Here is a 54,536-nt window from a genome sequence, read left to right as displayed (position 1 = left end):
GTGTCGGTGGCGCTGGCCAGGGAGCAGGGCTGGACCTGGGAGCAGATCGGCGACGCGCTCGGCATGTCACGGCAGTCGGTGCACGCCAAATACGGGAAGTGAGGTTCTCGCGATGTTCGGCTTCGAGAAGAGCAAGTTCGGGGTGATCATCAAAAGCGCGTTCGAGGAGGCCAGGCAGCGGGGCGACCGCCGCGTGGGCACCGAGCACCTGCTGCTCGGCGCCCTGCACGACGCTGACCTCGCCCGGGCGCTCGGCGCGGACGTGGCGGGCGCGCGGGCCGCGCTCGAGGAGCTCGACCGGGCGGCGCTGCGCATGCTCGGCCTGGAGGTCGGCGACATGCCACGGACGCAGCGCAAGCACCCGCCGGTGCCGAGCACCGGGCTCACATCGAGCGCCCGGGCGGTCATCAACCAGGCGATCAAGGGCACGACGATGAAGACCAGGGCGGCTGAGGGGCCGCGGCACCTCGTGCTGACCTTGCTCGCGCAGGGCCGGCCCGACCCGGTGGCGCACCTGATCGACCAACTCGGCATCGACCGCGCCACGGTGCGCAGCCGCGTGGCCTGACGCTCGCACCGGTCGGCCCAATGGGCCGCGCCGCGGTGCGCAGCCGCGTGGCCGGGGCGGGAAATTCGATTGAACGTCCGGCGGCCCCGCTGACAAGGTCGAAGGATGCGCCGCACGTATGACGACCTCGTCCAGGAGGCCGCCACGGTCTCCGTGGACGGCTGGGACTTCTCCTGGCTCGACGGCCGGGCCAGCGAGGAGCGGCCCTCCTGGGGCTACGCCCGCCTCCTGGGTGAGCGCATGGCCACGGTCGAGGCGGCGCTCGACATCCAGACCGGTGGGGGCGAGGTCCTCGCCGGTGTGCCGAAGCTGCCGCCGGTGGCCGTGGCCACCGAGTCCTGGCCGCCCAACCTCGCGCTCGCCGCGTCCCGGCTGCGACCACGGGGAGCTTGGGTCGTGGCCGACGACGGCGGGTCATGCCTGCCGTTCAGGAGCGGGACCTTCGACCTGGTGACCAGCCGCCACCCCGTGCGGACGTGGTGGGACGAGATCGCCCGCGTGCTGCGGTCCGGCGGGGCCTACCTCTCCCAGCAGATCGGTCCCAGGAGCGTCTTCGAGCTGGCCGAGTTCTTCCTGGGGCCGCTGGACGGCTCGGCCCGAGATCCCAGAGCTGCCAAGGAGGAGGCGGAGGCCTCCGGGCTGGAGGTCGTGGACCTGCGGTTCGAGCGGCTGCGGATGGAGTTTCACGACGTCGGGGCGGTGATCTACTTCCTGCGGAAGGTGATCTGGATCGTGCCGGGGTTCTCGGTGGAGCGCTATGCGGACAGGCTGCGTGAGCTGCACGATCAGATCGAGCAGGAAGGGCCGTTCGTGGCGCACTCCTCACGGGTCCTCATCGAGGCCAGGCGGCCCCTTCAGTAGATGAGCTCGTACGCCTCCGGCTTCACCCTCCTGGTACGCGCCCAGTACTCGAAGGTGAAGCCGGGCCAGATCGTCCGGTTGACTCCGTGCTCGTCCAGATACCAGGAGGTGCAGCCGCCGGCGTTCCAGACGAGAGGGTCGAGCCGTTCGCGCAGACGGCGGCCGAACGCCTGCTGCACCCCCGGCTTGACCTCGACGGCCCTGGCCTGGGTCCTGGAGAGCAGGCGCAGGCAGTCGATGACGTAGCGGACCTGCGACTCGATCATGAACACGACCGAGTTGTGCCCGAGGCCCGTGTTGGGGCCGAGCAGGAAGAACAGGTTGGGGAAGCCCGCCGTGGTGATGCCGTAGTAGGTCTCGATGCCGTCCTGCCAGGCGTCCTGCAGCTTCAGCCCGCCCCTGCCGACGATGTGCTGGTCCTGGATCGCGTCCACGACCTTGAATCCGGTGCCGTAGACGATCACGTCGACCTCGTGCTCGACGCCGGCGGCGTCCACGATCGAGTACGGCCTGATCTCGGCGATCTCATCCGTCACCAGCTCGACATTGTCCCTGTTCAAGGCCGGGTAGTAGTCGCTGGAGATGAGGATGCGCTTGCAGCCGATCAGGTAGTCGGGGGTGAGCCGGCGGCGCAGGGCGGGGTCGGGGACCTGGGCTTCGAGGTGCCTGCGGGCCAGTTTCTCGTGGACCTTCATGAGGCGCGGATCGACGGTGAAGCCGAGCGCCCTCGACTCCAGGGCCCAGTAGAGGGCGCCGCGCATGGTCCTGGCCAGGCCCGGCGCGCGCAGGATCCGGCGCGCGCCCCGCGAGAAGGCGAAGTCGGGCTTGGGGTGGATCCACGGGGGCGTGCGCTGGAAGACCGTCAGGCGGCCCGCGACCGGGGCGATCTGGGGGACGAACTGGATGGCCGAGGCGCCGGTGCCGATGACGGCCACGCGCTTGCCGGTCAGGTCGATCGAGTGGTCCCATTCGGCGGAGTGGAAGGCGGGTCCGGCAAAGGACTCGCGTCCCGAAATTTCGGGAAATTTCGGGATGTGTAGGGCGCCGATGGCAGAGACCACGGCGTTCGTGCGGAACGTCTCGCCGTCGTCCGTGGCGACCGACCAGTCCCGCCGGGCGTCGTCGTATTCGAGGGCGACGACGCGCTTGCCGTACCGGATGTGCTGGGTCACGCCGTACTTGTCCGCGCACGAGCGCATGTAGTCCCAGATCTCCTCCTGCGGGGAGAACATCCGCGACCAGTCGGGATTCAGCTCGTACGAGTAGGAGTACATGTGCGAGGGCACGTCGCACGCGCAGCCGGGATAGGTGTTGTCGCGCCAGGTGCCGCCCAGCTCGGCGGCCTTCTCGAGGATGACGAAGTCGTGGAAGCCCGCTTCCTTGAGCTTGATGGCCATGCCGATCCCCGCGAACCCGGACCCGATGATCGCCAACCCTGGCATTGGACCTCCCGGGGCGCACGCTTATTGGACGCTAAATCCAATGTAATGAGCGCTTCCCCATCAGGTCCATAGTGAGTCCCGTCACGGTGCCCGCCGTACTCCGGACGGAGGAACGGCAAGAACCCGCCACGGCCCCCGCGGCGGGTCGATCCCGTTGTTTGGGCTACTTCAGCAGGAGGAAGGCGGCGACGCCGAGGATCACGATCACGGCGACGACCGCGATGATGGGCACGAGGGGCGACTTCTTGGGCGGGACGGCGGCTTCCTGCTCGCGGCGCTGCGCGAAAGCCTTGAACTGCTGGGTGTTGCCCGCCGGGTCGATATGCTGGTCAGACATGGCCAGCAGCCTAGCGTGAGAGCCTGTTCCGTTTGCGCCGTTTGGCGGGATCAAATAGGGCGGGCTGATTAGGGGACCACCCCACCCGGCGGATAGCTTTGAAGCATGCTCAGGACCCTGCTCTCGCCCCGTGTCATGGTGTTGCACCTGCTCACGGCAGTGGTCCTGGTCGCGTTCATCCTGCTCGGGCGCTGGCAGCTCGGCGTCTTCCAGGACTCCGGCAAGCCGCACGCCTCCACGGACCCGGGCCCCGTCGCGGTCGGCACGCTCGCCCAGGTGGGCCCGCAGCTGAGCGGCGAGGTCGTGGGCCGCAAGGTCACGGCGGAGGGCGTCTACGAGCCGGACCGTCAGCTCCTGGTCGCCGACCGGCGGGCCGATGTCGACGCTCCGGGCGGCAACGTCTCGCGTGACCGCGGCTACTGGGTGCTCACGCCGCTCAGGCTCGACGACGGCACGCTCATGCCGGTCGTACGGGGCTGGACGGCCAAGGCCGACGACCCGGCGGTCGCCGCGGTGCCGCAGGGCCGGGTCACGGTGCCCGGACGGCTGCGGCCGCAGCAGGGCACCGACAGCGTGCAGCGGCGCGCGGAAGGGCTGCCTGCCGGCCAGGTGCAGACGGTGTCCACAGGTGAGCTGGTCAACTTGTGGAGCGGCCAGAGGGTACGCACCGGCTATGTCGTGGCGCAGCCGCCGTCGGGCTCGTTGGCACAGGTCAAGGTCCAGCCGCCGGTGGTGGGTGGCACGCTGACCTGGCGTAATCTGGCGTATGCGGCCAACTGGTGGATCTTCGCCGGGTTCGCCGTGTTCATGTGGTTCCACTTCGTACGCGACGCCGTACGAAACGATCGGGACCGTGCAAAGTCCCCTGAGATGGCTCTGGAAGGTTAATCGTGGAATCGGCTCTGAAGCCCTTCCGGGTGCTCGCGTACGTGGTGGGCGTCATGCTGCTCGTGCTCTGCGTGGCCATGGTGATCCGTTACGGCTTCGACAACCCGGCGATGTCGAAGGTCGTCGCCCCCATCCACGGCGGGCTCTACATGATCTATCTGGTCACGGTCATGAACCTGGGCATGAAGGCGCGCTGGACGTGGCCGTACATGCTCGGCGTCATGGTCGGGGGCACGGTGCCGTTCCTGTCGTTCTATGTCGAGCGCAAAGTGACCCAGCGCGTGCAGGGGGCCGAGGCGGCGGCGACCGCGGAGGCCTGAGCGCGGCGGGAGCCCGGCGAGGCCCCCGCCGCCAGGGCTCAGTGGCCGATGCCGCGCCTGCGGGCCCTCTTGAGCCGCTCGCGCTGCGACGGGTCGAGCATCAGGTAACCGACCACGGGGGCGGCGACCACGCCGAGGACGACCAGCAGGGTGACCCATCCGGGCAAGAAGATCAGCGAGAGCAGAACCGCAGCGCCTGCGCCAATGGCGTACTTCTGGACTGGCGACATACTCAACTTCCTCCGAACACGGAGCGCACGCCCCGCCTCTCCCACATTCTGCGTCGCCTGACCAACGACTGAACCCCTCGTCTTGGTTCCGCTCGCGATGTATCTCAATCTTTACCCGGCTGCCGTACCGACTCGAGGTCGTGGCGGAGCTCGTCCGGAGTGGGACGTTCCAACGGATCGCCGGACAGCAGGCGGAACAGGACGGGGGCGAGCGCACCGGCCCTGGCCAGTGGCGCGCCCGGCGCGGGCGGTACGCCCTCGACGGCGGTGAAGAGCGTGGCGCCCAGTGACCACAGGTCGGCGGCCATGGTGGGGGCGGCCTCCGGGGCCGTGTAGGCCGGCAGGGTTCCGGACCTCAGCAGCGGGATCAGCCGAGCCCGGCCCTGGGCGTCGATGAGGACGTTGCCCGGCTGCACCCCGCCGTGGAACGTGTCCGCCGCCTGGAGCTGGTCGATCAGGGAGAGCCCGATCGCGGCCACCTCGGGGACCGGCAGCGGGCCGGCCGTCGCGATCATCACGTCCAGCGGGCGGTCCACGGCCACGAGGTGCAGGGTCTCGCGTATCACGTCGAGCGGCGGCGGGCCCGATGGGTGGAGCATGGCTCTGACGAGCGATCTGAGCGGATCCGTGCCCTCCGCGGGCACCTGTCCCGGCGGGCGGCCCTCCACCGCGAAGTGCAGCGTGGCGGCCAGGGACCACAGGTCGGCGGAGGGCAGCATGCTGAGACTGGGGAAGCCGAAGCCGGTCAGCACCGCGCGACCGGTCGGGATGAGCAGGACGTTGCCCGGCTCGACGCGCCCGTGCACGATCCCGGCCTCGTGCGCGACCGTCAGGGCCGCGAGGAGGCAGACGCCCACCCGGGCCGCCTGCGCCACCGGCAGCGGGCGGCGCGAGCGTACGGTGTGCTCCAGCGACGCCCCTGACACGAACTCCATGACCAGCCACGGCGTGCGGTCCTCGATCACCACGTCCAGCACCCGCACGATCGAGGCGTGCCGCAGCCCGGACGCCCTGCGCGCCTCCTGCAGCGCGACGTCGCGCAGCTCGGCCGGGACCCGCAGCTCCCGGACCGCGACGTCACGGTGCTCCGACTCGTCGAAGGCCAGGCGGACGGAGCCCGTGCCCAGGGGGTTCAGCAGCCGGTAGCGACCGGCTAACTTCCTGGTCTCACCCATGTCGAGGTGCACGATAGCGCACGTTCGTCACGATGGGTCACCGGCCAGCCAGGCCTCATGCGCGTCGTTCACCTTGCGCCAGAGCTTCTCCTTCTCCCCGGCGTTCACGTCGTCGAGCGGCAGCAGGAAGATGTCCGCCAGCGCCGCGAAATAGTCCGGCGCGCCGTCCAGGGTGACCGAGTGGGCGCTGCCGCCGAGCCGGCTCAGCACGAGCCCGCGCAGGATGTCCGCGCCGTACGCGTCACGTCGCAGGATCGCGGCCGTGCGGACGAAGCCGGACTCCGGCGACGTGGTCAGATGCCGGTGCATCTCGACGAACGCCGACATGTCCGTGGGGGCCGGATCGAAGTCCATGCCCTGGAACGAACCAGCCGGATCGTGCTCGAACCGCCAGCCACCCGGCGCGAGCTCCGACGGGCGGAGGGCGAACTCGAACGGACCCTGCCGGTACGCGCCCGCGACCAGCGGGAGCGGCGCGTGGAGCGCGTCGCCGAGCCCGACGTCGGCCAGCCACTCGCCACCGGGATTCTCCTCCGACGGGAGCCCCCGCACGGTGAGCACCAGGTGGTTGGCGGTGATGGCAGGCTCGGCGCCGCGGTTCTGGACGCCGCCGACGTGCCTGGTCACGTCGTACCCCAGCGCCCTGAGCAGCTCGGAGAACGCGCCGTTGAGGTGGTAGCAGTATCCGCCGCGCCCGCGGATGATGCGCTCCGCCGACTCGACGGGATCGACGGTGGTGGTGCGGCCGAGCCAGATCTCCAGCGCCTCGTACGAGACCTTCTCGATGTGCGCGACGTGGAGGGCCCGCAGGTTGTCCGCGCTGGTGGGGGCGCTGCGCAGGTGGGACAGGCCGAGGCGGCTGAGGTATCCGGCGGTGTTCACGAGGCAAGTCTGCACTGTTTGTGCACAGATTTAGGAGTGTCGTCTGCACAGGGCGCTTCTAGGCTTTCGTACGTGGCAGAGCAGCGACGCATCCTCGTGGTCGAGGACGATGTGACGATCGCGCTGGCCGTACGGAACCGGCTGGCCGCCGAGGGCTTCGACGTCAGGGTGGCCGGCGACGGGCAGGACGCCCTGATCCAGTACGGCAGGGCGGAGCCCGACCTGGTGATCCTCGACCGGCTGCTGCCGGGGCTCGACGGGTTAGAGGTGTGCCGGCGGATGCAGGCGGCCAGGCCGGTGCCCGTGCTCATGCTGACCGCGCTCGGTGAGGAGACCGACGTGCTGGTCGGGCTCGGGGTGGGGGCCGACGACTACCTGGCCAAGCCGTTCAGCATGCGCGAGCTGGTGGCCAGGATCCACGCGCTGCTGCGCAGGGTCGAACGTGCGGCCCAGCTCGCGGCCGAGGACACGGTGATCAGGGTGGGCGAGGTGGAGATCGACACCGCGGCCCGCCGGGTGTTCGTGGGGGGCGCGGAGGCGCAACTCACCAGGACCGAGTTCGACCTGCTGCGCCGGTTGGCCGAGCGGCCCGGGCAGGTCTTCGAGCGCGACCGGCTGCTGTCGGACGTGTGGGGCTTCTCGGAGGCCGCGGCGACCAGGACCGTGGACAGCCACGTACGGGCGCTGCGCCGCAAGCTGGGCTCGGACGTGGTGCGCACGGTGCACGGCGTCGGCTACGCGCTGGTCCGCCGATGAGGCCGCTCGACTTCCTCGGCCGGATCAAGGTCAAGCTCGGCATCGTGATCGTGCTGGCCGTGGGGACCGCGTTCGTGGTGAACGAGGTCGGGCTCAACTCCGGCTTCTCCCGCGAGGTGCGCATCGCGGTCGCCGTGATCCTGGCGTTGATCATGGTGCAGCTCCTGGGCATGGGGATGACCAAGCCGCTGCGCCAGATGGCCAGCGCCGCGCAGACGATCGCCAAGGGCCGGTACGGGCTCCGCGTGACCGCCACGTCCCGCGACGAGGTCGGGGAGCTGGCCAGGGCGTTCAACGCGATGGCGGCCGACCTCGGCGAGGTGGACCGGCAGCGGCGCGAGCTCATCGCGAACGTCAGCCACGAGCTCCGCACCCCCATCACCGGCCTGCGCGCGGTCCTGGAGAACGTCGTGGACGGCGTCTCCGCCCCCGACCCCGTCACCATGCGGACCGCGCTCTCCCAGACCGAGCGCCTCGGCCGCCTCGTGGCCCAGCTGCTGGACCTGTCGCGGCTGGACTCCGGCGTGCGGCTGATCGAGCCCGAGGCGATCGAGCTGGCACCGCTGCTCGAGCAGGCGGTCCTCGAGGCGTCGCTGGCCCGCGAGGACGTCACGATCCGGCCGTCGGCACCCGCCGACCTGGTGGTGCGCGCCGACCCCGACCTGCTCGCCCAGGTCCTGGCCAACCTCCTCGACAACGCGGTACGGCACAGCCCGCCGGACGGGGTGGTCACCGTGAGCGCCACCCCTGAAGGGGACGGCGTCCGGCTGACGGTCGCCGATCGGGGACCGGGGATCCCGGTTGCGGCCCGGGCGCGCGTGTTCGAGCGCTTCTCCCGGCTGGACACGGGCCGGGCGGCCGACTCCGGGGGCGCCGGGTTGGGGCTGGCCATCGTGAAGGAGATCGTCGAGCTGCACGGGGGTTCCATTCGTATCGACGACGGTGCGGGGTGCCGCATGGTCGTCGACTTACCAGGAAGGACGACGATGGCGGACGTGCCGTTAGACGGCGAGCGGGGCACGGGGGACGACCGGCTGCCGGCCTCGTCCACGGCTGCGGCTGCGGCTCCGGCTATGGAGGACGCGTCGGTCGGGGCGACTCCGGTTGCGAGTTCTCTCGCGACCGATGGGGTGACGGGCAACGCGGCCGCCGGGGGCGATGCGGCGGCGGACACGGGGACCGGCGAGGTGGAGCTCGCGTCCAGTGACGGTGCCGGGTCTCAGGGCGGTGACGTGTCCCAGAACGGTGCCGTGTCCCAGGGCAGTGGCGTGGCATCGGGCCAAGCGGTCGGCGGTGACGCGGCTGCCGGGCTTGCGGCCCTCACGGCTTTGGCGACGGCGAGCGCGCCGGGCATCGACACGGTCGGCGTCACGTCGAGCGGCGGCGTCGTGGTGGCGGAACCCGCGCTCGGCAGCGACGCGGCGGGTGTCGCGTCGAGGAACGGCGCCGTGGTGCCGCCGCCTGCACGCGTCGGGCTCGCCAGGATGGTCGCCGGCGGCATCATCGGTGTGCTGATCGGGTTCCTGGTCGGCCTGTTCGGTGCCGTGTTCGTCAGTGTGACCTTCGGCGACGGGCTGGCACTGGCCACGTTCATCCTGTGCATCGCGTTCATGGGCGCGGTCGGCGCGGCGCTGGGCGCCGGTTCGGGACGCCGCGCCGCCGCTGCCGCCTACCAGGCGGCGCAGGTCGCGGCGTATCAGTCAATGGCCCATGCCCCGGGCTACCCGTCGGCGAACCAAGGGGCGGGCGGCCCTGTTACCCAGGTTGCACAGGCGGGTGGTCCCGCGGCCCAGAGCGGCCCTTCAGGGCAGGCGCAGGCGCACGGCGCCGGTCCCGGTCTCTCGGCGCAGCAGGTGGGAGGTCCCGTGGCACATGCCCAGGGCGGTCCTTCGGGGCAGGCTCAGGCCGGCGGCTCGGCGCACGGCCAGGCGGGTCAGGCGGCGCACGGTCAGGCGGGCCATGCGGCGCAGGGGCCGTACCGGCAGCAGGCGGGGCCGCCCCCGTACGTGCCCCCGCCGCTCTTCCCCAGGCCCCAACTGCCCGAGCCGCCCCGCTGGCTCCTGCCCGCGGCGGCCGGGGCGGGGGTGTTCGCGGCCGTGGCGCTGCCGGACGCCCAGGTCGGCCTGGGGATCGTGCTGGTCTCCATGGTGCTGGGGGCGGCGGCGCTGCCCGCCGTGATGTGGCGGATGACGCCGTGGACGGTGGCCTTCGGGGTGACGGCGTACTTCCTGATCTCCATGGCGGCGGTGCGCGACGCCGACTGGCTGGTCGCGATCCTGCTCGTGGCGGGGGCCGGGCTGGGCGCGCTGGCCGTGTCGGGAGCCGGAGCCGGTTGGCTCGGCGTGGTCAGGGGCGGTGTGTCCGTGCTGCTCGCCGCTCTGGGCCCGGTGGCGTGGTTCCTGGCGGAGCCGTTCAAGCGGATGTCGCCCAAGCGGCGCGTCATGCCGGCGCTGGCCGCGCTGGGCATCACCGCGGTGCTGCTCCTGGTGTTCGGGCTGCTGTTCGCGTCGGCGGACGCGGTGTTCGCCTCCTTCCTGGAGCGGCTGACCACCGCGCCGGACTGGGCGGACTCGGCGCCGCTGCGGATCTTCCTGTTCGTGCTGTTCGCCGTGGTGCTGGCCGCCGTGGTGCTGGTCGCGCTCAGGCCGGTGGTCGACCCGGTGGGGCCCGACACGAAGTTCAGAGTGAGCAGGAGTGTCTGGATGGTGCCGCTCACGGCGGTGAACCTGCTGTTCGCCGCTTTCGTGGCAGTCCAGATCACCGTGCTGTTCGGCGGCGACTCCTGGGTGCTGAAGACGGCCGGCCTGACCTACGCCGAATATGCCAGGCAGGGGTTCTTCCAGCTCGTGGTGGTCAGCGTGTTCGTGCTGGGCATCGTGGCCGTCGCCGCCGGGCTGCTCAGGGTCGAGCGGCGCGAGCGCCTGCTGCTGGCGCTGCTGCTCGGCGTGCTGTGCGGGCTGACCATGGTGGTGCTGGCCTCGGCCCTGCACCGCATGAACCTCTATACCGACGCCTACGGCCTGTCCAGGCTGCGCCTGTCCGTGCAGGCCACGGTGTGGTGGCTGGGCGCGCTGTTCGCGCTGGTGCTGCTGGCCGGTGCGGCACGGCTCCTGGGCCGCGGCTCCGGGTGGCTCCCGCGTACGGTCGTACTCGTCACCGGGCTGAGCCTGGGCGCGTTCGCCCTCGTGAACCCCGACCTCCAGGTCGCCCGCACGCAGGTCGAGGTGCGCGGCGTCACCAAGATGGACTCCGACTACCTGGGCGACCTCGGCGCGGAGGCGGTGCCGGCCCTGGACCAGCTGCCCGAGCCGCAGCGCAGCTGCGTGCTCGGCGACGTGATCGCGGCCAACGGGCTGAACCGTCCCGACCCCTGGAACGGCTGGAACGCGGACCGGGCCCGCGCCCGCGACGTGCTGGCCGCCCGGCCCATCGACAAGCACGCGCAGTGCGCCCCGGCGTACTCGCGCGGCTCTGATTGAATCTTGGAGTGAGCTTCGACGTAGTCATCAGCGGCGGCCGGGTGCTCGACGGCACGGGCGCCCCGCCGTACCGGGCGGATGTGGCGGTCGCGGGCGGCAGGATCGCGGCGGTCGGGAGGCTCGACGGCGCGCAGGCGGAGGCCGTGATCGACGCGACGGGGCGGTTCGTCGCGCCCGGCTTCGTGGACTGCCACGCCCACGGGGACGCGGCCGTCTTCGACCCGGGGGTGCAGCGGGCGGCGCTCAGGCAGGGCGTGACCACGTTCGTGCTCGGCCAGGACGGTCTGTCCTTCGCCCCCGGCTCCGCCGCGACCGTCGCCTACGCCTCCCGCTACTTCGCCGCCGTCAACGGCCCGCTGCCAGGGAGCGTCCGGTTCGATGGGCCGCTGACCGTGGGGGAGCTGCTCGACGGCTACGACCGCGCCGTGGCGCTGAACACCGCCTACCTCCTCCCGCACGGCACCATCCGCTACGACGTCATGGGGCCCTCACCCGATCGGCCTGGTCGCGACGACCTGGTGGCCATGCTCCGGCACGTCGAGCGGGGCCTGTCCGAAGGCGCGGCCGGACTGTCGAGCGGGCTCGAATACCTCCCCGGCCGCTACGCCACCGCCGAGGAGCTCGCCGCCCTGTGCGCCCCGCTCGGCGCGCTTCCGTACGTCACCCACATGCGGGCCTACGGCGCGCGGGCAGGCGTGGGCATGGCCGAGGTCATGGACATCGCCGAGCGCTCAGGAGCCGCCGTCCACGTCTCCCACCTGCACGGCCCTGCGGACGTGCTGCTGCCGCTGGTCGAGGAGGCGCTCGGCAAGGGAGTGGACCTCACCTTCGACACCTACCCCTACCTGCGCGGCAACACGATCCTGGCCATGGTCGTGCTCCCGGACTCCGTGCCGGGCGCCGAGACGGACCGGGCGCTGGAGATGATCGCGTCCGACGAGCTGGACGGCTGGTGGCCGTCGCTGGAGGACACCTGGCCGCGGCTGACCGTCTCGCACGCGCCCGGACTGGAGTGGGCCGAGGGCCTGACCATGGTCGCGGCGGCCGAGCGGGCCGGGGTGGCGCCCGCCGAGTTCTGCCGCCGCCTCCTGACGGAGACGCGGCTGGAGGCCGGCGTCGTGTCCGCCCGGCCCGACGAGGGGCCGGAGGGAGAGCAGTCGGTACGCCGGATGCTGCGGCACCCCTCGCACACCGGCGGCTCCGACGGCATCTATGTGGGCGGTCATCCGCATCCGCGCGGTTTCGGGGCGTTCGCCAGGTTCCTCGGCCGGCACGTGCGGGAGCTGGCGGACTGGACCTGGGAGCAGGCCGTGGTGCATCTGGCCTCCCATCCGGCCAGGCGCTTCGGGCTGGCGGACCGGGGGCTGGTGCGTAACGGGTTCGCGGCCGACGTGGTGGTGTTCGACCCGGCGGCCGTGGCGGACCGGGCGACGTACGAGGCTCCGCGCACGCTCGCGGCCGGGGTCGACGACGTGCTCGTGTCAGGGGTACGCGTGCTGGCCGGGGGAGAGCTCACCGGGGCGACTCCGGGGCGTGCGCTCCGCCCCTAGATCGGCGACCGCCTGAGATAGGGTCGGACGCGGACGAAAGGGGTGTCGTGCTCGGGCAGCAGGTCTTCGGTGGTGGGCTCGACCTCCCCCTCATGGTGGTGCGCCAGGAAGCGCTGGAGCACAACGTCGCCACGATGGCGGCCTTCGTCCGCGACCACGGGATGGAGCTCGCGCCGCACGCCAAGACGCACATGTCCGCTGAGATCGCCGCGCTTCAGCTCGAAGCGGGTGCCTGGGGTCTCACGGTCGCGACGCCGCGGCAGGCGCGGGCGGTCCGAGGGTTCGGGACGGGCCGGATCATGGTCGCCAACCAGATCGTGGATCCGGCGGGGCTCGCCTGGGCGGCCGACGAGCTGGAGCGTGATCCCGGGTTCGAGTTCCTGAGCTTCGTCGACTCCCGGGCCGGGGTGGACATTCTCGCTCGGCATGCCGCATCCAGGCCGTTCCGGGTGCTGGTGGAGCTGGGGCACGAAGGCGGACGAGCCGGGTGCCGGTCGCTGGACCAGCTGCTGGAGCTGGCGTCGTACGTGCAGACAGTTCCGAACGTCGAGCTGGCCGGGGTGGCGGGCTATGAGGGCGCGCTGAAGACAGCCGACGATGTCCGGAAATATCTGGACTTGTTGCAGCAGGCCGTCGAGTACGTCCGCGTCCGGAACCCGATCCTGACCGTCGGCGGCAGCCAGTGGTTCGACGTGATCGGCCGGGAACTCGTCGCCACGCAGGCGAGGATCCTGCTGCGCAGCGGCGCGTACGTCAGCCACGACGACGGCTACTACCGCGAGCGCACCCCGTTCAACCGCATCGACGGAGAGCTGCGGCCGGCGCTGGAGGTGTGGGCGCATGTGCTGTCCACGCCCGAGTCGGGGCTGGCGATCGTGGGCATGGGCAAGCGGGACGCCCCCTACGACGAGGGGCTGCCCATCCCGCGCCGCGACGGCGTCACGATCGTGAAGATGCAGGACCAGCACACTGTCGTACGCGCCGACGGGCTTCAGCCCGGTGACCTGCTGGCGTTCGGCATCTCCCATCCCTGCACCGCGTTCGACAAGTGGCGCGTGCTGCCCCTGGTTGATCGGGACTACCGTGTCGTAGGCACCATTACCACCAGTTTCTAGGGAGTCATCGGTGAAAAAGGAGCTCAGGACCAGCGAAGGCGCTGCCCCGATCGGCGCCTATTCGCAGGGTCTGGTGGTCGGCGACTTCGTCTACACCTCCGGCATGGGCCCCCTCGACCCGCAGACCGGTGAGATCGTCGGCGACGACGTCGCCACCCAGACGCACCAGGTCATGCGCAACCTCGGCGCCATCCTGGCCGCCCACGGGCTCGGCTTCGACGACGTGGTCAAGTCCACGGTCCACCTGCAGCACCTGGAGCGCGACTTCGCCGCCTACAACGAGGTTTACAAGTCCTATTTCAGCCAGCCGTACCCCACTCGCACCACCGTAGGATCGCAGCTGTTGGGCATCCTGGTGGAGATCGACTTCGTCGCTCACAAGAGCGCTTAAGGTCTGCTTGTGGACAGTTCGGTGTACGTCTTCGTCGAAGACCTGCGCGGCGAGGGCGTCGAGCGGGTGCTCGACAGGATCAGCGCGTACGGCGTCAACGGCATCACCGTCGGAGCCGTGCACCACGCCTCCCGCGACGTCACCCCGCACGGACTGTCCCGGCTGACCATCCGCCACGATGGGGCCCACTTCGTCCCGCCGCCCGATCTGTTCGCCGGACTCCGCCTTTCTCCCGTGCCCGGCTACCTGAACGCTTTCGACGGCCTTCGCGAGGCGTGTGCGAAACGGTCCATGAAGCTCCACGGATGGACGGTGTTCCTGCGCAACGCGACGCTCGGCACGGAGCATCCGGACGTGACCGTACGCGACTGCTTCGGCGACCGCGGCTCGCTCACCGACCTGTGCCCCGCCCACCCCGACGTGCGCGAGTACGCGGTCGCGCTGGCCAGAGCGGTGGCGAGGCTCGGGGCCGACAGCGTGGTGGCCGAGTCGCTGCACTTCAGGCCGCTCAAGCCGCAGCGCTCGTTCGTGCCGCTCGGGCCGATGGACGCGTACCTGTTCGGGCTCTGCTTCTGCGACTACTGCATGCGCCGCGCCACCGACCTGGGCGTGAACGCCGAGGTGGCGCGGGACGAGTGCGCCAGGATCGTGGGCGGCGTCCTCGACGGCGACCCGCCCGCGCAGGGCGAGGTGACCAGGGCGGCGCTGACCGCGTACGCGGGGCCCGACGTCGTCGCCTACGCCAGGGCCCGGTCCGAGACCGTCACCACGCTGGTGTCGGAGGTGGCGTCGGCGGTGGCCGACGAGGGGTCCAAGCTGGTGTTCATCGACGCGACCGGCGCGGTCAAGGGCTACCGGGACGGGCTGCCCACGCCCGGGCTCGCCGCCCATGACGCCTGGCAGCTCGGGGTCGATCTGGTGGCGCTGGGAGATCTCGTGCCCGCGTTCGGGGTGCTCGCGTACGCGCGGGACGCGGCCCGGGTGGCCGACGACGTGGGGGCCTACCTGCGGTCGGTGGGCAAGGACAGGGAGGTGCGGGCCGTGCTGCGGCCCGGCCACCCGGACAGCGACTCGACGGACCGGCTGGTGGCCAAGGCGCGGGGGGCGAAGGCGGCGGGAGCGCTCGCCGTCGACTTCTACGCGTACGGGCTGGTGCCCCACCCGGTGCTGGACCGCATCCCAGCTGCGCTGTGTTGATGGCCTCTGCTCCGCAGAGGCGGGCTCGGTCGCTGGGAAGCCGTCGCCTTCCCTCGTCGCTCTGGTCGCTACGCTCCCGGCGCTCCTCAGTCCAGGCGACGGCGCTCCCTCGCGGAAGCGGGTTAGACGCCGCCCAGGAGGACCGAGACAGCCTGATCCGGGAAGTCGTCCGCGACGGGCAGCCCCCGGAAGACCACCCGCATCCATACGGCCCCGGCCAGCAAATCGACGATCAGCATGGGATCGATCGACTCCTTGAGCTCGCCGCGCCGTACCGCACGCTCGAAGATCTCCCGCTCCCTCGCGAACCGGTCGGCGAAGAAGCGCCGGGCGTCCAGTTCGGGGTGGCGGACGGCGGCGGCGAGCGCGGCGACGGCGATGTCGCTGGCCGGCGGCTCGGTGAGCAGCCGCTTGACGCCCTCGACCAGCGCGACCAGGTCACCGCGCAGGCTCCCCGTGTCGGGCGCCTCGAACCCCAGCACGTCGGCCTCCACCAGCGCGGCCCCCAGCAGCGCGGCCTTCGACGGCCACCAGCGGTAGATCGTGGTCTTGTTGACGCCCGACAGCTCGGCGACCCCCTCGACGGTCAGCCCGTCGTAGCCCTTCTCCGCCACGAGCCGCAACGTCGCGTCGAAGATCTCCTGCTGCTTCCTGGGCGCCATGGGGTCATTGTCTCCCGGCGAACGCCGTGGCCACCCCGAGCCCCAGGTAGACGACGCCGCTGACGTACCTGAGCGTCTTGGTCCTGGCGGTGAGCCGGGTGCCGAGCGCGCCGGCGGTGCACGCGTACACGATGTCCGAGATCAGCCCGAGGAGCAGCAGCGTCAGGCCGAAGAGCACGACCTGGAGCGCGGGCGAACCCGCGGCCGGGTCGACGAACTGCGGCAGGAACGCCAGGAAGAACAGCGCCACCTTGGGATTCAGCACGTTCACCAGCACGCCTTCGAGGAAGACCTTCCTCAGCGGCTGCGGGGGCGGCGTGCCGCCGTCCACCTGCTTGCCGGTGAACGCGCGTATGCCCAGGTAGAGGAGGTACGCGACGCCGGCCCACTTCACGATCGCGAACAGTGTGGCGGATCGCGCGATCACGTACGAGAGGCCCGCGGCGGCGGCCGCGATGTGCACGAGCGTGCCGGCCTCCACGCCGAACGCGCTGGCCAGGCCCGCCGCCCGCCCCTGGGCGATGCCCCTGGCGGTGATGTAGAGGTGGTTCGGGCCTGGGATGATGACCAGGGCGAGCGAGGCCGTCACGAAGAGCGCGAAAGTGGTTGGGTGGATCACAAGACAGCAGCGTAAAATACCTTTGGTATGTCGATGAGGGCCAATCTTGGGCGAGTTTCCTGAACCAATGGAATGTCAGTAGAGCGTGAGAGAGTTGCCGGCATGAACGGGCTTCTTGTCGGGCGCTCTGCTGAGCTGGCCGGACTCGTGCGGGTGCTGCAATCCGCCGCCGAGGGCATGGCCGGGGTCGCGCTCGTCGGCGGGGACGCCGGCATCGGCAAGACCCGGCTGACGGCAGAGCTCGTCTCGGAGGCCCGCGAGCGCGGCTTCCACGTGCTGGTCGGCCAGTGCGCCGAGCTGGGCGACTCGCTGCCGTACCTGCCGCTGGCCGACGCGCTGCGCGGCGCGGAGCCGGCCGTGCGCGAGGCCGCCGCCGCCCACCCCATGCTGGGCCAGCTGCTGCCGGGCATGGAGAGCGCCCCCTCGACCGGGCTCACGCAGCAGCGGCTGTTCGGCTCGCTGCTCGGGCTGCTGGCCGACGTCCAACCCGTGCTGTTCGTGATCGAGGACCTGCACTGGGCCGACCGGTCCACCCGCGATCTGCTCGTCTTCCTCAGCCGCATGGTGCAGAGCGAGCAGGTCTGCGTGGTCGGCACATACCGCACCGACGACCTCCACCGCCGCCACCCGCTCCGCTCCGTGCTGGCCGAGCTGAAGCGGCTGCCCACGGTGATGGGCGTCGAGTTGGGACCGCTGGCCTCCGGCGACATGTCCGACTATGTGGCCACATTGGGCGAGATGGGTGCTCAGGAGCTCGACCTGATCGTGTCCCGCGCCGACGGCAATCCCTTCTATGCCGAAGAGCTGTTCGCGGCCGTGGCCGAGGGCGACAGCCTGCCCGACGGGCTGGCCAGCCTGCTCATGACCAGGGTCGAGGTGCTCTCCGAGTCGGGGCAGCGGGTGCTGCGGGCCGCCGCCGTGGCGGGGCGGCAGGTGGAGGACGAGCTGCTGCGCGAGGTGTCGGGGCTGCCGCTGGCCGAGTTCGAAGAGGCGGTCAGGGAGATCGTCTCGCGTGGGCTGCTCAGGGTCGACGGCTACGGTTACACCTTCCGCCACGCGCTGCTCCAGGAAGTCGTCTACACCGACCTGCTGCCCGGCGAGCGCACCCGGCTGCACGCCGCCTTCGCCCGCCTGCTGACGTCGCCCGCCGAGCTGGCCTACCACCACCTCGCCAGTCACGACCTGGCCGGGGCGCTGTCGGCGTCGGCCGAGGCGGGCCGTCTGGCCGAGCGGCTCGGGGCCCCCGCCGAGGCGCACAGCCACTACGACCACGCGCTCGGCCTCTGGGAGCGGGTCGAAGGGGCCGCCGCCCTGGTCGGGGAGAGCCGGGAGCGGCTGGCGTTCCGCAGCGCCGTCATGGCGGCCGACAGCGGCGACAACCATCGCGCGATCGTCCAGCTCAAAGCTCTGCCGCCGACGTCCGAGGTCAGCGAGCGGCTCGCCTACTACCTGTACGAGGCCGAGGACCAGCCGGCCGCCATCGCGGCGGCGGAGCGCGCGGTCGAGAGCGCGGAGGACCAGGCGGCGCTCGCCCGTGCCCTGGCGACCCACGCCCGGACGCTGCTCTGGAGCGACCGCCATCGTGACATCGAGGCCGTGACCGCGCGGGCGCTGGAGACCGCCCGCGCCGCCGGGGTCAGAGACGCCGAGGCGGGCGCGCTGCTCACGCTGGCCACCTATGTGGAGCTCCGCGGTGACCTGGACAAGGCCCACGAGCTGATCGAGACGGCCTCCACCGAGGGCAGCGGCGACCTGGCGATGGACCTGCGCGCCCGCTTCCACCACGCCCGCATCCACTACGAGCAGGGCCTGCTCGCCGAGGCAGCCGAGGTGGCCGACGCCGGCATCCGCGTGGCGTTCGAGAACGGGCTCAAGTGGAGCACCTACGGCACCGATCTGCGGTTCCTGCGGTTCCTGATCCACTACGTGGCCGGCGAGTGGGACCAGGCCGAGGCGGTCGCGGCCGGGTTCGGCGCGCGGGTGGGCACGCTGCCGGAGGCGATCCTGTCGTCGTTCGCGCTCTTCATCGAGGTGGCGCGGGATCTGCCCGCGGTCGAGGAGCGGCTGAGCCGGCTGCGGCCGTTCTGGTACAGCGAGCTGGCCGCGTACATGTCCCGCGGGCTGGCCGCTGAGCACGCGCTCTGGCACGGCGACCCCGCGACGGCGCTCGACCACGTGCGGGCGGTCATGGCGCCGATGGTCAACGGCGAAGCGAGCGCGCTCAGGATGGCCGCCATCGGGCTCTGGGCGCTGGCCGAGCTGGGCACGACCGAGGGCGCCGACGAGCTCCGCACCCGCGCCCGCCTCGCCGTCGACTCCGGGCCCATCGTCGGGCCCGGGCACCTCGGGCCCGAGGGGCGGGCCTGGGCGCTGCGCGTGGAGGCGGAGTGGCACCGCGTGCACGGGCGGCTCGACGTGGAGCTGTGGCGCCAGGTGGTGGAGGCGTTCGACTTCGGGTTCGTCTACGAGGTGGCGCGGGCCCGGTGGCGGCTGGCCGAGGCGCTGCTGGCGGCCGGCGACCGTGAGGGGGCGCAGGCGGAGTGGGAGCTGGCCCGGGAGACGGCGGGAAAGCTGCGGGCAGTGCCGCTGGAGAACGCGCTGACGGAGTTGGGGCGGCGGGCCCGGTTCCTCGACCGCGGGCAGAGTGGCAAGCAGGGTGGCGGGCAGGGCGACGGCGGGTTGACGGCTCGGGAGATCGAGGTGCTGCGGCTGGTCGCCGAGGGGCTGACCAACCGGGAGATCGCGGAGCTGCTGTTCATCGCCCAGAAGACGGTCAGCGTCCACGTGTCCAACATCCTGGGGAAGCTGGAGGTCTCCACCCGCACGCAGGCGGCCGCGGCCGGGCGGCAGCGGGGGCTGCTGGCCTGACCCGCCGCAGGCCTCCTGCGGCGACAAGGGTCAGGCGGGCTGGGTGAGAGTGACGGCGTCGAGCGCGTTCGCCTTACACACGCACGACGAGCTGGTCCATGAGCAGGTCGATCCGGTCCTGCTGGAGCCCGACGGGGATCCGGCGGTCATGGGCCAGGGTCGCGAGGCCGTGCAGCGCGGCCCACACGACCTCGGCGAAGGTGCCGAGGTGGTGTTTCCCCGCGACCGGCTCCAGCGCGTGCAGGAACTCGCCGAACGTCTCGCGCAGCTCCTCCGGAGTCTCCTCCGAGGCGAAGGGAATGGCGATCGGCATGACGAACATGGCCTCGTACAGGGCGCTGTGGGTGCGGGCGAAGTCGAGGTAGGCGATCGAGACCTGGCGCAGCACCGCCTTGGGATCGCCGCCGGCCTCGCGCGCCGCGCGCAGCTTGCCCGCCAGCTCCGCGAACCCCTCGAGCGCCACCGCCTGCACGATGGCGTCTTTGCCCTTGAAGTGGCTGTAGAGCACTGGCTGGCTGTATTCGACCCGTTCCGACAGGCGCCGGGTCGTCACGGCGTCCCAGCCCTCGGACCCGGCCAGCTCGCGGGCGGCGGTGATGATCAGCTGCTGGCGTTGGGCACGTTCGCGTGCTCGGCGTGCGGCTATCGACATACCTGCCAAGCTAGCATGACTATAACGCCTAGCGCTGCTATGACATCTACTGGCGATCAGTCCTAGCTCGTGATGGTGAGGTCGCGGAAGAGGAAGTAGCTCGCGTGGTCGCTCTGCAGGTAATGGTGGTAGTACGTGGCCAGCGACTTGGCGGTCTTGTCCGCGGTGAGGACGGTGACGACCACGTAGTTCTTGGCCACACCCGAACGCATCTTGCCGTAGACGTAGGTGCGGTGCGCCTTGTCCTTGCGCCACTTCACGGCGTTCGAGTCGAGCGTGGCCAGCCGTGTGGCGGCCTTCTTCGCGGCCTGCTCGCTGGGGAACGACATCATGACCTGGACCGCCTTGATGTGCCCACCGTAGGCCGAGTACGCGAGCTGGATGGCGCGCCGGCAGTGGTTCTGGGCCAGCACGCCCCTGCCGTCGACCGGGTCACAGGTGCTGTACGTCCAGCCGCCGACCCTCTTGGCCTGGAGCTTCACGTCTCCGAGCTTGAAGTCCCAGTCGTCGAACTCCTTGTCTGTGAGCGGCGAGCCCGGATCGACGCGGTCGGAGGAGGTCTGGGTGTCGCTGGGGGTCGGGGTCGGGGGCTCCGAGGTCGGCGGGTCCGACGGTGCGGCCGTCTCCGAGGGCGGGTCGGACGGCGGCTGCGTCGCGGCAGTGGGGAACGGCTCGGCGCTCGGCAGGGCGACCGTCGGCTTCGAGACGGAGCCACGCAGGTAGAGGAACGCGCCGGCGCCGCCGCCCACGAGCAGCACGGCCAGGCCGATGACCAGGCCGATGATCAGCGCGTTGTTGCTCTTCGGGGGCGGGAAGGGGAGCACCAGCGTCCGCTGCGGCTCCATGGGGTTCCCGTAAGGCGGGCCGTATCCGGGTGGCGGGCCGTAGTGGGGAGGTGGGCCGTAGTGGGGAGGTGGGCCGTGGTGGGGAGGTGGGCCGTAGTTCGGGGGTGGGCCGTACCCCTGCGGCGCTCCTTGCGCGCCCCACGGTCCTTGCGGCTGAGGCTGGGGCGGCGGAGGCTGCGGAGGGTATGCCATCCCCCCATTGTGGTGTAACCAGCACTCATCCGGCCCAAGCGCCCCTGCATTCACATCAGGCGGCAACCTGGCGCCGGTACTTGCCGGGCGACACCCCGTACTGCCGCTTGAACGCGTTCCCGAAGGCGAACTCCGATCCGTACCCGACCCGCTGGGCCACCTCCGCCACCGAGGCGTCGGACTCGCGCAGCAGGCGGCCGGCCGTGGCCAGGCGCCACCACGTGAGGTACGCCAGCGGCGGCTGCCCGATGAGGCCGGTGAAGCGGCGGGCGAAGCCGGCACGCGAGAGACCGGCGTGGGCGCCGAGCGACTCGACCGTCCAGCGGCGGTCGGGGGCGCGGTGAATGGCGTCGAGCGCGCGGCTGACGGCGGGGTCGGCGAGCGCGGCGGCCCACCCGGACTCGTCGCACGCCATGGACTCCTGGTCGAACCAGGCCCGCAGGATGTAGAGCTGGAGCAGGTCGAGCAGCGACGTCACGATGGTGTCGGCCCCCAGCCGGGGGTGGTCGATCTCCCCGGCGAGCAGCTCGACGGCCGCCTTGAGCTCTGGGCGGTGGCCGAGCGTCGTCGGCAGGTGGATCACGCCGGGGAGCGAGGCCAGGATCGGGTGCGTCCTTCCGGCGTCGAGCTGGTAGCCGCAGCACAGGGTGACCGTCTCGGCCCCCTCGCCGCCGTACGTGGCCGAGGTGAACAGGTCGAAGTCGAGGTACGGGTTGCAGGCCGGCGGGGCGAGCGGCGTGTCGGGGCTGTCGGCCAGGCCGTACCCGTCGCCGTGGGGGAGGAAGACCACGTCGCCTACGCTGAGCGGCACGGGATCGCCGCCGGGCGGGATGAGCCAGCAGGACCCGCGCAGCACCATCTGGAACCCCGCCGATCCGGGCACCGCCGGAAACTCCTGCCCCCACCGGCCGCGCCAGGTGATGCGGGCGGACGTGGGCCGGCCGGTCCGTATGTGGGCGACGACGTCGCTGAGCACGTCCATAACAGGAGTCTAGCTCCTGAGACTCTGACGTAAAAAGTGTAGACCGTGACGCATTGGTTATCTCAAGCTCAGCTCATACGGTTGTTGTCGTTCTTCCTGACCGACTGTGAGGACCGTTGACATGATCAAGGTAGGCATCATCCTGGGCAGCACCCGTCCCGGCCGCAACGGCGAGGCCGTTGCGCAGTGGGTCCACGAGCTGGCGTCCAAGCGCGGCGACGCCGAGTACGAGGTGGTGGACCTCAAGGATTACGACCTGCGCCACCTGGACGAGCCGAACATCCCCGCCATGGGCAATTACGCGCATGAGCACACCAAGCGGTGGTCCGAGCGGATCGCCTCTTTTGACGCGTTCGTCTTCGTTACGCCCGAGTACAACCACTCCATCCCGGGCGCGCTCAAGGACGCCGTCGACTTCCTGTACGCCGAGTGGAACAACAAGGCAGCCGGGTTCGTCGGGTACGGGGTGGACGGCGCGGCCCGGGCCGTCGAGCATCTGCGCTCGATCCTCTCCCTGGTCGGCGTGGCCACCGTGTCGCAGCAGGTGACGCTCTCGCTCTTCACGGACTTCGAGAACATGTCCGACTTCAAGCCCGCCGCCCTTCACGAGGACAAGCTGAACGCCGTACTCGACCAGATCCTCGCCTGGGGCGGCGCCCTCCGCCCGCTGCGGGCGGCCTGAAGCGGGACCCCGCGCCGCATAGGGTGTGTTCGTGACTGCCAGCCAGGGCCGCCGTGACCAGCTCAAAGAGTTCCTGCGTGCCAAGCGGGAGGCTCTCGCCCCCGCCGACGTCGGCATGCCCGCCGCAGGGCGCCGCCGTACTCCCGGGCTGCGCAGGGAAGAGGTGGCAGTACTCGCCGGGGTGGGGGTGTCCTGGTACACCTGGCTGGAGCAGGGACGCGACATCAAGGTCTCCGACGCCGTGCTGGATGCGGTCGCCCGCGCGCTGAAGCTCGACGAGGCGGAGCGGGCGCACCTGTACGTGCTCGCCGGGCTCAATCCGCCGGACCCCGCGGGCCGGCCGGGTGCGCCGGTGAGCGAGCAACTGCGCGCGGTGCTGACCGCGTGGATGCCCAACCCGGCGCACGTGCTGGACCGGCACTACAACCTGGTGGCGATGAACGACGCGGCCAGGTGGGTCTTCGGGTTCGACGACGACATCCGCAACTGTCTGGTGGCGTTCTTCACCCACCCGATCTACCGCGGCAGGTTCACCGAATGGCACGAGTTCGCCCCGGACATGGTGGCCGACTTCCGTGCCAGCGCGGCCAGATACCACGATGATCCGGTCTTCGGGCAGCTCGCCGAGGAGTTGTGTGCGGCCAGCGCCGAGTTCGCGCAGTTGTGGGCGCGGCCGGATGTCAGCTCCCGCTCCCAGGGGATCAAGGCGATCACTCACCCCCAGGCCGGGGAGCTCACCTTCGAGTACTCACTGTTCCGGCTGCCGGACCGCGCCGACCTCAACGTGGTGCTGCACACGCCGCATCCCGACACCGACACGAAGGAGAAGGTGGAGAGCCTGGTGGTGGCACACCCTGGATGAGCTGACACTGCCTCGGCAGGAGCCGCCCCAGCACGATGGAGGGCATGAAGGCAATCACGATTCCCGAATTCGGCAGCGCTGACGTCCTCCGTCTCGACGAGGTCAAGATTCCCGAGCCGGGGCCGGGACAGGTCTCCATCGATGTGGCCTACGCGGGCGCCAACTTCGCCGAGATCCTCTACCGGCAGGGCGTGGTGGACGTACCGCTGCCCTTCGTGCCCGGCATCGAGGTCTCCGGCCGCATCCGGGCGCTCGGCCCCGGCGTCGAGGGGCTGCGCGTCGGCCAGCCGGTCGCCGCGCTGACGATCGTCGACAGCGGTGGCTACGCGGAGGTGGTGACCACCTCCGCCGAGCTGGTGGCTCCGCTGGACGGCTACGACCTGGGGCTGGGCGTCGCGGCGGCGCTGCCGTCCAACAGCACCACCGCGTTTCTCGTGCTCGACCGGGTGGCCCGCATCGAACCGGGCGAGGACGTGCTCGTGCACGCCGCCGCCGGCGGCGTGGGCAGCCAGCTCGGCCAGGCCGCCCGGCTGCTGGGCGCGGGCCGCGTGGTGGGCACCGTGGGCAGCCCCGACAAGATCGAGACAGCCAGGGCGTTCGGCTACGACGAGGTCATCCTGCGCGAGCAGGCGGCCGAGGCCGGCCGGTTCGGCGTCGTGGTGGACATGGTCGGCGGTACGGCCCGGCGGAGCAGCCTCGACCTGCTCGCGCCGATGGGCCGGATGGTGGTGATGGGCAACGCCTCCGGCGCCGAGGACGTCGGGATCTCGGCCAACGAACTGTGGTTCACCAACAAGACCGTCTCGGGGTTCAACCTGGCCGCGTTCTCCGCCGCCTTCCCCGCGGAGGTGGGCCGGGCGCTGCGCCGGGCGGTGGCCGCGGCCGCAGGAGGGGAGCTTCGGGTGCAGGTCGAGTCGCTGCGGCTGGAGCAGGCGGCGCAGGCACATCGCCGCATCGAGTCCGGCCGCAGCACCGGCAAGCTCGTGCTCGAGGTCGAACGTATCTGACCTCGGCAGGGGTGGCAGATCTTGGTGCGGGACCAGGGGGGCCGAGCGAGAACAGCTAGCCGGAGGCGGGATCCTTGGCCGACGTGGTGACGACGTCGGCGAGCGTGACCTCGGTCAGCAGGGCGTGCTCGTGCTCGCGCATCGCCGTCCAGATGTCGGTGAGCGGGCCGGCCACGCCGGGGAAGCGCTCGATCTCCTCCTCGATCCCCTCCGTCACGCGGATGACGTCGGCGAGGGTGATCTCCTCGGCCGGCCGGGCCAGCCAGTAGCCCCCGTCAGGTCCCCGCTGGCTGCGCACGAGCCCGGCCCGGCGCAGCTGCAGCAGGATGTTGTCGCAGAACCGGCGCGGGATGTCCTGGCTGGAGGCGATCTTCTCAGCGGGCACCGGACCGAGTGGCGCCGCCGCGAGGGCGACGGCGGCGCGCAGGGCGTAGTGAGTGCGGGCAGAGATCCTCATCAGGCCGTCGTCGTGCTCAGGGCGAGGGAGCGGGCGGCCGGGCTGGGCCACACGTGGATGACCTGGTCCGGACGCAGGTTCAGGCGCTCGACGGTGCTCCTGGTGACCTGGGCCCAGGCTTCCTGGCCGTCGATGAGCAACTCCACGCGCACCTCGAAGCCGAGGCGGACGATCCGGGTGACGGTGGCGGGGACGCTGCCGTTCTCCGGGGCGGCGCCGATCTCGATGTCGTGCGGGCGGACCAGACGGCCGTCCAGCTCGGTGACCGGGCCGAGGAAGCGCATCACGAACGGGTCGGCGGGGTTGTCGTAGACCTCCGTGGGGCTGCCGATCTGCTTCACCTGTCCGTCGGCCAGCACGACGATGGTGTCGGCGACCTCGATCGCCTCCTCCTGGTCGTGGGTGACGAACACGGTGGTGACGTGCACCTCGTCGTGCAGGCGGCGCAGCCACGTCCGCAGCTCCTTGCGTACCTGGGCGTCCAGGGCGCCGAAGGGCTCGTCGAGCAGCAGGACCTGGGGCTCGACCGCCAGCGCGCGGGCCAGGGCCATCCGCTGGCGCTGCCCGCCGGAGAGCTGGGCCGGGTAGCGGTCGGCGAAGTTCTCCAGGTGGACCAGCTCCAGCAGCTCCATCACGCGCTTGCGGATCTCGTCTTTGGGACGTTTGCGGATCTCCAGGCCGAAGGCCACGTTCTTGAACACGCTCATGTGCTTGAACGCCGCGTAGTGCTGGAAGACGAAGCCGACGTTGCGGCGCTGGGGTGACAGCCTGGTGGCGTCCACGCCGGAGATCAGCACGGTGCCCGTGTCGGGGGTCTCCAGCCCGGCGATGACGCGCAGCAGTGTCGACTTGCCGCCGCCGCTGGGGCCGAGCAGCGCGGTCAGGGATCCGGCGGCCACGTCGATGGAGACGTCGCTCAGCACCGGCGTTTCCCCGAACGCCTTGTTGACGCCGCTTACTTGGATGGCCATGAGGTTCAGCCCTTCGGGCGCAGGATCTTGGTGAGCAGGAGCGTGACGACCGCCACCAGCGCGAGCGCGGTCGCGGCGGCGAAGGCGGAGGCTTCGTCGAAGTTCTGGAAGCGTTCCTCCACGAACAGGGTCAGCGTCTGCGTCTTCTCGACCAGGCGGCCGGAGACGACGGCGACCGCGCCGTACTCGCCCAGCGCCCGGGCCAGGCACAGCACGACGCCGTAGGCCAGCGCCCAGCGGATCCCGGGGATGGTGACGCGGCGGAAGGTCTGCAAGGGGCCGGCGCCGAGCGTGCGGGCCGCCTGCTCCTGCTCGTCCCCGAGCTCCTCCAGGACGGGGATGACCTCCCGGATGACCAGGGGCAGGGAGATGAAGACGGCCGCCATGACCATGCCGGGGACGGAGAAGATGACCTGGACGCCGATGCCCTCCAGCCATCCGCCCACGGGGGCGAAGCGGCCGTAGACCAGGATCAGCGCCAGGCCCACCACGACAGGGGAGACGGCCATGGGCAGGTCGATGAGGGCGTTCAGCAGCCGCTTGCCGGGGAAGTCGTGCCGTACCAGGAGAACGGCCGTGCCGACCCCGAAGACGGTGTTGGCCAGCACGGCCCAGAACGCGACGATCAGGGTGACGCGGAAGGCCGACTGGGCCTGCGGTGTGGTGAGCGCCTCCAGCACCGGGCCGAGGCCGTTCTCGAAGGTGCGCCAGCCGATGAGCACGACCGGCAGCACGAGCAGGAACAGCAGGTAGAGGAGCGCCAGCGCGCGGAGTCCGTATTTAGCCACGGCGACTGCCCCACCGCTGCAGCAGGTCCAGCAGGACCAGCGTCACCAGGGCGACGACGAGCAGGACCGTGGAGACCGCCGCCGCGCCGACCGGGTTGTCGGTTTCGATCTGTCCGAAGATGTGCACCGAGGCCACCTGGGTCTTGAATGGGAGGTTCCCCGAGATCAGCACGACGGAGCCGATCTCGGCCATCGATCGGGAGAACGCCAGCGCGGTGCCCGACAACATGGCCGGCACCAGGTTGGGCAGGATGACGCGACGGAAGATCTGCGCCGTGCTCGCGCCGAGCGAGGCCGCGGCCTGCTCCATGTCCCTGTCGAGCTCCAGCAGGACCGGCTGGACCGTGCGCACCACGAACGGGAGGGTGACGAACAGCAGCGCCAGCACCACACCGGCGCGGCTGTAGGCCAGGTCGACGCCGAGCGGGCTCTTCGGGCCGTACAACGACAGCAGCACCAGCCCGGCGACGATGGTGGGCAGCGCGAACGGCAGGTCGATGAGCGTGTCGACCACGGCCTTGCCGGGGAAGCGGTCCCGGACGAGGACCCAGGCGATGACCGTGCCCATGACCAGGTTGATCACGGCCACGACCACCGAGGCGCCGATCGTCAGCGAGAGCGCCGCCCAGGCGTCCGGTGTGGTGACCGCGTCCCAGAAGTAGGCGATGCCCCGCTCCTGCGAGCGCCAGACCACGGCGGCCAGGGGGATCAGCACGATCAGGCTCAGGTACAGGACGGCCGCGCCCAGCCCGAGCGCGGTGCCCCGCTTCTGGCCGAGCGCCGCCCTGGAGACGACAATCTGTGCGGACACGTGGGTGCCTACTTCTCGGTCGAGACCCCGAGCTTGCGCTCGATGTCGGCCATGACGCTGCCCTTGGGGTCGAAGAACTCGGTCGTCACCTTCGGCCAGCCGCCGAGGTCAGCGATGGTGAACAGGGCGGGCGGAGCCGGGAAGGAGACGCCCTGCACGCCCTTGGCCACCGGCCGGTAGCCGTTGTCAGCGAAGATCTTCTGCGCTTCCGTGGTGTAGAGGAACTTCAGGAACGCCTTGGCCTCGTTCGGGTGAGCCGAGTTCTTGGTCACCGCGACCGGGTTCTCGATCAGGATCGTGGAGTCCGGGACCGTGTAGTCCAGCGGCTGGTTGTTCTGCTGGGCGAAGATCGCTTCGTTCTCGTAGGCGATGATGGCGTCGCCCTTGCCGCTGGAGAAGGTCTGCAGCGACTTGCGGGCGCTGTCGTCCTGCACAGGAACGTTCGCGAACAGGGCGCTGAGGTAGTTGACGCCGGCCTGCTTGTCCGCGCCCTTGTTCGACTTGGCGCCGTAACCGGCCATGACGTTCCACCGGGCGCCGCCCGAGGTGAACGGGTTGGGGGTGATGACCTCGACGCCAGGCTTGGTCAGGTCGTCCCAGGTCTTGAGGCTCTTGGGGTTGCCCTTGCGGGTGGCGATGACCACGACCGAGTCGGTGATCATGCCCTTGTTCTCGCCGGCGCTCCAGTCCTCGGCGACCAGGCCCTTCTTGACCAGACGGGTCATGTCCGGCTCGAGGGAGAACGCGACGATGTCGGCTTTCAGGCCGGCCTCCACGGCCCGGCTCTGGTCGCCCGACGCTCCGAAGGACTTGGTGAAGGTGACGTTCTTGCCCTCCGGCGTGGCCTGGAAGGCCTTGATGATCTTCTCGTAGGCCGCCTGTGGCGTGGAGTACGCCACCAGCGACAGCTGTACCTGACCGCCCGACCCGCCGTCGGACCCGCCGCCCCCGCACGCGGCGAGAGTGGCGATCGACGCCACGACCGTAGCCGTCGCCAGATGCCTGCGTACGTTCACCTATTCTCCTAATTTCCTACTTAACAAGTCGACATATGGATGTTAAGGCCGGGGGGTTCCCTTGGCAAGGCCATGACCCGACCTATTCCATGCTTTGTAGGTAGGTTATAGTGGCTTTAAAGTCACCCACCTCCGTTCACGAAGGGCACCTCCATGTCATCCTCCGGACTGCGCACCACAGCCGTGGCGAGCACCGCCATGCTCGCCGTCGTGGGGCTGCTCGGCGCCTGTGGCGGTGGCGGAGCGACCAGCGCCGCGAAGAGCGGCGGCCGGCCGGTGTACGGCGGCACGCTGACCTACCTCGAGCACCAGCCGCCCACCTGCCTGTACCTGCCGGCGGCCGGCTTCTATCCGAACGGCGGCATCCTCAACCAGATCACCGACAAGCTCACCTGGCAGAACCCGAAGACGCTCGCGATCGAGCCGTGGATCGCCACCAAGTGGGAGATCGACAAGGATGCCACCGAGTACACGTTCCACCTGCGCGACGGCGTGACGTTCAGCGACGGCACCCCGCTCGACGCCTCCGCCGTGGCGGCCAACTTCGACGTGTACGGCCTGGGCGACGAGAAGCTCAAGCTCCCGGTCGCCGAGTTCGTCAACAACTACGAGCGCAGCGAGGTCGTCGACCCGCTGACCGTGCGCTTCCACTTCGACAAGCCGTCCCCCGGCTTCCTCCAGGGCACCTCCGTCATCGGGGCGGGCCTGGTCTCCAAGAAGACGATCTCGCTGCCGTACGAGCAGCAGTGCCAGCTCAAGAACGTCATCGGCTCCGGCCCCTTCACCCTGAAGAACCAGGTCGTCGACAAGGAGGTGGACCTGGCCGCGCGCAAGGACTACAACTGGGCGCCGCCGTCCTCGAAGCACCAGGGCCGCGCGTACCTGGACGAGATCAAGATCATCGTCACGCCCGAGGACAACGTGCGCGTCGGCGCGCTCACCTCCGGCCAGGCCGACTTCGTCCGGTACGTCCAGGCGTACGATGAGAAGACCGTCAAGGACGCGGGCTTCCAGATCTACGCCGAGCCGACGAGAGGCGTCAACAACGGCCTCTACCTGCGCCCGCGCAACAGCATCCTGAAGGACGTCAAGGTCCGCAAGGCGCTCCAGGCTGGCACGAACGCCAAGGAGATCGTCGACACCCTCTTCACCGGCAGCTACCCGCCGGCCACCTCGGTGCTCAGCCACCTCGCGCAGGGCTACGTGGACCTGTCCGAGGACCTCGCGTACGACCCCGGCAAGGCCGACCGGCTCCTGGACGAGGCCGGCTGGACCAAGGGCGCCGACGGCGTCCGCGTCAAGGACGGCAAGCCGCTGCAGCTCGGCGTGTTCGTCTCCGGCCCGCAGCCGCTGTCGAAGCAGACGCTCGAGCTGGTCGGCCAGCAGTGGGCCAAGCTCGGCGTGAAGCTGGAGATCCGCCCCGCCGACGCGGGCACCCAGGCCGTGGACATCAAGAACGCCGAGAAGACCGCCATCCAGCACGGCATGGTCGGCCGCGCCGACCAGGACGTGATCAAGAGCCACTTCCACAGCAAGAACCGCGACGTCATCCTCTCCGACGACACGAAGCTGGACCGGCTGCTCGAAGAGGAGTCGGCCGAGCCCGACGTCGCCAAGCGCAACGCCAAGGTCGCCGAGATCCAGCGGTACGTCCTCGACCAGGGCTACGCGATCCCGCTGTTCGAGGAGCCGCAGGTGTACGGCGGGGCGCCGTACGTCCAGGGAGTGGCCTTCGAGGCGGTCGCCAGGCCGTGGTTCTACTCGGTGTGGAAGTCGGAGCAGTGACCAGGTACCTGCTCGCCCGGGCCGGACAGGCGGCGCTGGTGCTCTGGATCGCCTTCACGGCCGGCTACGTGCTGCTGCAGTTGCTGCCCGGCGACTCGATCCTGATCAAGTTCCAGAACCCCGAGCTGGGCCTGTCGCCGCAGCAGATCGCCGAGATCCGGGCGTACTACGGCGCGGGCGAGCCGCCGGTCCTCGACTACCTGAACACCCTGCTCGGCTTCCTGCGCGGCTCCTTCGGCTACTCGATCGACACCGGCACGCCGGTCGTCGAGCGGCTGGGGGAGGCGCTGCCGGAGACGGCGAAGCTGGCCTCGGCCGCGTTCGCGCTTGCGGTGCTGATCGCCGTGCTGATCGCGTTCGCGGCCGGCTACAGCAGGACCTCCTGGCTCAGGAACGCGCTGCTGTCGGTGCCGTCGATCTTCGTGTCGGTCCCGGCGTTCTGGCTCGGCATCCTGCTCATCCAGGTGTTCTCGTTCCGGCTCAAGCTGGTGCCGGTCATCGGCGGAGGCCCGGTGCAGCAGCTCGTCCTGCCGGTGCTCACGCTGGCGGTGCCCATCTCGGCGCCGATCGCCCAGGTGCTGGCCCGCAGCATGGACCAGGTCTCCACGCAGCCGTTCGTGCCCGTGGTGGCGGCCAAGGGCGCCTCGCGGTGGTGGATCCTCTGGCGGCACGTGGCCCGCAACGCCGTGCTGCCGACGCTGACCGTGGCGGGGCTGACGTTCGGCGAGCTGATCGCCGGGTCGGTGGTGACCGAGACGGTCTTCGGGCGCAACGGCATCGGGCGGCTGACCGAGCAGGCCGTCAACGCGCAGGACACGCCGGTGATGCTGGCCGTCGTGGTGCTGGCGACGGCCGTGTTCGTGCTGGTCAACCTGGTGGTGGACGTGCTGTTCCCGGTGCTCGACCCGCGACTGAAGGCAACCGCATGACCAGGTGGGGCGGGCTGGTGCTCGCGTGGCTGCCGATCGCGCTGGTCGTGCTCTGGGCGGTCGCGCCGGGCCTCTTCACCGGTTACGACCCGATCGCGGGCGTGCCGGCCGAGAAGCTGCAGGCTCCGAGCGCGCATCATCTGTTCGGCACCGACGCGGTGGGACGCGACCTGTTCGCGCGGGTGGTGCACGGCTCCGTGCACTCGCTGACGGGCGCTTTCGTGGCCGTCGCCGTGGGGCTCGTGGTCGGCACGCTGCTCGGGCTGCTCGCCGGCTCCGTCGGCGGCGTGCTGGACGACGCCGCCATGCGGATCGTGGACGTGCTGCTGTCGGTGCCCGGCCTGCTCCTGGCCCTGACCGTGATCATCCTGCTCGGTCCTGGCACGGTGAACGTGGCCATCGCGGTGGGCGTCGGCTCGGTCGCGGCCTTCGCCCGGCTGTCGCGCTCCGAGGTGGTCCGCGTGCGGCGCACCGACTACGTGGAGGCCGCGTTCGGGAGCGGCGGCCGGTTCCTGGCCGTGCTCCGGCGGCACGTCCTGCCCAACTCGCTGGGTCCGGTCATCGCGCTCGCGGCGCTGCAGTTCGGCATGGCGATCCTGGCCATCTCGACGCTCAGCTTCCTCGGGTACGGAGCCGAGCCGCCCACCCCGGAGTGGGGCCTGCTCATCTCGGAAGGGCGCAACTACCTGGCCACGTCGTGGTGGCTGACCACGCTGCCGGGCGCCGTCGTGGTCACGGTCGTGCTCGCCGCCGGCCGCATCAGCCGCTCGCTGGGGAGGCACGAATGAGCCTGCTGGAGGTCCGTGACCTGGCCGTCTCCTACGACGGGAGACGCGCGGTCGAGAGCATCTCGTTCGCGGTCGAGCCCGGCGAGGTCGTCGCCGTCGTCGGCGAGTCCGGGTCGGGCAAGTCGACCACGGCGCACGCCGTCATCGGGCTGCTGCCCGCCAACGGCGCGGTGGACGCGGGCCGGATCCTGCTCGGCGGCGCCGACCTCGCGACCTGGTCGTCCAAGCGCATGGAGTCGGTACGCGGCGCGCAGATCGGCCTGATCCCCCAGGACCCGTCCAGCTCGCTGGACCCGGTCAAGACCGTCGGCGCGCAGATCGCCGAGGTGCTCCGCATCCACAGGCGCGGCGACCGCCGGGCGATCAGGAGCCGGGTCGTCGACCTGCTCGCCCGCGTCGGCCTGCCGGACCCGGAGCGACGGGCCCGCCAGTACCCGCACGAGCTGTCCGGCGGCATGCGCCAGCGCGTGCTCATCGCCATCGCGATCGCGCTCGAACCCCGTCTCATCATCGCCGACGAGCCCACCAGCGCTCTGGACGTGACCGTGCAGCGGCGCATCCTGGACCTCATCGACGACCTGCGCGCGGACTCCGGCACCGCGCTGCTGCTGGTGACCCACGACCTGGCCGTGGCCGCGGGACGTTCCGACCGGCTGGTCGTGATGAAGGACGGGCGGATCGAGGAGCAGGGACCGACGGCTGAGGTGCTGGCCTCCCCGGCCGCCGGCTACACCAAGCGCCTGCTGAACGACGCACCCGCGCTGTCCGCCTCCCCGTTCCGCGATCCCCCCACCGACGTCGGGCCCGCGATCGTGGTGCGCGACCTGGTCAAGGAGTTCAAGGGGTTCCGGGCGGTGGACGGCGTCTCGTTCGAGGTGGCGCGGGGCACGACGCACGCGCTGGTGGGCGAGTCCGGCTCGGGCAAGACGACCACGGCCCGCCTGGTCGTGCGGTTCGCCGAGCCCACGTCGGGAACGGTGAGCATCGCCGGGGCAGGGGAGGGCCGGGCGTTCCGCCGGCACGTGCAGCTCGTCCACCAGAACCCGTACGGGTCGCTCGATCCCCGGCAGTCCATCGGCGACATCGTGGAGGAGCCGTTGCGCAACTTCCGGCTGGGGGACCGGGCCGAACGGCGGGCCCGCGTGCTCGACCTGCTGGACCGCGTGGCGCTGCCGCAGGACGTCCTCACCCGCAGGCCGCGTGAGCTCTCCGGCGGCCAGCGGCAGCGGGTGGCCATCGCCCGCGCGCTGGCGGCCGGACCCGAGGTGGTCGTGCTGGACGAGGCCGTCTCCGCCCTCGACGTCACCGTGCAGGCGCAGATCCTCGACCTGCTCGAACAGCTCCAGCGCGACCTCGGGCTGACGTACCTCTTCATCTCGCACGACCTGGCGGTGGTGCGGCAGATCTCGCACACCGTCTCCGTCATGAACAAGGGAAGCATCGTGGAATCAGGAACGACCCGGCAGGTCTTCACCGACCCCCGGCACGAATACACCCGCGAACTCCTGGCCGCCATCCCGGAGCCGGCGCTATGAGGCTCGGTTTCTTCACCCGGCTGCTGGACGACGTGCCGGCCGGCGAGCGCTACCGGCTGGCCGCCGAGCAGATCGCGCATGCCGAGGCGTACGGGTTCGACACGGCCTGGGTCGCGCAGCACCACTTCGACGGCGCGGAGGGCGGCCTGCCGGCGCCCCTGGTCCTCCTCGCCCATGTGGCGGCCAGGACCAGCCGGATCCGGCTCGGCACCGGGATCATCACGCTCCCGCTGGAGCAGCCGGTGCGGGTGGCCGAGGACGCCGCCGTGCTCGACCTGCTCACCGGCGGGCGGCTGGAGGTCGGCGTGGGCAGCGGCGGGACGCCCTCGTCGTTCGCGCCGTTCGGGCACGAGAGCGCCGACCGCTCGGCCATATACGCCGAGCACCTGGCGGTGCTGCTCAACGCCTGGTCCGGGGGCGATCTCGGCGGCGGCAACCGGCTCTACCCGGCCGCGCCCAGGCTGCTGGACGCGGTGTGGCAGGCGACGTTCTCCGTCGGCGGCGGCGTACGCGCGGGGAAGGCCGGCCACGGGCTCATGCTGTCGCGCACGCAGCCCAGGCCGGCCGACGACCCGCAGGCCACGCTGGCCCAGATCCAGCGGCCCATCGTGGACGGCTACCTCGAGCACCTGCCGCCCGGCGCGACGCCGCGGATCATGGCCTCGCGGACCGCGTTCGTGGCTGACAGCAGGGCCGAGGCGCTGCGCTACGCCGAGCTCGGGCTCGGGCGCGGCAGGCTGCCGTTCGAGCTGCCGGACAGCGACCTCGACCGGCGCATCGCCGCGTTCGACGTGCACGTGGGGACGCCGCAGGACGTCATCGAGAGCCTCAAGGCCGACCCGACCCTCGAACGGGTCACCGACCTGGTCCTCCAGGTGCACTCGGTGGACCCGCCGCACCCGCTCATCCTCCGCTCGATCGAGCTGCTGGCGACCGAGGTGGCGCCCGCGCTCGGCTGGATCCCCTCCACAGAATCGATCTCCACATGATCACTGATGTCATCGACCATCTGGCGGGCATACGGCCCGGCTCGCCCCTCGACCAGCTGCGCGGCCGGCGGCCCGCCGCCCGCGAGCACGCCCAGCGCAGTTACGACGCGCTGTTCAGCCCCGACGTGGAGGAGGAGGTCACGCTCGTCGAACGGGACGCGGTGGCCGCCTTCGTCGCCGGACTGCACCACGATGCCGCGATCGCGGGCTTCTACGCCGACCGGCTGGCCGAGCTCTCGCCGGGGCTGCTGGAGGTCGTCGAGTCGGAGGTCGAGGCCGGGGCCACGACCGGGCCGTACGGGGTCTATCCGGGCGAGGGGCCGCTGTCGGTGGAGAGCGACGAGGGGCTGCGCTACCGGGCGCGGCGACCGGGCGAGCTCGGCGCGCGACTCGCCGCCGCGTTCGAGCACGCCCATCTGCTCGTCTTCCGGCCCCGTGAGGCCGCGCCCGAGTCGCTCGCCGCGCTGGCCCGGGCCGGGTGGAGCACCACGGCTATCGTGACGCTGTCGCAGCTCGTCGCCTTCCTGACCTTCCAGATCCGCGTGGTGGCCGGGCTGCGTCACCTGCAGAAGGGACCGACCTCATGACCCAACCGGCGTTCACGCGAGACCAGCTCGGCTGGGAGCCGTGGCTGGCGCCGCTGGCCACCGACGAGCTGACCGACGAGCACTACGAGGCGCTGGTCGACAAGGCCCGGGCGAAGTCGCCGTACTTCCTGCTCCTCGCCCGCGACCCGGCGATCCTGGAGGCCAGGACCAGGACCGACAACGACATCTTCTACAACGCCGACGGCGGGCTGCCGCGCGCCGAGCGCGAACTGGCGGCGGCGGCGACCTCGCGCCGCAACGGCTGTGTGTTCTGCGCCTCGGTGCACGCCCGCTTCGCCGCCCACTACTCCAAGCGGGCCGACGACGTGGACCGGCTGCTCGACGAGGGCGTCAACGCGCCCCAGGACGGGGAGTGGCAGGCGATCATCGACGCCTCGGTGGCCCTGGCCGCCACCCCGGCCGAGTTCAGCGCCGACCACGTCGAGGCGCTGCGCGCGGCCGGCCTCGACGACCTGGCGATCAGCGACGTCATCCACGCGGCCGCGTTCTTCAACTGGGCCAACCGCCTCATGCTCTCGCTGGGCGAGCCGGTACAGGAGCCTTCAGCATGACAGCCGAACTCGACCACCTCGTCTACGCGGTCCCGGACCTCCTCGCGGGCGTCGCCGCGTTCGCGGAGCGCACCGGGGTGACCCCGGTGGCGGGCGGGCGCCACCCCGGCGGCACCGCCAACTACCTGGTCGGCCTGGGTCCGACCGCCTACCTGGAGATCATCGGCCCGGACCCGGCGGCAGCGGGTCCGCGACCCCGCGCGTTCGGCCTGGAAGCGCTCACCGAGCCCCGGCTCGCCCGGTGGGCGGTGCGGCCCGGCGACATCGACGCGACGGTACGGCAGGCGCGCGAACGCGGCTACGACCCCGGCGACGTGCAGCCGCTGTCTCGCCGGACACCCGCAGGGACGCTGCTGGAGTGGCGCCTGACCAGGTGGAACGACGTGGCCTCGATCAACCTGGTGCCGTTCCTCATCGACTGGGGCACGACCGCACACCCCGCCGCCTCCGGTCTCCCGCAGCTCGGCCTGGCCTCCTTCACCGCCGTCCATCCGGACCCGGAGGCGCTCCACCGCCAGCTGGCCGCGCTGGACGCCGTGCTGGAGGTCTCGAAGGGCCAGGAACCGGCGCTGGAGGCGGTGCTCGACACTCCTCGGGGCGCGGTGACCCTGCGGTGACCAGGCCCGTGCCCGTCCCCGCCCGGACGGGCACGGCGCGGTCTCACGGCTCAGGGCGCCTTGTACTCGGCGGCCTTGCCGCAGTAGCTGATCCCGGTCGGCGTGCTGCTGAACCGGCACACCTGGACGACCACGCGGTCGACAGACGTGAACGCCACCGGGTCGGAAAGAGCGAAGGAGATCGGGACCTTCTCGTTGTCCGCCTTGGCGGTCTGGGAGTCGACGAGGGTGCTGCCCTTGTAGGCGGAGAAGGTGGCCGTGGAGTACATCCGGTCCAGCGAGCAGGGCGAGATGGACGCCTCGTCGGCCAGGTATCCGTCGACCTTCACCGTCGGCCGGACGACCGGCCCGTCGACCCATTCCAGCGTGCCCTCGGTGACCCCGCGCACGCACGGGTCTCCTGAGTCGGCATGGAACGGGACCACGGCCTGGGCCGCCATCGCGGGCTGAGTCGTCAGCAGACCGGCGGCGGCCACCGCCCCTGACACCAGCCAGGCACGTACACGCATGACATCGGCCTTCCGTTCGATGGGATCGGGGCCCTCATCGTGAACTACGGATCGCGATATGTCAGGACCCAACGAGGGTGACCAGGACGGCCGACGGGTCGTTGCCGGTGAGGGGGACGGCGAAGACCGCCGTCCGCTCGCGGGCGCCGTAGACGACGAACCGCAGGCCGTCCTCGTCCCAGGTGTCCTGGACGTCCGAGGTGAGCTGCGCGGACGCCGAGCAGTACGCGGGGCTGCGGTAGAGCAGGTGCAGCGAGGTGCCCAGCGGGACGTGCTGCGACGGCGCCACGGCCAGCGGGCGGCGCAGCCGTACGAGGAGCTGTCGCAGAGGGGTGAGCCAGTAGCGGTCCAGCTCGGCGGAGAGAGCCATGAGGACCACGGCCTCCGCCAGGCCGAGCGCCACGAGCGGAGGGTTCGGATCGGCCGGGATCGCCACGAGGCTCGCGGCCAGCAGGAGACCGGCCCGGGTGAAGGCACGCACGTCGACCGGACGGGAGTGCGCGCCCAGGCAGCCGCACGACGCCGTGGGCGCGGCGACGTACGAATAGGTGAGATACGCCAGGAATCCGGCGGAGAGCAGCGCGGCGGCCATGCCCTTCCATGGCGTCTCCCACGGGAACAGCAGGGCCGCGGCCACCGCGAGCTCGACCACTCCGACGAGCCGGAGCGCCGGGACCGCGCGCGCCGCGCCGACCAGGCGGGCCAGGGCGGTCTGCCCGGCCCGCGCCCGCATCCTGCGGCTGAACAGCTTCATCAGGCCCGCCCAGACGAGGAACAGGGCGATCACGTACGGCTGCGTCGCGGCGATCCCGTGCACGGCTGGCTCCTAGTGGGGGGAGAAGACGGTTGCGATGTCGACCTCGTTCGTGTCGGGCCGCCAGGCGCCGAGGATCTGCACGTGCTGGGCCACCCTCAGCATCGACAGGTCCGCGGTGGGCGGCGATTCGGAGTGGACGGCGACCGACTTGCCGGCCACGACGTGGCACAGCACCTCTTGCCCGTTGTGGTCGAGGTGAAGGGTCTTGTCGGTGATGTTCTTGATGTGGCCCTTGATGTTGACGATGTTGAGCCACACCGACTCGGCGGCCAGCACGCCGTCCGGCATCCGCACGCCGCGGGCGTACAGGCCGTCTCCCGGCTTGGCCTCGTCGAACGGCACGGGCCCGAGCTTCCACAGGCTCGTGCCGTCCACGACCTTGATGCTGTGGAACACCATGTTCGAGCCCAGGACGAGAAGCGTGTTGTCCTTGATCGAGCGGATCCGGCCCTCGGCGAAGTTGGGGTCGGGGGAGCCCGGCTCGACGTCGGGCGCCGAGCGGGCGAAGGCCGCCTCGGGGCCGAGCGAGCCCAGCGCGGTCGCGGCGACGACTGTGGCGCCGCCGCCGAGCAGGGCGGACCTGAGCATGTCTCTTCTGCTGGTCATCGTCGCCCCCTCACGCCGCGTCGATCGAGCAGGGACGCAGGCCGGTGGAGAGGCTGGCGATCTTGCTGTACGCCGCGGGTGTGAGGTCGATGATCCGGTCGGTGGCGCAGGTCGAGCCGCAGCAGCTGCGCTCGCCGCAGAACAGGTCGGTCTGCGGGCCGCAGTCGGCGATGGAGGTGACGACGCTGACGCCGCTGCACAGGTTGGTGGTGCGGTGCTGGAAACCGCAGGTCCTGCGGGAGAGGTTGAAGCCGCAGGTGTCGGGGTGGGTGATGGCCCAGCAGGCGTCGGAGGTGTTGGGCCACGCGTGCTGCATGCTTCCGGAGTTGCAGGTGCCGCAGGCGCCCTTGCCTGTGGTGCTGCACGGTCCCCAGGCGGTGCCGCAGCAGAACCAGGAGACCTCTCCTGTGACGGCGGCGTATAAGTCGATGGGGGTGTCGGGGGGCTGGGTGCGCGCCATGCGCGTCCTCCTTGGGTGAGCTCTGGACGTCTGGAGGTCCTGAAGCTTTCCGACTTGATCTATGAGTACCATGTAAGGATTTTTCGTCAATGCCCATTTTTGGCGGCCGTTTGGAAGAGCAGATGCTCGTTCCCGGAGCGGCAGATGAGCTGGACCCCGACGGGCAGGCCGTCCACCGTTCCCGCGGCGACGCTCAGGGCGGGCAGGCCCAGCAGGCTCCATGGGCTGGTCAGTGAGAGCAGCGCGGCCCGTACGGCGATGAGCGTGCCGCCCACTTCGATCTCCCTGCGGCCGAGGGGCGGGGCGGTGATGGGCGCGGTCGGCATCGCGAGGACGTCATGGCGCTCGAACAGCGCGCCGACCGTTTCGGCCAGCCGGGGCCTGGCCTCCAGGGCGCGCACGTACCGCCAGCCCGGCACCGTGGCGGCGGCACGCAGGCGTTCGAGCACCTCGCCGTCGAACAGTGAGGGCGCCTCCGCCATGCGGTCCGCGTGCACGGCCGCCACCTCGCCGCTCTGGATGGCGGTGAACGTCTCGTGCAGGTCTCCGGCCTCTTTCCGCGACAACCGGAGCTCGTCCAGCGGGCCGGTCCCGGCCTCCAGCGCCTGGCGCGCCGTGCGGATCACCTCCGGGTCGCAGGGGATGAGGTCGGCCGGATCCAGCCAGCCGGCACGTGGTGTGCCCGTGCCGTCGGCGTTCGGGACGAGGGAGCGGTAGGCGATGAGGCAGCCCTGCGCGTCGCCCGCGAGCAGGCCGACGTGGTCGAGGGAGCGCGCCAAGGGGAAGACGCCGTCCGCCGGGATCGCCCCGTACGCGGGCTTGAAACCGGCGATCCCGCACAGTGCGGCGGGGATGCGGGTCGAGCCGCCGGTGTCGGTGCCGAGAGCGAGCGGGACCATGCCCGCCGCCACGGCGACCGCGCTGCCGCCGCTGGATCCGCCCGGCATGCGGGAGGTGTCCCAGGGGTTGAGGCACGGGCCGGCGGCCGAGCGGTCGCCGGTCGGGCCGTACCCGAATTCGTGCGTGTTGGTCTTGCCGATGATGACGGCCCCGGCCTGGCGCAGGAGGGTCACGCAGGCGGCGTCGGCGTCCGGGACATAACCGGCGAAGTGCCGCGAGCCCATGGTCGCGGGCAGGCCTGCCACCATGATGACGTCCTTCACCCCTGCAGGCAGGCCGTGCAGGGGGCCCCGGTCCATGCCGAGCGCCAGTTCACGGTCGGCGTGGCTCGCCGCGGCCGTCGCGCCCTCCGCGTCCACGGTGACGAACGCGTTGAGCGCCGGGTCGAGCGCCGCGACCGCGTCGAGCGCGTGCCTGGTGAGCGCCGCCGACGTCGTACGCCCGGCGCGCAGGTCCTGCGCGAGCTCGGAGATCGTACGACCGGCGAAGTAGCCGCGTTGGCCGAAGGACATCGTGGGTCCTCTACCCCTGTTGGCCGTCAGTATGAGTTAGGTTAGGCTCGCCTAACAACACGAGGAGGCGGCTGGCCGCGCCTCAGATCGCGCAGCGGCCGGCCCGCACCGCCTGGCCGCCGCCGCTGGCGGCCGGGCTCGCCGGGTCGTTCGTCGTGCTGGTCTCCGACGTGGTCGCGCGGCTGCTGATCCCGGACGTGGAGCTGCCCGTCGGAGTGGTCACCGGCGTGCTGGGAGCGCCCCTCCTGCTGTGGCTCCTGGCGCGTGCCCGTCAACGCTAGATCACTCTCGCAACAAGGTTAGCGCTAGGTGACTCTTAGGCAACTCTACGTAATGACAGCGGCTGATTACGTTCAGTTGTGCACCAGCAGTCACAGGCGAGCGATTGCGAGGGAACATGTCTACGGAGCCCCGGTTGAGCCTGGACACTCGGGCAGCGCGCAACCTGGCCACCACCACCAAGACACGCCCGCAGATGCAGGCCATCACCTCCCGCTGGCTGCTGCGCAGGCTGCCGTGGGTCGATGTGCGCGGAGGGACGTACCGGGTCAACCGCAGGCTGACGCACCGGGTCGGGCGCGGCCGGGTGAGCGTGGTGCTCAACGGGGCGGACGACGTGCGGATCATCCCCGAGACGCTCCCGGAGCTTCCCCCGCTGCGCGGCTTCGGCGACCTCGACGTGCTGAGGGCGATCGCCTCGACGTTCGCGCCGCGGGAGTTCCAGGCGGGCGACGTCATCGTCGAGGCCGGCGCCCCCATCACCGAGACGTACATCATCGCCCACGGCCGGCTCGACCGGCTGGCCACCGGCGCGTACGGGGACACGCTGCTCCTCGGCGTCGTCACCGACGGTGAGCACCTGGGCGACGAGGCGCTCGCGCAGGAGAGCCCGCGCTGGCCGTGCACCGTCAGGGCCGCCACCGCCGGCACGATCCTGGTGTCGCCGTGGCAGGAGTTCCAGCGGCTGTTCGACGGGTCGCCCGCCCTGCGGGAGCACGTCGAACGGTATCTCGAGGAGACGCGCAGGCCGGTCAACCGCCGCGGCGAGGCGGCCGTCGCGATCGCGTCCGGGCATGTCGGCGAGCCCACCATCGACGGCACGTTCGTGGACTACGACCTCCATCCCCGCGAGTACGAGCTGAGCGTCACACAGAGCGTCCTGCGGGTCCACACCCGCGTGGCCGACCTCTACAACGATCCCATGAGCCAGCTCGAGCAGCAGCTGCGCCTGACCGTCCACGAGATCCGCGAGCGCGAGGAGTGGGAACTGCTCAACAACCGCGAGTTCGGCCTGCTGCACAACGCCGAGTACGGCCAGCGGATCAGCACCTGGTCCGGCCCGCCGACCCCGGACGACCTGGACGACCTGATCAGCATGCGCCGCAAGACCCGGTTGCTGCTGGCCCACCCCAAGGCGATCGCCGCGTTCTTCAGGGAGTGCAACAAGCGCGGGCTGGTGCCCGGCAGCGCCGACGTGGACGGCCACGAGATCCCGGCCTGGCGCGGGGTCCCGATCTTCCCCTGCGGCAAGATCCCGATCTCCGAACACCACACCACCTCCATCCTGGCCATGCGTACGGGGGAGGAGGACCAGGGGGTGGTCGGCCTCTACCAGACCGGCCTCCCGGAGGAGCACGAGCCGGGGCTGAACGTCCGGTTCATGGGGATCAACCAGCAGGCCGTGATGTCGTACCTGGTCAGCGCCTACTACTCGGCGGCGATCCTGGTGCCCGACGCGATCGGCATCCTCGAGAACGTCGACATCGCGGCCCCGCGCGTATAGGAAGGGGGCGGCGACATGCCCGACATCGCAGCAGGCCCCACCGGCCTGGGCACCTCCGCGCTGCGCCTCCCGCCGGTGGACCGCCATCCCGTGCCACGGCCCGCCGAAGGCGACGGGCACGAGCCTCCCAGGCCCGCCCAGGTGGACCCCGCGCAGGCGCTTCGCGGCGCACTCCACCGGCACAGCCTCGCCCCGCTGCCGTACCGGGAACGGCAGTGGGGCGACGGGTCGTACCCGCCGCTGTACTGCCCGGAGACCGTCAGGGACGACCAGGAGCTGGCCGGCGAGGTGGACCGGCGGCTGGCGGCCTGGGCGGAGCGGGTCGGCCTCCACGAGGGGCGGATGGAGGAGTTCCGCGCGACGGGGTACGGGCGGCTGGCCACGCTCACCCACCCCGACGCCGACGATCCCGACCTGCTGCTGGTCGCGGCCCAGATGAACGCCGCCTGGTGGGCCGCCGACGACTACTACGCGGACGAGACCGAGCTCGGCGCGACGCCGACCGAGCTCCCGCCGCGGCTCGCCCTGGTGACGTCGGCCATGGACCCGCCCCCGCCGGCGGGCGACTACACCCGCGAGCTCGAGGAGGCGATCCAGGCCGACCCCGTCCTGGTCGCGCTGAGGTCGGCGGCCGGCCACGTACGCCGCCACGCCACGCCCTCGCAGGTGGGGCGGGTCTGCAACATCACGTCCCAGATGTACGTGAGCTGGGCCGCCTACGCCGCCTGGCGCTACCTGGAGACGCCGCCACCCGTGTGGCGCTATCTCGCGGCCAGGCAGCACGACAGCTTCTACACGTCCATGACGCTCATCGACATCGTGGGGGAGTACGAGCTGCCCGCCAACCTCTTCTTCGACAGCGGGTTCCACACCGCGCTCATGCAGGCCGGCACCGCCAGCGTGCTCGTCAACGACCTTCACTCCGTCGAGAGGGAGGCGGCCGACGAGCTCCCCGACTCCAACGTGATCCTGCTCATCGCCGCGGAAGAGGGCTGCTCCACCCGCGAGGCGACCGAACGCGCCGTCGCCATGCACAACGACTTCGTCCGAGGTTTCGAGGCCAGCCAGCAGCGACTCGCCACCGTCCCGTCCGTCGAGCTGAAGCGCTTCCTGCGCGGGGCCCAGGCGTGGATGGCCGGCTGCCTCGAATGGCACAGCACCAGCAGCCGCTATCAGTCATAGAGCCCAGTCGTACCGAAAGGAGCCCCGCCGATGACGGCCACACCCGTCCTCAGCACCTACTACCAGCACTCGGTCGCCGACTATTGGAACTCGGAGCAGAACCCGGTCAACCTGCGCCTGGGCGAGGTCGACGGCATTTACCACCACCATTACGGCATCGGAGAGGTGAACTGGTCGGTCCTGGAGGGCCCGGCGGCAACCCGCGAGAAACGGGTCATCGAGGAGCTCCACCGGCTCGAGCACGCGCAGGCCGACACCCTCATCAGCAACCTCGGCCCCCTGCGGCCGGACCACCGGGTGCTGGACGCCGGCTCGGGCCGCGGCGGCTCCAGCCTCCTGGTCAACCTCAGGTACGGCTGCCATGTCGACGGCGTGTCCATTTCCGAGTCCCAGGTGGCCTTCGCCAACGAGCAGGCCACGATGCGCGGTGTCGACGACAAGGTGCGCTTCCATTTCCGCAACATGCTCGACACCGGATTCGAGACGGGAACGTTCCAGGCGATCTGGAACAACGAGAGCACGATGTACGTCGAGCTCTCGTTGCTGTTCGCCGAGCACGCCCGCCTCCTGAGCCGCGGCGGCCGGTACGTGTGCATCACCGGGTGTTACAACGATGCCTACGGCCTGCCGTCCCGTGCCGTCAGTCAGATCAACGCCCACTACATCTGCGACATCCATCCGCGCAGCACCTATTTCAAGGAACTGGCGGCCAACCGCCTCGTCCCCATCAAGGTCATCGACCTCACCGCCGCCACCATCCCGTACTGGGAGCTGCGCGCCAAGACCCATCTGGCGACGGGGATCGAGGAGGCCTTTCTCGAGGCGTACCGGGACGGCAGCTTCCAGTACCTCCTCATCGCCGCCGACCGGATCTGACCTCCCCTGACAGACCCTGCGTGACCTGACCCGGGCTACTTCCCGGAAGCGGTTCCGGGCAGGATCAGGTCCCGCACGGTCTTGGAGGGGTAGTCGGCCAGGTGCCGGGCCTTGCCCGTGTTGACATTGACCGCATAAGTGCTCTGGTCCAGCTTGTAACCCTGACCGAGGACCACGACCTCGGACTGGCTCAGCCAGATCGAGGGTTGAAAGTACCCGCGGGGATCGGGCAGGCCGCGAATGGTCACCTTCCGCAGAGCCCGCCCGGTCTTCGTGTCCAGGACAGTGAGTGTCGGCTTCGCCTCGTCCTTGAAGTAGTGGGCGACCATCGTGCGCCCGTCCGGGGCGATCTCGCTGAAGAAGATGTACGCGCCGTCGAAGCGCACCGGCTTGCCTCCGCCGGTGACCGGCATCAGCCAGATGTCGGTTTTGCGGTATCTGACCAGCTCGACGACGCCGTCCTTGATGCTGATCGGCTCGTACACGCCGGGTATCGGCACCGTCTTGCCGGTGCGCACGTCGATCAGCAGGCCGGGCTGCTTGCTCCCCACACGCGGGTCGAAGGCCACGTACCGGCCGTCGTCGGAGACCACGAGCTGATTGCCCATCTGGATCCGCTCCTCCTTCACCGTGACGGGGGAGGTGGTCTCGGTGCCCGTCGCCAGGTCGCGGACGACGTGAGCCTGAGCCTGGCGGCTGTAGTACGCGAGCATGCGCCCGTCCCGGCTGACCGCGATGGGTACGACCTGGCCCTTGTCGGTCCCGACGAGCGCCTGCGGCACGCGGTACGTCGTACCGCCGCGGGTGACCACCCGCCACTCCTGGACGCTGCAGTCGATGATGCGGCGCTTCTGATCGTTGTTACACGGCGTCAAGTACCCGTGGCTGAGCGGCTCGACCCTGCCGCCGGGCAGGTCGGGCACCGTTTCCGTGCGCTGCGGCGTGGCCGTCTGAGCGGTGCGTGGCCAGCTCACCGCTGTCGCGGCCGATCCCGCCACCAGCGCGGCGACCGTCGCGACCGCGGTCACCGCCAGCCTGGCCTTCCGCCTGCGCCGGTGGCCCGTGATGGCCGCGTCGGCCAGGCTGACCAGCGGAGCCTCCTCGGCGATGTCCTTGAGCGCCTCGCGCAGCCTCGTCATCGGGCTACCTCCTCCTGTACGCGCAGCTCTGCCAACTCGGGTGCGAGCGCGCGCAGGCGCGCCAGTGCGTGATGGGTCTGACTTTTGACGTTGCCGATCGAACAGCCGAGCGCGTCGGCGGTCTGCGCCTCGGTGAGGTCCTCCCAGAAGCGCAGCACGATCACCGCCCGCTGCTTGCGGGTCAGCTTGGCCAGCGCCTGCCGCAGCACGATCCGGTCGAGCGTGGCCTCGTCATGGGAGGCGCCTTGCTCGGGCGGGTCGGCGCTCGGTAATTCCGGACGGGACAGGCGCCGCCAGGAGATGTACTGGTTGACCAGCGCCTTGCGCGTGTACGCCTCGGGATTGCCGTCCCTGGACAGCTTGGACCAATGTCCGACGACCTTGGTCAGCACGCTCTGGAGCAGGTCCTCGGCGAGGTGGGCGTCTCCCACCAGCAGGTACGCGGTTCGCATCAGCGCTTGCTGGCGGGCGAGCACGAACTCGCGGAAGCCGTCGTGACGATCCAAAGTGCTCTCCTTTCGCCCGTTCCCAACGCGTCCCACGGGGCAAAAGGTTGCACTCCTCTACACGGCGAATGGGGCCCCGGTCGGAGCCCCATTCGCGTGATCGGTCCGGACGCGTCGTCTCACGAGGGTGCGTAGACCCGGTGGACGAACTCCGCGAGCTTGTTGTCCGGCAGCTCCTTCGCCAGGTCGGCCTCGCTGACCATGCCCACGATCCGGTGGTTGTCGATCACGGGCAGCCGCTTGATCTGGTGCTGCTCCATCTTCAGCAGCGCCTCTTCGACGCTGCTGTGGGCCTCCACCCACACCAGCCCCATGGCGAGCTCGCTCGCCGTGGTCTGGTCGAGGTCCTTGCCCTCGGCGCAGCACTTGATCACGATGTCCCGGTCGGTGATGATCCCTTTGAGCCGGTCGTCATCCCCGCAGATCGGCAACGCGCCGACTGCCAGGTCACGCATCATCTGCGCGGCTCTGCGCAGACTGTCGTGCTCGCCGATGCATTCCGCTCCGTGGTGCATCACGTCCTGTACGGTCTTGCCGACTCCCGATGTGTCCATCGTTACCTCCTCGGAGACGGTCGCAGGAATCTTCAATGAAGGCCCTACCCCCTCTGGATGAGATCGCACGAGCGGGGTCAGTGCCTTCCCCGATCGCCGCGACGGCCGGGCATGACCAGGGCCGCGATCGCCGTGACGCCCATGAGCCCGATGCAGGCCGCCACCATGACCCCCGTCCCCAGACTCCAGCCGAAGGCGCCGACGAGGGCCGCCACGGCGGCGGCTCCCAGCGAGGAACCGACGTAGCGGGCGGTGTTGTTGGCCCCGGAGCCCATGCTCACCCTGTGGGCGGGCACGCTGTCGATCGCCAGCTGGGTGATCGAGGAGTTGATCAGCCCGGATCCGACCCCGCTCACCGCCAGCCCGGCGACGACCAGCGGCAGGTGCAGCGAGCCGCCCACGCCCAGCAGTCCGGCGAACCCGGCCGCGCTCAGCCCCAGACCGAGCGCCAGGCGCGCGGCCGTGGCCAGCCGTACGTGCCTGGTCAGCAGCGACGCCACGAACGACAGCCCCGACCAGACACAGAACAGCAGCGCCGAGTCCAGTGGCGTCAGCCCATGCGCGGCCTGCAGCACGCTCGGCAGGTAACTGAGCAGCCCGACCACCGCCGCACCCACGACCAGTGCCCCGCCCGTCGCCACCAGGAACGCCGGCCGCCGGAACAGCTCCAGATCGATCAGCGGATCCGCCCGCCGCCGCTCCACCGCGACGAACGCGCCCACCAGAACCACCGCCACCGCGAACGCCCCCAGCACGACCGGCCGGGACCACCCGACCCGCCCTTCCGTCACCCCCGCGACCAGCGCGGCCACGCCGAGGCTGAGCAGCACCACGCCCGGCACGTCGAACCTGCGCGGCAGCGCCGATCGCGACTCCTCCAGCGCCCGGGCGGACACCACGGCCAGCGCCAGCGCGCAGGCCGCCATCAGCCAGTACACCGCCCGCCAGCTCGTCACCGTCGCCAGCGCCCCGGACACCAGCGGCCCGAGCGCCGTGCCGAGCCCCATCATCGCCCCGTACCGCCCACTGGCCCGTACGCGTTCCATCCCTCCGGGGTAGGCATGACCCACGATGCCCAGACTCGCGGCCAGCATCGCCGCGCTCGCCCCGCCCTGCACCAATCTGGCCAGCACGAACACCGGCACCGACGTGCTCACCGCGGCCACCACGCTCGCACCGGCCAACACCGCCGTGCCCGCCACCAGCACCCGCCTGCGTCCGTAGTCGTCGGCCAGCCCGCCGGAGACCAGCAACAGCGACGACAACCCCAGCGCGATCGCCCCCAGGATCCACACCGGCCCGGTCGCCCCCGCGCCCAGCGACGCGGCCGTCTGGGGCAGCGTCACCATCGGCACGGTGTAGTTCGTCAGCACCAGCAGCGGCGCCGACGACGCCACCGCGAGCGTCGCCCGCCGCTCCACCGTCAGTTCGGTCATTGAACTCATGCCGCGCACGGTAGCACGGTTCAGTGAATGAACTAACATGGACCTCATGGCGCTCGGCAAGAACTACGACGGCCAGGACTGCTCGCTGGCCAAGGCCCTGGAAGTGATCGGCGAACGGTGGACCCTCCTCGTGGTCCGCGATGCCATGTACGGCGTGCGCCGCTACGGCGACTTCCTCGCCCACCTCGACATCCCGCGCGCTGTGCTCTCCCAGCGGCTCGCCGCCCTCGTCGAGGCCGGCGTCCTCGTCAGACGCCGCTACCAGGACACCCCGCCCCGCGACGAGTACGTCCTGACGCCCGCGGGCCGCGAGCTCTGGATCTCCGTGCTGACCCTGGGGCAGTGGGGCGAGCGGCACCTGTCGGACCGCGGACCGCGCCGGCTGTTCCACCACGTGACCTGCGGCACCAGGCTCGACCCTCAGGCGCACTGCCCGGCCTGCGGCCGCCATGTCGCGCTGGACGAGGTGGAGGTGCATCCCGGCCCTGGCCTGGAAGGCAAGAGAGACGACCCGGTCAGTCGCGCCCTCGAGTCCCCTCACCGGATGCTGGAGCCCATTCCCTGACGCGATCCCGGCCTGTCATGATCCGGTGATGAATGACCCTATCTCCACGACCACGGCCAGTTACGACAGAATCGCCGCTGAGTTCGCCGCACGCACAGAGCAGGTGGACAGCGCTTTCCTCGCCTTGAGGCAGCGCTTCGTCGACGCGCTGCCCCCGGGCGGCCTGGTCGCCGACCTGGGGTGCGGGCCGGGGCGGGACGCGGCCTGGTTCCTGGAGCAGGGGCTGCGGGTGGTCGGGATCGATCGTTCGGACGAGATGGCCAGGCTCGCCACCGCGCGCGGGGTGTCCACGGCGCTGGGCGACCTGCGCTGCCCGCCGCTCGCCCCCGGCTCGCTGACCGGCCTGTGGTCGGTCGCGGCGCTCCTGCACGTGCCGGCCGCCGAGACCGAGGCCACGTTGCGTGCCTGGGCGGTGACACTGCGGCCCGGCGGCGTGCTGTGGTTGAGCACTTCGGCGGGCGACGGTGAGGGCTGGGAGCGGGTGCAGTACGGCGGCGAGCTGTACCGGTGGTTCGTCCACCGAGAGCCGGACGCACTGCTCGGACTGCTCGCCGAGGCCGGGTTCGACGTCCTCGAGCACCACGTCACAACCAAGCAACGCACCTGGCTCAGCGTCCTCGCGATCCGGCGCGAGGTTTGACGAGCGCCCTGGGCGGTATGGGTCCCATCAGGGGAACCATGAAAATGATCGCCGCTGTCGCAGGACTTGTGGTCATGGCCACGTCCAGCGTGACCGCCGCCTTCGCGGACGGTACAGGCCAGCAAGAAGTGAGTCAGCAGCAGTACGAGACCCTCATTTCCCAATGCCGCTACGCCGACATTGGGAAGGCACAATGCAGAGCAGCGGTCAGGGAGACATACCGCGTGGGCAGAGTCGACCGCAAACTCGACTGCCGCACGTACTCCGGTGTGACCGTCTGCGGCACGCTCAAACTCAGCGAGGAAGAGCGCGAGTGCCTGCGCGACTCCACGGCCAAGGGACTGACGTTCCGCCGTGCCGAAGTGGAGTGCTACGCGTTCGCCTAAGGAGCAACTTCCGTGATCATCGTGGGCGTCGACGGCTCGCGCACCGGGCTGGACGCCGCCGGCTGGGCCGCCACGGAAGCGGCGCTGCGTCGCGCGCCGCTGACCGTGGCGCACGCCGTTCCGAAGTGGGTGTGCGAGGAGACCCACAGCCGCTACGCCGAGGTCGGACGGTGGATGCGCGAGGGCGCGAAGACGGTGCTCCTCTCGGCGCGGGACCGGGCGCTCCGCGAGCGGCCCGAGCTCACCGTGGAGACCACCCTCCTGCCGGGCGACCCCCGAACCGCCCTGATCAAGGCCTCGGAAGAAGCCGAGCTGCTGGTCGTCGGCAGCCGGGGGATCGGCGGCGTGCGCGGGCTGCTGGTCGGCTCCGTCGCGTACGGGGTGGCCGCGCACGCGCGCACGGACGTGGTCCTGGTCCGTGACCGCCCTTCGGCGCCGCAGGGCGAGGTGGTCGTCGGGGTCGACGGCTCTCCGGGAGGCAGGCAGGCGCTCGACTTCGCGTTCGCCGAGTCCGAATTGCGCGGTGCGCTGCTCCGGGCCGTACACGCGTGGGCCTGGCCGCATCCGAGCGGTTTCGAGCCCGCCGACCCCGACAGCGAACGGGACGCGCTGCGTGAGCTGAACGAGTTCCTGGCCGGGTACCGGGACCGGCATCCCGGAGTGGACGTGGTGCCGGAGATCGTGCACGGCCATCCCGTCGAGGTGCTGCGGGAGGCGGCGAAGGGAGCCGACCTGCTGGTGGTCGGCTCGCACGGGCACAGCCAGCTCGCCGGGATGCTCATGGGCTCGATCAGCCAGGCCATGCTCCACCACGCGCCCTGCCCGCTTGTCGTGGTCCGCCGCGGCAGGCCTGGACAGGCTTGAAAGTTACACGGCGTCTTCGCAGGTCATGGGCCTGTGCGTACCGAGTCGCCTTCCCGCCGTACCAGCGCGCTTCTTACGATCTGCGCAGGCTACGACGGGAGAGCAGACGATGCGCAGGACCAGCACCTTGCTGGCGACGATGCTGGCATTGGCCGCGGCGGTGTTATTCGCGACCACCACGCAGGCCAGCGGCGCCGCGGCAACCAGGATCATGCCCCTCGGCGACTCGATCACCGGATCCCCCGGATGCTGGCGGGCCCTGCTCTGGAACCGGCTCCAGAGCACCGGCTACACCAACATCGACTTCGTCGGCACCCTCCCGCTGCAGGGCTGCGGCGTCCCGTACGACGGCGACAACGAGGGCCACGGCGGCTACCTGGCCACCAACATCGCCAACCAGAACCAGCTGCCCGGCTGGCTGTCCGCGACCAAACCCGACATCGTCCTGATGCACCTCGGCACGAACGACGTGTGGAGCAACATCGCACCGGCGACGATCCTCAGCGCGTTCACCACGCTCGTCAACCAGATGCGGGCCAGCAACCCCACCATGAAGATCCTGGTCGCCAAGATCATCCCGATGAACCCGTCCAACTGCGCCGACTGCGGCCAGCGCGCCGTCAACTTCAACAACGCCATCCCGGCCTGGGCAGCCGCGACCACCACCCAGCAGTCGCCGATCACGGTGGTCGACCAGTGGACGGGGTTCAGCACGAGCACGGACACGTACGACGGGGTGCACCCGAACGCCACGGGGGACCAGAAGATGTCCGACAAGTGGTACCCGCCGCTGGTGAACGCCCTGTCGGGGACCTCCACGCCGACCGCCACCCCTACCGTCACTCCCACCGTCACCCCCACTGTTCCCGCGGGTGGGTGCACGGCCACGTACAAGATCACCAACCAGTGGCAGGACGGCTTCCAGGGCGAGGTCACCGTCAAGAACGGCGGCGCCGCGGCGATGAGCGGGTGGACGGTGCAGTGGGCGTTCGCGAACGGGCAGCAGATCAGCCAGCTCTGGAACGGCACGCTGAGCGCCGGCGGCTCTTCGGTGACCGTGCGTAACGTGGCCTGGAACGGGTCGCTCGCTCCCGGGGCCTCGACGACGTTCGGCTTCATCGCCTCCTGGAGCGGCGCGAACACCGCTCCCACGCCCACCTGCTCCTAGCTCAGGGTGATCGGCGCCAGCCTGGGCTCGGCCAGCCGCACGTAGTCGTCGGTGGCCAGCGCGACGGACCGGTCGAGCCTGGCGGCGTTGAAGTAGAGCTCGGGCCGGTCGAGCAGCGACGGGTCCGCGACCAGCTCGAGCCGGGGGTCGTAGCTGAACGGGAGCACCGTCCCGCTCACGCTCCCGGCCAGCTCCTCGGCCTTCTCCTTGCCGGCGAAGGCCACGTACGTGCCGCCCAGGAGCGCCTTGACCGCCTGCAGGTCGAGCCGGGCGTCACCGGGCACGACGGCCAGCACGTGCCGGGTCTGCTTCTTGCCGATCTTGACCATCACGATGAGGCATTTGGCCGCCTGCGCGACGTCGTGCCCGCGCATCGCGCTGACGAGCTCGGTACGCCCTTCCGGGGCATGGTCGATCAGCCGGTAGCTGGCGCCGGCGGCGTCCATGTCGGCGATCAGGCGCTCGTACAGCTCACCAATCACTGCTCAACAACTCCTTCGCGGCGGCGATCCGGTCCTCGTCGCGCTGGTAGAACACCCACTGCTTGATCTTCTTGCCGCGGATCAGGCCCGCCTTGGCGAGCACCTTGAGATGCTCGCCGCAGGTGGGCTGGCTGACGGCGAGCTTCTCCGCGATGAACAGGGAGCAGACACCGTCGCGTACGAGATCGCCGTCGCGCTGGGGCGGAAAGTGGCGCTCGGGGTCGCGGAGCCAGTCGAGGATCAGCACCCGCTTCTCATTGGCCAGCGCCTTGACCAGATCAACGTCAAGCACGAAGGAATTATGGCAATTAGCTAATTACCTGTCTAGGTCTGTGCGGGCGGTGTCCAGGCCTGCGTGGGTCGTGTCTAGGCCTTCTGGGCGACGACGGGCGCCCCTTCACTGGCCTGCACCAGCACGAACCCCTGCCCACTGAACGACAGTTGCATGGCCTCCCCGCTGCCGCGCCCGATCAACGCCCCCATCTTCATCGTCCGGTTGATGCCGACCCGCAGCCCGGTGCTCCAGCACACCGCGGACTGGCCGTCGGCGTACGTGGGCATGCGGGCGGCGTCGAGCAGCACCGGCGTGCCGTGCGTGGTCACCGCCACCCACCCGGTCCCGGTCACCGTGGTGTTGAACAGCCCGCCCGCCGCCATCCCGGCGCCCTGCACGCGCTGGATGTCCCAGGTGAGCTGCGGCTGGAACGCCAGCAGGTTGCGCCCGTTGACGGTGATCCCCTCGTTCTCCAGGTAGAACAGGTGAATGTCGTCGGCATTGTCGGCGAGATAGAGCAGCCCTTCGCCGCGTACGCGCATGAGTGCGGTGCCCTCGCCCGTCACGGCCTTCTTGAGCAGCTTGCCGAGGCCTCCGCCTTCGTAGTCGAAGTCCATCTGCCCTTGGAAGGCGACCATGGAGCCCTGCTTGGCCAGGACTTCGTGCGGCAGCTGAACCCTGAGCATCTTGCCGTTCTGGAGGGCGAATCCAGGGGGCACCGGCTGGGATTCGAGATTGCCGAAAATGGAGCTACGCACTGTTCGACCTTCCTCAGTTCAGACGAGCGGTACTGGCCAGCGTACGCGTAAAGAATTTGGCCGTAGCGCGTAAAAATCCGTTACACCGCCAGTGCGGTTTCGCGTGCCTCTTCGATGGAACGCATCACGCCCGCGGCGCCATTGGTCTCGGCAATCTCGGCGGCCTCATCCAGCACCGCCACGGCATCATCACGCCGCCCTTCGGCAATGGCGATATAGGCCAGCCCCACCAGGTTGGCCGCCACGCCGGCCAGGAATCCGAGCTCTCGCCGGAGCCGTACGGACTCCTCCAGCCGCTCCCGCGCCGTCTCCAACCGCCCGGCGACGTGCTCGGCGATGCCGAGGTGGCGTAGGGCGTACGAGAGTGTCAGCTTGTCGCCGGCCTTGGCCGCCAGCTCATGGGAGCGCTCGAGAACCGGCCGCGCGGACTCCTGGTCGCGCCGGACGACCTGATGAAAGACCCCCACCCAGAACAGCGCCTCGCCCTCGCCGCGCACGTCGCCGACCAGCCGGTAGAGCTCCGCCGCCCGCTCGAACAGGGCCAGCTCTTCCTTCCCCGCACCCTGCCCGTCGTCCGCACCGTGCCCGTCGTCCGCACCCTGCCCGTCGAGAAACCGCGCGTGGAGTACGCGGCCACGCGCCAGCGCCAGATCGGCCTCCAGGCTGTTCAGCTCACGGTCGGCAACCTCCAGCCCGCCCGCGTCACCACCGAAAACGGCCCGCTCGTACAGCACCTTGGCCCGCTCGAGCCGCCCATCCACACCCACTGCCCACCACCCTCACGCGCGCATCCCGCTGATCCCTGGGGTGCGCTTACCGATGTCGAGGGTCGCAGCCTCTCACTCCTCAGCCCCGGCCACCAGCCGCCAGATCCCGGACCACCTGAATAAGCTCAGCCGGATCGAACGGCTTGGTCAGATAAGCGTCCACCCCGATCCCCAGCCCGCGCCTCCTGTCATCGTCCTGCGCCCGGGCCGTGATCAGCACGACCTTGATATGGCTGGTGGCCTCGTCGGTGCGCAACTTCTCCGCAGTCGTCCATCCATCCAGGCACGGCATCATCACATCCAGCGTGATGACATCCGGCATGACGTCGAGCACCCGATCGAGGCAGTCCTGCCCGTCGGTGGCGGTCGCGACCTCGAACCCCTCCAGGTTCAGATTGACCGCGATGAGCTGACGGATGACCTCGTCGTCGTCGACGACCAGTACTTTTCCCAGAACCTCGCCCACGGGCGCAAAGTTACCTGGAGCAGGGCTGTCACGTGCGGTTTTCGCTGGATGCGTACGCGGAGCGTTATCCGGTCCGAGTGGTGCCGGGATGCTGATAGCCTTATCACTCGTCGAGCCCCCTTAGCTCAGGGGATAGAGCACCGGCCTCCGGAGCCGGGTGCGCAGGTTCGAATCCTGCAGGGGGCACTCGATCTTGACCAGCGGTTCCGGCCGTTGACCAGGGCAATCATCGTAGGTACGGGCGGGTCTCCAGTCTCACGGAGTCCCGCCCGTTCTCGTTGAAGCTCGCTGGCTGTGGACCAGTTGTGGACCACCGTCAAGCTCTGATCCAACCCCCCGAACGGCAAGACGGCCTCGCGTCACCTGCGCTCTCTCAGCTTGTCGTTTAACCTGCCTGCTCGCGGTGCTCGGTGAGTGATGCCGCGCGTTTAGCGGTCTTTCCCACCTCGTGATGACGGGCGAGGGCGCGG

The 54,536-nt window shown here is 70.5% G+C and carries 61 protein-coding genes and 1 tRNA gene (1 of these 62 running past the window's edge); 33 read left to right on the top strand and 29 right to left on the bottom strand.

Annotated elements, in window-relative coordinates:
- The 3 genes from AB0J64_RS07690 to AB0J64_RS07680 form a co-directional block, all read left to right on the top strand.
- Positions 1-102 carry the 3' portion of a helix-turn-helix domain-containing protein gene (locus AB0J64_RS07690; RefSeq protein WP_091081925.1) on the top strand. It extends 54 nt beyond the left edge of the window, so only the last 102 of its 156 coding nucleotides appear in the window; its start codon lies beyond the left edge, outside the window; its stop codon occupies positions 100-102.
- 10 nt (positions 103-112) lie between these two features.
- Positions 113-568, top strand: coding sequence for a Clp protease N-terminal domain-containing protein (locus AB0J64_RS07685; RefSeq protein ID WP_364022263.1), 456 nt, complete (start codon positions 113-115; stop codon positions 566-568).
- A gap of 105 nt (positions 569-673) precedes the next feature.
- Positions 674-1,429: a class I SAM-dependent methyltransferase gene (locus AB0J64_RS07680; protein ID WP_364022261.1), complete on the top strand. Its 756-nt coding sequence runs from the start codon at positions 674-676 to the stop codon at positions 1,427-1,429.
- On the opposite strand, the gene AB0J64_RS07675 is transcribed toward AB0J64_RS07680, so the two are convergent.
- A complete protein-coding gene (locus AB0J64_RS07675; protein WP_364022258.1) occupies positions 1,423-2,871 on the bottom strand; it encodes an NAD(P)/FAD-dependent oxidoreductase in 1,449 nt (482 codons plus the stop codon). The genes AB0J64_RS07680 and AB0J64_RS07675 overlap by 7 nt on opposite strands.
- Positions 2,872-3,034: 163 nt before the next feature.
- Positions 3,035-3,208 (bottom strand): hypothetical protein, encoded by a 174-nt coding sequence (locus tag AB0J64_RS07670; protein ID WP_344996276.1) that lies wholly within the window; start codon positions 3,206-3,208, stop codon positions 3,035-3,037.
- Between the two features lie 105 nt (positions 3,209-3,313).
- Here AB0J64_RS07670 and AB0J64_RS07665 point away from each other — a divergent pair, with 105 nt between their 5' ends.
- Both AB0J64_RS07665 and AB0J64_RS07660 read left to right on the top strand, forming a co-directional pair.
- A complete protein-coding gene (locus tag AB0J64_RS07665; RefSeq protein WP_364022255.1) occupies positions 3,314-4,096 on the top strand; it encodes an SURF1 family protein in 783 nt (260 codons plus the stop codon).
- 2 nt (positions 4,097-4,098) lie between these two features.
- Positions 4,099-4,416 (top strand): DUF3817 domain-containing protein, encoded by a 318-nt coding sequence (locus tag AB0J64_RS07660; RefSeq protein ID WP_364022252.1) that lies wholly within the window; start codon positions 4,099-4,101, stop codon positions 4,414-4,416.
- A 38-nt stretch (positions 4,417-4,454) separates the two neighbouring features.
- On the opposite strand, the gene AB0J64_RS07655 is transcribed toward AB0J64_RS07660, so the two are convergent.
- The 3 genes from AB0J64_RS07655 to AB0J64_RS07645 form a co-directional block, all read right to left on the bottom strand.
- Positions 4,455-4,646 carry a hypothetical protein gene (locus AB0J64_RS07655; RefSeq protein ID WP_364022249.1) on the bottom strand — a complete coding sequence of 64 codons (192 nt, stop codon included), beginning with the start codon at positions 4,644-4,646 and terminating at the stop codon, positions 4,455-4,457.
- Positions 4,647-4,750: 104 nt separating this feature from the next.
- Complete coding sequence (locus tag AB0J64_RS07650; RefSeq protein ID WP_364022246.1) at positions 4,751-5,821, bottom strand: protein kinase; 1,071 nt, start codon at positions 5,819-5,821, stop codon at positions 4,751-4,753.
- A 27-nt stretch (positions 5,822-5,848) separates the two neighbouring features.
- Positions 5,849-6,703 carry an arylamine N-acetyltransferase gene (locus tag AB0J64_RS07645; protein ID WP_364022243.1) on the bottom strand — a complete coding sequence of 285 codons (855 nt, stop codon included), beginning with the start codon at positions 6,701-6,703 and terminating at the stop codon, positions 5,849-5,851.
- Between the two features lie 72 nt (positions 6,704-6,775).
- Here AB0J64_RS07645 and AB0J64_RS07640 point away from each other — a divergent pair, with 72 nt between their 5' ends.
- From AB0J64_RS07640 to AB0J64_RS07615, 6 genes are read left to right on the top strand one after another with little or no spacing between them, the layout of a single operon-like run.
- Positions 6,776-7,459, top strand: coding sequence for a response regulator transcription factor (locus tag AB0J64_RS07640; protein WP_357613553.1), 684 nt, complete (start codon positions 6,776-6,778; stop codon positions 7,457-7,459).
- Positions 7,456-10,938: a DUF4153 domain-containing protein gene (locus AB0J64_RS07635; RefSeq protein WP_364022240.1), complete on the top strand. Its 3,483-nt coding sequence runs from the start codon at positions 7,456-7,458 to the stop codon at positions 10,936-10,938. The genes AB0J64_RS07640 and AB0J64_RS07635 overlap by 4 nt, the downstream gene beginning before the upstream one ends.
- An 8-nt stretch (positions 10,939-10,946) precedes the next feature.
- Positions 10,947-12,488, top strand: a complete 1,542-nt coding sequence (locus AB0J64_RS07630) for an amidohydrolase family protein (RefSeq protein ID WP_364022238.1) — start codon at positions 10,947-10,949, stop codon at positions 12,486-12,488.
- Positions 12,489-12,535: 47 nt separating this feature from the next.
- The gene (locus tag AB0J64_RS07625; protein ID WP_364022235.1) at positions 12,536-13,603 is read left to right on the top strand and encodes an alanine racemase; all 1,068 of its coding nucleotides are present in this window, start codon (positions 12,536-12,538) and stop codon (positions 13,601-13,603) included.
- A 10-nt stretch (positions 13,604-13,613) separates the two neighbouring features.
- Positions 13,614-13,994 (top strand): Rid family detoxifying hydrolase, encoded by a 381-nt coding sequence (locus AB0J64_RS07620; protein ID WP_364022232.1) that lies wholly within the window; start codon positions 13,614-13,616, stop codon positions 13,992-13,994.
- Positions 13,995-14,003: 9 nt separating this feature from the next.
- On the top strand, positions 14,004-15,191 hold the full coding sequence (locus AB0J64_RS07615; protein ID WP_364022229.1) for a hypothetical protein: 1,188 nt from the start codon (positions 14,004-14,006) through the stop codon (positions 15,189-15,191).
- A gap of 122 nt (positions 15,192-15,313) precedes the next feature.
- Here AB0J64_RS07615 and AB0J64_RS07610 read toward each other — a convergent pair whose 3' ends face one another.
- The gene (locus AB0J64_RS07610) at positions 15,314-15,853 is read right to left on the bottom strand and encodes a TetR/AcrR family transcriptional regulator (RefSeq protein WP_364022226.1); all 540 of its coding nucleotides are present in this window, start codon (positions 15,851-15,853) and stop codon (positions 15,314-15,316) included.
- Between the two features lie 4 nt (positions 15,854-15,857).
- Positions 15,858-16,472 (bottom strand): LysE family translocator, encoded by a 615-nt coding sequence (locus tag AB0J64_RS07605; RefSeq protein WP_364022223.1) that lies wholly within the window; start codon positions 16,470-16,472, stop codon positions 15,858-15,860.
- Positions 16,473-16,574: 102 nt separating this feature from the next.
- Between AB0J64_RS07605 and AB0J64_RS07600 the strand changes: the two genes are divergently transcribed.
- On the top strand, positions 16,575-19,340 hold the full coding sequence (locus AB0J64_RS07600) for an AAA family ATPase (protein WP_364022220.1): 2,766 nt from the start codon (positions 16,575-16,577) through the stop codon (positions 19,338-19,340).
- 73 nt (positions 19,341-19,413) lie between these two features.
- On the opposite strand, the gene AB0J64_RS07595 is transcribed toward AB0J64_RS07600, so the two are convergent.
- From AB0J64_RS07595 to AB0J64_RS07585, 3 genes are all read right to left on the bottom strand, one after another.
- The gene (locus tag AB0J64_RS07595) at positions 19,414-19,992 is read right to left on the bottom strand and encodes a TetR/AcrR family transcriptional regulator (protein WP_364022217.1); all 579 of its coding nucleotides are present in this window, start codon (positions 19,990-19,992) and stop codon (positions 19,414-19,416) included.
- 62 nt (positions 19,993-20,054) lie between these two features.
- Positions 20,055-20,837 carry a hypothetical protein gene (locus AB0J64_RS07590; protein WP_364022214.1) on the bottom strand — a complete coding sequence of 261 codons (783 nt, stop codon included), beginning with the start codon at positions 20,835-20,837 and terminating at the stop codon, positions 20,055-20,057.
- Between the two features lie 247 nt (positions 20,838-21,084).
- Entirely contained in the window at positions 21,085-22,011 is a 927-nt protein-coding gene (locus AB0J64_RS07585) for an AraC family transcriptional regulator (protein WP_364022211.1), read from the bottom strand.
- Positions 22,012-22,132: 121 nt separating this feature from the next.
- Here AB0J64_RS07585 and AB0J64_RS07580 point away from each other — a divergent pair, with 121 nt between their 5' ends.
- Genes AB0J64_RS07580 through AB0J64_RS07570 form a run of 3 tightly spaced genes read left to right on the top strand, consistent with a single transcriptional unit; the run spans position 22,133 to position 24,562 of the window.
- Entirely contained in the window at positions 22,133-22,693 is a 561-nt protein-coding gene (locus tag AB0J64_RS07580; RefSeq protein ID WP_364022208.1) for an NAD(P)H-dependent oxidoreductase, read from the top strand.
- A 31-nt stretch (positions 22,694-22,724) separates the two neighbouring features.
- Entirely contained in the window at positions 22,725-23,555 is an 831-nt protein-coding gene (locus tag AB0J64_RS07575; RefSeq protein ID WP_364022205.1) for a helix-turn-helix transcriptional regulator, read from the top strand.
- 44 nt (positions 23,556-23,599) lie between these two features.
- The gene (locus AB0J64_RS07570; RefSeq protein ID WP_364022202.1) at positions 23,600-24,562 is read left to right on the top strand and encodes a zinc-binding dehydrogenase; all 963 of its coding nucleotides are present in this window, start codon (positions 23,600-23,602) and stop codon (positions 24,560-24,562) included.
- A gap of 55 nt (positions 24,563-24,617) precedes the next feature.
- Here AB0J64_RS07570 and AB0J64_RS07565 read toward each other — a convergent pair whose 3' ends face one another.
- Genes AB0J64_RS07565 through AB0J64_RS07545 form a run of 5 tightly spaced genes read right to left on the bottom strand, consistent with a single transcriptional unit; the run spans position 24,618 to position 28,605 of the window.
- Positions 24,618-25,019, bottom strand: a complete 402-nt coding sequence (locus AB0J64_RS07565; RefSeq protein ID WP_364022200.1) for an Rrf2 family transcriptional regulator — start codon at positions 25,017-25,019, stop codon at positions 24,618-24,620.
- On the bottom strand, positions 25,019-25,990 hold the full coding sequence (locus AB0J64_RS07560; RefSeq protein WP_364022197.1) for a sulfate ABC transporter ATP-binding protein: 972 nt from the start codon (positions 25,988-25,990) through the stop codon (positions 25,019-25,021). The genes AB0J64_RS07565 and AB0J64_RS07560 overlap by 1 nt, the downstream gene beginning before the upstream one ends.
- 5 nt (positions 25,991-25,995) lie before the next feature.
- The gene (locus AB0J64_RS07555; protein ID WP_364022194.1) at positions 25,996-26,778 is read right to left on the bottom strand and encodes a sulfate ABC transporter permease subunit; all 783 of its coding nucleotides are present in this window, start codon (positions 26,776-26,778) and stop codon (positions 25,996-25,998) included.
- The gene (gene cysT, locus AB0J64_RS07550; RefSeq protein ID WP_364022191.1) at positions 26,771-27,589 is read right to left on the bottom strand and encodes a sulfate ABC transporter permease subunit CysT; all 819 of its coding nucleotides are present in this window, start codon (positions 27,587-27,589) and stop codon (positions 26,771-26,773) included. The genes AB0J64_RS07555 and cysT overlap by 8 nt, the downstream gene beginning before the upstream one ends.
- An 8-nt stretch (positions 27,590-27,597) precedes the next feature.
- On the bottom strand, positions 27,598-28,605 hold the full coding sequence (locus tag AB0J64_RS07545; RefSeq protein WP_364022188.1) for a sulfate ABC transporter substrate-binding protein: 1,008 nt from the start codon (positions 28,603-28,605) through the stop codon (positions 27,598-27,600).
- A gap of 153 nt (positions 28,606-28,758) precedes the next feature.
- Between AB0J64_RS07545 and AB0J64_RS07540 the strand changes: the two genes are divergently transcribed.
- From AB0J64_RS07540 to AB0J64_RS07505, 8 genes are read left to right on the top strand one after another with little or no spacing between them, the layout of a single operon-like run.
- A complete protein-coding gene (locus AB0J64_RS07540) occupies positions 28,759-30,390 on the top strand; it encodes a TIGR04028 family ABC transporter substrate-binding protein (RefSeq protein ID WP_364022185.1) in 1,632 nt (543 codons plus the stop codon).
- On the top strand, positions 30,387-31,319 hold the full coding sequence (locus AB0J64_RS07535) for an ABC transporter permease (protein ID WP_364022182.1): 933 nt from the start codon (positions 30,387-30,389) through the stop codon (positions 31,317-31,319). The genes AB0J64_RS07540 and AB0J64_RS07535 overlap by 4 nt, the downstream gene beginning before the upstream one ends.
- Positions 31,316-32,107, top strand: a complete 792-nt coding sequence (locus AB0J64_RS07530; RefSeq protein ID WP_364022179.1) for an ABC transporter permease — start codon at positions 31,316-31,318, stop codon at positions 32,105-32,107. The genes AB0J64_RS07535 and AB0J64_RS07530 overlap by 4 nt, the downstream gene beginning before the upstream one ends.
- Positions 32,104-33,642, top strand: coding sequence for an ABC transporter ATP-binding protein (locus AB0J64_RS07525; RefSeq protein WP_364022176.1), 1,539 nt, complete (start codon positions 32,104-32,106; stop codon positions 33,640-33,642). Before AB0J64_RS07530 ends, AB0J64_RS07525 begins: the two co-directional genes overlap by 4 nt.
- The gene (locus AB0J64_RS07520; RefSeq protein WP_364022173.1) at positions 33,639-34,631 is read left to right on the top strand and encodes a putative FMN-dependent luciferase-like monooxygenase; all 993 of its coding nucleotides are present in this window, start codon (positions 33,639-33,641) and stop codon (positions 34,629-34,631) included. The genes AB0J64_RS07525 and AB0J64_RS07520 overlap by 4 nt, the downstream gene beginning before the upstream one ends.
- The gene (locus AB0J64_RS07515) at positions 34,628-35,218 is read left to right on the top strand and encodes a CMD domain protein (protein ID WP_364022170.1); all 591 of its coding nucleotides are present in this window, start codon (positions 34,628-34,630) and stop codon (positions 35,216-35,218) included. Before AB0J64_RS07520 ends, AB0J64_RS07515 begins: the two co-directional genes overlap by 4 nt.
- Positions 35,215-35,790, top strand: coding sequence for an alkylhydroperoxidase domain protein (locus AB0J64_RS07510; RefSeq protein ID WP_364022167.1), 576 nt, complete (start codon positions 35,215-35,217; stop codon positions 35,788-35,790). The genes AB0J64_RS07515 and AB0J64_RS07510 overlap by 4 nt, the downstream gene beginning before the upstream one ends.
- Positions 35,787-36,407 carry a VOC family protein gene (locus AB0J64_RS07505; RefSeq protein WP_364022164.1) on the top strand — a complete coding sequence of 207 codons (621 nt, stop codon included), beginning with the start codon at positions 35,787-35,789 and terminating at the stop codon, positions 36,405-36,407. Before AB0J64_RS07510 ends, AB0J64_RS07505 begins: the two co-directional genes overlap by 4 nt.
- Positions 36,408-36,457: 50 nt before the next feature.
- Here AB0J64_RS07505 and AB0J64_RS07500 read toward each other — a convergent pair whose 3' ends face one another.
- The 5 genes from AB0J64_RS07500 to AB0J64_RS07480 form a co-directional block, all read right to left on the bottom strand.
- Positions 36,458-36,916: a hypothetical protein gene (locus AB0J64_RS07500; protein ID WP_364022161.1), complete on the bottom strand. Its 459-nt coding sequence runs from the start codon at positions 36,914-36,916 to the stop codon at positions 36,458-36,460.
- A gap of 61 nt (positions 36,917-36,977) precedes the next feature.
- Positions 36,978-37,733 carry a MauE/DoxX family redox-associated membrane protein gene (locus AB0J64_RS07495; RefSeq protein WP_364022158.1) on the bottom strand — a complete coding sequence of 252 codons (756 nt, stop codon included), beginning with the start codon at positions 37,731-37,733 and terminating at the stop codon, positions 36,978-36,980.
- A gap of 9 nt (positions 37,734-37,742) precedes the next feature.
- On the bottom strand, positions 37,743-38,339 hold the full coding sequence (locus AB0J64_RS07490) for a cell wall protein (protein ID WP_364022155.1): 597 nt from the start codon (positions 38,337-38,339) through the stop codon (positions 37,743-37,745).
- Positions 38,340-38,349: 10 nt separating this feature from the next.
- On the bottom strand, positions 38,350-38,799 hold the full coding sequence (locus AB0J64_RS07485) for a hypothetical protein (protein ID WP_364022153.1): 450 nt from the start codon (positions 38,797-38,799) through the stop codon (positions 38,350-38,352).
- A gap of 86 nt (positions 38,800-38,885) precedes the next feature.
- Positions 38,886-40,211, bottom strand: coding sequence for an amidase (locus tag AB0J64_RS07480; RefSeq protein ID WP_364022150.1), 1,326 nt, complete (start codon positions 40,209-40,211; stop codon positions 38,886-38,888).
- A 71-nt stretch (positions 40,212-40,282) separates the two neighbouring features.
- On the opposite strand from AB0J64_RS07480, the gene AB0J64_RS07475 reads away from it, so the two are divergent.
- The 4 genes from AB0J64_RS07475 to AB0J64_RS07460 all read left to right on the top strand — a co-directional run bounded on the left by AB0J64_RS07475 (position 40,283) and on the right by AB0J64_RS07460 (position 44,052).
- Positions 40,283-40,492: an iron chelate uptake ABC transporter family permease subunit gene (locus tag AB0J64_RS07475; protein WP_364022707.1), complete on the top strand. Its 210-nt coding sequence runs from the start codon at positions 40,283-40,285 to the stop codon at positions 40,490-40,492.
- 116 nt (positions 40,493-40,608) lie between these two features.
- Entirely contained in the window at positions 40,609-41,994 is a 1,386-nt protein-coding gene (locus AB0J64_RS07470; RefSeq protein WP_364022147.1) for a family 2B encapsulin nanocompartment shell protein, read from the top strand.
- Positions 41,995-42,009: 15 nt separating this feature from the next.
- A complete protein-coding gene (locus AB0J64_RS07465; RefSeq protein WP_364022145.1) occupies positions 42,010-43,176 on the top strand; it encodes a family 2 encapsulin nanocompartment cargo protein terpene cyclase in 1,167 nt (388 codons plus the stop codon).
- Positions 43,177-43,206: 30 nt separating this feature from the next.
- The gene (locus AB0J64_RS07460; protein ID WP_364022143.1) at positions 43,207-44,052 is read left to right on the top strand and encodes a geranyl diphosphate 2-C-methyltransferase; all 846 of its coding nucleotides are present in this window, start codon (positions 43,207-43,209) and stop codon (positions 44,050-44,052) included.
- Between the two features lie 35 nt (positions 44,053-44,087).
- On the opposite strand, the gene AB0J64_RS07455 is transcribed toward AB0J64_RS07460, so the two are convergent.
- The 4 genes from AB0J64_RS07455 to AB0J64_RS07440 form a co-directional block, all read right to left on the bottom strand.
- Positions 44,088-45,191, bottom strand: coding sequence for a hypothetical protein (locus AB0J64_RS07455; RefSeq protein WP_364022141.1), 1,104 nt, complete (start codon positions 45,189-45,191; stop codon positions 44,088-44,090).
- Positions 45,188-45,697 carry a SigE family RNA polymerase sigma factor gene (locus AB0J64_RS07450; protein ID WP_364022138.1) on the bottom strand — a complete coding sequence of 170 codons (510 nt, stop codon included), beginning with the start codon at positions 45,695-45,697 and terminating at the stop codon, positions 45,188-45,190. Before AB0J64_RS07450 ends, AB0J64_RS07455 begins: the two co-directional genes overlap by 4 nt.
- 119 nt (positions 45,698-45,816) lie before the next feature.
- Complete coding sequence (locus AB0J64_RS07445) at positions 45,817-46,251, bottom strand: CBS domain-containing protein (protein WP_364022135.1); 435 nt, start codon at positions 46,249-46,251, stop codon at positions 45,817-45,819.
- A 77-nt stretch (positions 46,252-46,328) separates the two neighbouring features.
- Complete coding sequence (locus tag AB0J64_RS07440; RefSeq protein WP_364022132.1) at positions 46,329-47,696, bottom strand: MFS transporter; 1,368 nt, start codon at positions 47,694-47,696, stop codon at positions 46,329-46,331.
- A gap of 46 nt (positions 47,697-47,742) precedes the next feature.
- Between AB0J64_RS07440 and AB0J64_RS07435 the strand changes: the two genes are divergently transcribed.
- From AB0J64_RS07435 to AB0J64_RS07415, 5 genes are all read left to right on the top strand, one after another.
- A complete protein-coding gene (locus tag AB0J64_RS07435) occupies positions 47,743-48,261 on the top strand; it encodes a helix-turn-helix domain-containing protein (RefSeq protein WP_364022129.1) in 519 nt (172 codons plus the stop codon).
- A gap of 28 nt (positions 48,262-48,289) precedes the next feature.
- A complete protein-coding gene (locus AB0J64_RS07430) occupies positions 48,290-48,901 on the top strand; it encodes a class I SAM-dependent methyltransferase (protein WP_364022126.1) in 612 nt (203 codons plus the stop codon).
- Positions 48,902-49,125: 224 nt separating this feature from the next.
- The gene (locus tag AB0J64_RS07425) at positions 49,126-49,287 is read left to right on the top strand and encodes a hypothetical protein (protein ID WP_364022123.1); all 162 of its coding nucleotides are present in this window, start codon (positions 49,126-49,128) and stop codon (positions 49,285-49,287) included.
- A 12-nt stretch (positions 49,288-49,299) separates the two neighbouring features.
- Positions 49,300-50,151: a universal stress protein gene (locus AB0J64_RS07420; protein ID WP_364022120.1), complete on the top strand. Its 852-nt coding sequence runs from the start codon at positions 49,300-49,302 to the stop codon at positions 50,149-50,151.
- Positions 50,152-50,260: 109 nt separating this feature from the next.
- A complete protein-coding gene (locus AB0J64_RS07415; protein ID WP_364022117.1) occupies positions 50,261-51,319 on the top strand; it encodes a cellulose binding domain-containing protein in 1,059 nt (352 codons plus the stop codon).
- Here the strand turns inward: AB0J64_RS07415 and AB0J64_RS07410 are convergent.
- The 5 genes from AB0J64_RS07410 to AB0J64_RS07390 form a co-directional block, all read right to left on the bottom strand.
- Positions 51,316-51,801: a YbaK/prolyl-tRNA synthetase associated domain-containing protein gene (locus AB0J64_RS07410; RefSeq protein ID WP_364022114.1), complete on the bottom strand. Its 486-nt coding sequence runs from the start codon at positions 51,799-51,801 to the stop codon at positions 51,316-51,318. The genes AB0J64_RS07415 and AB0J64_RS07410 overlap by 4 nt on opposite strands.
- Positions 51,791-52,093 (bottom strand): winged helix-turn-helix domain-containing protein, encoded by a 303-nt coding sequence (locus tag AB0J64_RS07405; RefSeq protein WP_364022111.1) that lies wholly within the window; start codon positions 52,091-52,093, stop codon positions 51,791-51,793. The genes AB0J64_RS07410 and AB0J64_RS07405 overlap by 11 nt, the downstream gene beginning before the upstream one ends.
- 74 nt (positions 52,094-52,167) lie before the next feature.
- Positions 52,168-52,833: an AIM24 family protein gene (locus AB0J64_RS07400; RefSeq protein ID WP_364022108.1), complete on the bottom strand. Its 666-nt coding sequence runs from the start codon at positions 52,831-52,833 to the stop codon at positions 52,168-52,170.
- A gap of 80 nt (positions 52,834-52,913) precedes the next feature.
- Positions 52,914-53,600 carry a tetratricopeptide repeat protein gene (locus tag AB0J64_RS07395; protein ID WP_364022105.1) on the bottom strand — a complete coding sequence of 229 codons (687 nt, stop codon included), beginning with the start codon at positions 53,598-53,600 and terminating at the stop codon, positions 52,914-52,916.
- A gap of 79 nt (positions 53,601-53,679) precedes the next feature.
- Positions 53,680-54,066 carry a response regulator gene (locus AB0J64_RS07390; RefSeq protein ID WP_344996132.1) on the bottom strand — a complete coding sequence of 129 codons (387 nt, stop codon included), beginning with the start codon at positions 54,064-54,066 and terminating at the stop codon, positions 53,680-53,682.
- A 114-nt stretch (positions 54,067-54,180) separates the two neighbouring features.
- Between AB0J64_RS07390 and AB0J64_RS07385 the strand changes: the two genes are divergently transcribed.
- Positions 54,181-54,252: transfer RNA gene (locus AB0J64_RS07385), tRNA-Arg, on the top strand.
- Positions 54,253-54,536 lie beyond the last annotated feature (284 nt).

The organism is Nonomuraea sp. NPDC049695, assembly GCF_040674955.1.
GTDB lineage: Bacteria > Actinomycetota > Actinomycetes > Streptosporangiales > Streptosporangiaceae > Nonomuraea > Nonomuraea helvata.
The sequence above is the reverse complement of the archived record's forward strand: the minus strand, read 5'-3'. Positions and strand labels throughout refer to the sequence as shown.

Bases quoted from the DNA above. Each gene is read 5' to 3' on its own strand.
- AB0J64_RS07465 (WP_364022145.1), top strand. From the start codon at position 42,010: ATGCCCGACATCGCAGCAGGCCCCACCGGCCTGGGCACCTCCGCGCTG.
- AB0J64_RS07445 (WP_364022135.1), bottom strand. From the start codon at position 46,251: ATGGACACATCGGGAGTCGGCAAGACCGTACAGGACGTGATGCACCAC.
- AB0J64_RS07635 (WP_364022240.1), top strand. From the start codon at position 7,456: ATGAGGCCGCTCGACTTCCTCGGCCGGATCAAGGTCAAGCTCGGCATC.
- AB0J64_RS07455 (WP_364022141.1), bottom strand. From the start codon at position 45,191: ATGACGAGGCTGCGCGAGGCGCTCAAGGACATCGCCGAGGAGGCTCCG.
- AB0J64_RS07470 (WP_364022147.1), top strand. From the start codon at position 40,609: ATGTCTACGGAGCCCCGGTTGAGCCTGGACACTCGGGCAGCGCGCAAC.
- AB0J64_RS07655 (WP_364022249.1), bottom strand. From the start codon at position 4,646: ATGTCGCCAGTCCAGAAGTACGCCATTGGCGCAGGCGCTGCGGTTCTG.
- AB0J64_RS07650 (WP_364022246.1), bottom strand. From the start codon at position 5,821: ATGGGTGAGACCAGGAAGTTAGCCGGTCGCTACCGGCTGCTGAACCCC.
- AB0J64_RS07670 (WP_344996276.1), bottom strand. From the start codon at position 3,208: ATGTCTGACCAGCATATCGACCCGGCGGGCAACACCCAGCAGTTCAAG.
- AB0J64_RS07415 (WP_364022117.1), top strand. From the start codon at position 50,261: ATGCGCAGGACCAGCACCTTGCTGGCGACGATGCTGGCATTGGCCGCG.
- AB0J64_RS07540 (WP_364022185.1), top strand. From the start codon at position 28,759: ATGTCATCCTCCGGACTGCGCACCACAGCCGTGGCGAGCACCGCCATG.
- AB0J64_RS07500 (WP_364022161.1), bottom strand. From the start codon at position 36,916: ATGCGTGTACGTGCCTGGCTGGTGTCAGGGGCGGTGGCCGCCGCCGGT.
- AB0J64_RS07565 (WP_364022200.1), bottom strand. From the start codon at position 25,019: ATGAGGATCTCTGCCCGCACTCACTACGCCCTGCGCGCCGCCGTCGCC.
- AB0J64_RS07430 (WP_364022126.1), top strand. From the start codon at position 48,290: ATGAATGACCCTATCTCCACGACCACGGCCAGTTACGACAGAATCGCC.
- AB0J64_RS07530 (WP_364022179.1), top strand. From the start codon at position 31,316: ATGACCAGGTGGGGCGGGCTGGTGCTCGCGTGGCTGCCGATCGCGCTG.
- AB0J64_RS07610 (WP_364022226.1), bottom strand. From the start codon at position 15,853: ATGGCGCCCAGGAAGCAGCAGGAGATCTTCGACGCGACGTTGCGGCTC.
- AB0J64_RS07485 (WP_364022153.1), bottom strand. From the start codon at position 38,799: ATGGCGCGCACCCAGCCCCCCGACACCCCCATCGACTTATACGCCGCC.
- AB0J64_RS07585 (WP_364022211.1), bottom strand. From the start codon at position 22,011: ATGGACGTGCTCAGCGACGTCGTCGCCCACATACGGACCGGCCGGCCC.
- AB0J64_RS07675 (WP_364022258.1), bottom strand. From the start codon at position 2,871: ATGCCAGGGTTGGCGATCATCGGGTCCGGGTTCGCGGGGATCGGCATG.
- AB0J64_RS07685 (WP_364022263.1), top strand. From the start codon at position 113: ATGTTCGGCTTCGAGAAGAGCAAGTTCGGGGTGATCATCAAAAGCGCG.
- AB0J64_RS07595 (WP_364022217.1), bottom strand. From the start codon at position 19,992: ATGTCGATAGCCGCACGCCGAGCACGCGAACGTGCCCAACGCCAGCAG.
- AB0J64_RS07590 (WP_364022214.1), bottom strand. From the start codon at position 20,837: ATGGAGCCGCAGCGGACGCTGGTGCTCCCCTTCCCGCCCCCGAAGAGC.
- AB0J64_RS07570 (WP_364022202.1), top strand. From the start codon at position 23,600: ATGAAGGCAATCACGATTCCCGAATTCGGCAGCGCTGACGTCCTCCGT.
- AB0J64_RS07560 (WP_364022197.1), bottom strand. From the start codon at position 25,990: ATGGCCATCCAAGTAAGCGGCGTCAACAAGGCGTTCGGGGAAACGCCG.
- AB0J64_RS07510 (WP_364022167.1), top strand. From the start codon at position 35,215: ATGACCCAACCGGCGTTCACGCGAGACCAGCTCGGCTGGGAGCCGTGG.
- AB0J64_RS07520 (WP_364022173.1), top strand. From the start codon at position 33,639: ATGAGGCTCGGTTTCTTCACCCGGCTGCTGGACGACGTGCCGGCCGGC.
- AB0J64_RS07440 (WP_364022132.1), bottom strand. From the start codon at position 47,696: ATGAGTTCAATGACCGAACTGACGGTGGAGCGGCGGGCGACGCTCGCG.
- AB0J64_RS07435 (WP_364022129.1), top strand. From the start codon at position 47,743: ATGGCGCTCGGCAAGAACTACGACGGCCAGGACTGCTCGCTGGCCAAG.
- AB0J64_RS07680 (WP_364022261.1), top strand. From the start codon at position 674: ATGCGCCGCACGTATGACGACCTCGTCCAGGAGGCCGCCACGGTCTCC.
- AB0J64_RS07580 (WP_364022208.1), top strand. From the start codon at position 22,133: ATGATCAAGGTAGGCATCATCCTGGGCAGCACCCGTCCCGGCCGCAAC.
- AB0J64_RS07460 (WP_364022143.1), top strand. From the start codon at position 43,207: ATGACGGCCACACCCGTCCTCAGCACCTACTACCAGCACTCGGTCGCC.
- AB0J64_RS07490 (WP_364022155.1), bottom strand. From the start codon at position 38,339: ATGACCAGCAGAAGAGACATGCTCAGGTCCGCCCTGCTCGGCGGCGGC.
- AB0J64_RS07600 (WP_364022220.1), top strand. From the start codon at position 16,575: ATGAACGGGCTTCTTGTCGGGCGCTCTGCTGAGCTGGCCGGACTCGTG.
- AB0J64_RS07480 (WP_364022150.1), bottom strand. From the start codon at position 40,211: ATGTCCTTCGGCCAACGCGGCTACTTCGCCGGTCGTACGATCTCCGAG.
- AB0J64_RS07525 (WP_364022176.1), top strand. From the start codon at position 32,104: ATGAGCCTGCTGGAGGTCCGTGACCTGGCCGTCTCCTACGACGGGAGA.
- AB0J64_RS07665 (WP_364022255.1), top strand. From the start codon at position 3,314: ATGCTCAGGACCCTGCTCTCGCCCCGTGTCATGGTGTTGCACCTGCTC.
- AB0J64_RS07515 (WP_364022170.1), top strand. From the start codon at position 34,628: ATGATCACTGATGTCATCGACCATCTGGCGGGCATACGGCCCGGCTCG.
- AB0J64_RS07505 (WP_364022164.1), top strand. From the start codon at position 35,787: ATGACAGCCGAACTCGACCACCTCGTCTACGCGGTCCCGGACCTCCTC.